At 35.2% G+C, this 57,671-nt stretch carries 55 protein-coding genes and 4 tRNA genes (2 of these 59 cut by a window edge); 46 read left to right on the top strand and 13 right to left on the bottom strand.

Annotated features, from left to right (window positions below; translation table 11 throughout):
* Positions 1 to 1,235, bottom strand: partial view of a chromosomal replication initiator protein DnaA gene (gene dnaA, locus JFU23_RS15560; RefSeq protein WP_002016481.1) — the 5' portion only. 106 nt of this gene lie to the left of the window's left edge; the window shows 1,235 of its 1,341 coding nt (coding positions 1–1,235); the start codon lies at positions 1,233 to 1,235; the stop codon falls past the left edge of the window.
* Between the two features lie 563 nt (positions 1,236 to 1,798).
* On the opposite strand from dnaA, the gene rpmH reads away from it, so the two are divergent.
* The 10 genes from rpmH (at position 1,799) to spo0J (ending at position 10,855) form a co-directional block, all read left to right on the top strand.
* Positions 1,799 to 1,933, top strand: a complete 135-nt coding sequence (gene rpmH / locus JFU23_RS15555) for a 50S ribosomal protein L34 (RefSeq protein ID WP_000831901.1) — start codon at positions 1,799 to 1,801, stop codon at positions 1,931 to 1,933.
* Positions 1,934 to 2,009: 76 nt separating this feature from the next.
* Positions 2,010 to 2,357, top strand: a complete 348-nt coding sequence (gene rnpA, locus JFU23_RS15550) for a ribonuclease P protein component (RefSeq protein WP_002089963.1) — start codon at positions 2,010 to 2,012, stop codon at positions 2,355 to 2,357.
* Between the two features lie 52 nt (positions 2,358 to 2,409).
* Entirely contained in the window at positions 2,410 to 3,177 is a 768-nt protein-coding gene (spoIIIJ, locus tag JFU23_RS15545; protein WP_002089960.1) for a YidC family membrane integrase SpoIIIJ, read from the top strand.
* A complete protein-coding gene (gene jag, locus JFU23_RS15540; RefSeq protein WP_002166368.1) occupies positions 3,174 to 3,791 on the top strand; it encodes an RNA-binding cell elongation regulator Jag/EloR in 618 nt (205 codons plus the stop codon). The genes spoIIIJ and jag overlap by 4 nt, the downstream gene beginning before the upstream one ends.
* Positions 3,792 to 4,018: 227 nt before the next feature.
* A complete protein-coding gene (gene mnmE / locus JFU23_RS15535; protein ID WP_002034990.1) occupies positions 4,019 to 5,395 on the top strand; it encodes a tRNA uridine-5-carboxymethylaminomethyl(34) synthesis GTPase MnmE in 1,377 nt (458 codons plus the stop codon).
* 58 nt (positions 5,396 to 5,453) lie between these two features.
* On the top strand, positions 5,454 to 7,343 hold the full coding sequence (gene mnmG, locus JFU23_RS15530) for a tRNA uridine-5-carboxymethylaminomethyl(34) synthesis enzyme MnmG (protein ID WP_002016474.1): 1,890 nt from the start codon (positions 5,454 to 5,456) through the stop codon (positions 7,341 to 7,343).
* Between the two features lie 22 nt (positions 7,344 to 7,365).
* On the top strand, positions 7,366 to 8,085 hold the full coding sequence (gene rsmG, locus JFU23_RS15525; protein WP_002016472.1) for a 16S rRNA (guanine(527)-N(7))-methyltransferase RsmG: 720 nt from the start codon (positions 7,366 to 7,368) through the stop codon (positions 8,083 to 8,085).
* A gap of 105 nt (positions 8,086 to 8,190) precedes the next feature.
* The gene (noc, locus tag JFU23_RS15520; protein WP_002016471.1) at positions 8,191 to 9,063 is read left to right on the top strand and encodes a nucleoid occlusion protein; all 873 of its coding nucleotides are present in this window, start codon (positions 8,191 to 8,193) and stop codon (positions 9,061 to 9,063) included.
* Between the two features lie 186 nt (positions 9,064 to 9,249).
* Entirely contained in the window at positions 9,250 to 10,011 is a 762-nt protein-coding gene (gene soj / locus JFU23_RS15515; protein ID WP_002016469.1) for a sporulation initiation inhibitor protein Soj, read from the top strand.
* Positions 10,004 to 10,855, top strand: coding sequence for a stage 0 sporulation protein Spo0J (gene spo0J, locus JFU23_RS15510; RefSeq protein WP_170972768.1), 852 nt, complete (start codon positions 10,004 to 10,006; stop codon positions 10,853 to 10,855). The genes soj and spo0J overlap by 8 nt, the downstream gene beginning before the upstream one ends.
* Positions 10,856 to 10,875: 20 nt before the next feature.
* Here the strand turns inward: spo0J and yyaC are convergent, their stop codons facing one another.
* Positions 10,876 to 11,472 (bottom strand): spore protease YyaC, encoded by a 597-nt coding sequence (gene yyaC / locus JFU23_RS15505; protein WP_002089953.1) that lies wholly within the window; start codon positions 11,470 to 11,472, stop codon positions 10,876 to 10,878.
* Positions 11,473 to 11,732: 260 nt separating this feature from the next.
* On the opposite strand from yyaC, the gene JFU23_RS15500 reads away from it, so the two are divergent.
* The 24 genes from JFU23_RS15500 to JFU23_RS15385 all read left to right on the top strand — a co-directional run bounded on the left by JFU23_RS15500 (position 11,733) and on the right by JFU23_RS15385 (position 31,154).
* Positions 11,733 to 12,590 carry a mechanosensitive ion channel family protein gene (locus tag JFU23_RS15500; protein WP_002016466.1) on the top strand — a complete coding sequence of 286 codons (858 nt, stop codon included), beginning with the start codon at positions 11,733 to 11,735 and terminating at the stop codon, positions 12,588 to 12,590.
* A gap of 20 nt (positions 12,591 to 12,610) precedes the next feature.
* Positions 12,611 to 12,808 (top strand): DUF951 domain-containing protein, encoded by a 198-nt coding sequence (locus tag JFU23_RS15495; RefSeq protein ID WP_000436054.1) that lies wholly within the window; start codon positions 12,611 to 12,613, stop codon positions 12,806 to 12,808.
* A 115-nt stretch (positions 12,809 to 12,923) separates the two neighbouring features.
* Positions 12,924 to 14,024: a redox-regulated ATPase YchF gene (ychF, locus tag JFU23_RS15490; protein WP_137059217.1), complete on the top strand. Its 1,101-nt coding sequence runs from the start codon at positions 12,924 to 12,926 to the stop codon at positions 14,022 to 14,024.
* A 191-nt stretch (positions 14,025 to 14,215) separates the two neighbouring features.
* A complete protein-coding gene (gene rpsF, locus JFU23_RS15485; RefSeq protein WP_001233782.1) occupies positions 14,216 to 14,506 on the top strand; it encodes a 30S ribosomal protein S6 in 291 nt (96 codons plus the stop codon).
* Positions 14,507 to 14,532: 26 nt separating this feature from the next.
* Positions 14,533 to 15,081 (top strand): single-stranded DNA-binding protein, encoded by a 549-nt coding sequence (ssb, locus tag JFU23_RS15480; RefSeq protein WP_000981962.1) that lies wholly within the window; start codon positions 14,533 to 14,535, stop codon positions 15,079 to 15,081.
* A gap of 44 nt (positions 15,082 to 15,125) precedes the next feature.
* Positions 15,126 to 15,359 carry a 30S ribosomal protein S18 gene (gene rpsR, locus JFU23_RS15475; protein ID WP_000918874.1) on the top strand — a complete coding sequence of 78 codons (234 nt, stop codon included), beginning with the start codon at positions 15,126 to 15,128 and terminating at the stop codon, positions 15,357 to 15,359.
* Between the two features lie 79 nt (positions 15,360 to 15,438).
* Entirely contained in the window at positions 15,439 to 16,371 is a 933-nt protein-coding gene (locus JFU23_RS15470; protein ID WP_085312921.1) for a YybS family protein, read from the top strand.
* 101 nt (positions 16,372 to 16,472) lie between these two features.
* Positions 16,473 to 18,446, top strand: coding sequence for a DHH family phosphoesterase (locus JFU23_RS15465; protein ID WP_085312920.1), 1,974 nt, complete (start codon positions 16,473 to 16,475; stop codon positions 18,444 to 18,446).
* A complete protein-coding gene (rplI, locus tag JFU23_RS15460) occupies positions 18,443 to 18,889 on the top strand; it encodes a 50S ribosomal protein L9 (RefSeq protein ID WP_016096416.1) in 447 nt (148 codons plus the stop codon). The genes JFU23_RS15465 and rplI overlap by 4 nt, the downstream gene beginning before the upstream one ends.
* Before the next feature lie 27 nt (positions 18,890 to 18,916).
* The gene (gene dnaB, locus JFU23_RS15455; RefSeq protein WP_002016457.1) at positions 18,917 to 20,278 is read left to right on the top strand and encodes a replicative DNA helicase; all 1,362 of its coding nucleotides are present in this window, start codon (positions 18,917 to 18,919) and stop codon (positions 20,276 to 20,278) included.
* Positions 20,279 to 20,493: 215 nt separating this feature from the next.
* Positions 20,494 to 21,783 carry an adenylosuccinate synthase gene (locus JFU23_RS15450; protein ID WP_002138921.1) on the top strand — a complete coding sequence of 430 codons (1,290 nt, stop codon included), beginning with the start codon at positions 20,494 to 20,496 and terminating at the stop codon, positions 21,781 to 21,783.
* Positions 21,784 to 21,937: 154 nt separating this feature from the next.
* Positions 21,938 to 22,013 (top strand) — tRNA-Lys (locus JFU23_RS15445).
* A gap of 13 nt (positions 22,014 to 22,026) precedes the next feature.
* Positions 22,027 to 22,098, top strand: a tRNA-Glu gene (locus tag JFU23_RS15440).
* A gap of 21 nt (positions 22,099 to 22,119) precedes the next feature.
* A tRNA-Asp gene (locus tag JFU23_RS15435) sits at positions 22,120 to 22,195 on the top strand.
* Between the two features lie 41 nt (positions 22,196 to 22,236).
* Positions 22,237 to 22,309, top strand: a tRNA-Phe gene (locus tag JFU23_RS15430).
* A 282-nt stretch (positions 22,310 to 22,591) separates the two neighbouring features.
* Positions 22,592 to 23,299 carry a cell wall metabolism DNA-binding response regulator WalR gene (walR, locus tag JFU23_RS15425; RefSeq protein WP_000971867.1) on the top strand — a complete coding sequence of 236 codons (708 nt, stop codon included), beginning with the start codon at positions 22,592 to 22,594 and terminating at the stop codon, positions 23,297 to 23,299.
* Positions 23,300 to 23,302: 3 nt separating this feature from the next.
* Complete coding sequence (gene walK / locus JFU23_RS15420; protein WP_002166370.1) at positions 23,303 to 25,138, top strand: cell wall metabolism sensor histidine kinase WalK; 1,836 nt, start codon at positions 23,303 to 23,305, stop codon at positions 25,136 to 25,138.
* On the top strand, positions 25,135 to 26,472 hold the full coding sequence (locus JFU23_RS15415) for a YycH family regulatory protein (protein ID WP_201032233.1): 1,338 nt from the start codon (positions 25,135 to 25,137) through the stop codon (positions 26,470 to 26,472). Before walK ends, JFU23_RS15415 begins: the two co-directional genes overlap by 4 nt.
* On the top strand, positions 26,453 to 27,289 hold the full coding sequence (locus tag JFU23_RS15410) for a two-component system regulatory protein YycI (RefSeq protein ID WP_078178409.1): 837 nt from the start codon (positions 26,453 to 26,455) through the stop codon (positions 27,287 to 27,289). The genes JFU23_RS15415 and JFU23_RS15410 overlap by 20 nt, the downstream gene beginning before the upstream one ends.
* Positions 27,273 to 28,067, top strand: a complete 795-nt coding sequence (locus JFU23_RS15405) for an MBL fold metallo-hydrolase (RefSeq protein WP_105589962.1) — start codon at positions 27,273 to 27,275, stop codon at positions 28,065 to 28,067. The genes JFU23_RS15410 and JFU23_RS15405 overlap by 17 nt, the downstream gene beginning before the upstream one ends.
* 63 nt (positions 28,068 to 28,130) lie before the next feature.
* Positions 28,131 to 29,318: a S1C family serine protease gene (locus JFU23_RS15400; RefSeq protein WP_201032232.1), complete on the top strand. Its 1,188-nt coding sequence runs from the start codon at positions 28,131 to 28,133 to the stop codon at positions 29,316 to 29,318.
* A gap of 53 nt (positions 29,319 to 29,371) precedes the next feature.
* Positions 29,372 to 29,557 carry a CxxH/CxxC protein gene (locus tag JFU23_RS15395; RefSeq protein ID WP_201032231.1) on the top strand — a complete coding sequence of 62 codons (186 nt, stop codon included), beginning with the start codon at positions 29,372 to 29,374 and terminating at the stop codon, positions 29,555 to 29,557.
* A gap of 59 nt (positions 29,558 to 29,616) precedes the next feature.
* Entirely contained in the window at positions 29,617 to 30,096 is a 480-nt protein-coding gene (gene rlmH / locus JFU23_RS15390; protein ID WP_002130178.1) for a 23S rRNA (pseudouridine(1915)-N(3))-methyltransferase RlmH, read from the top strand.
* A 179-nt stretch (positions 30,097 to 30,275) separates the two neighbouring features.
* Positions 30,276 to 31,154: a radical SAM/SPASM domain-containing protein gene (locus JFU23_RS15385; RefSeq protein WP_085312917.1), complete on the top strand. Its 879-nt coding sequence runs from the start codon at positions 30,276 to 30,278 to the stop codon at positions 31,152 to 31,154.
* 36 nt (positions 31,155 to 31,190) lie between these two features.
* Here the strand turns inward: JFU23_RS15385 and pepF are convergent, their stop codons facing one another.
* Both pepF and guaC read right to left on the bottom strand, forming a co-directional pair.
* A complete protein-coding gene (gene pepF / locus JFU23_RS15380; protein WP_002068770.1) occupies positions 31,191 to 33,008 on the bottom strand; it encodes an oligoendopeptidase F in 1,818 nt (605 codons plus the stop codon).
* A 138-nt stretch (positions 33,009 to 33,146) separates the two neighbouring features.
* Positions 33,147 to 34,130, bottom strand: a complete 984-nt coding sequence (gene guaC / locus JFU23_RS15375) for a GMP reductase (protein ID WP_002068771.1) — start codon at positions 34,128 to 34,130, stop codon at positions 33,147 to 33,149.
* 271 nt (positions 34,131 to 34,401) lie between these two features.
* On the opposite strand from guaC, the gene JFU23_RS15370 reads away from it, so the two are divergent.
* From JFU23_RS15370 to JFU23_RS15360, 3 genes are all read left to right on the top strand, one after another.
* Complete coding sequence (locus JFU23_RS15370; protein WP_201032230.1) at positions 34,402 to 34,728, top strand: hypothetical protein; 327 nt, start codon at positions 34,402 to 34,404, stop codon at positions 34,726 to 34,728.
* A 35-nt stretch (positions 34,729 to 34,763) separates the two neighbouring features.
* Positions 34,764 to 35,021 (top strand): hypothetical protein, encoded by a 258-nt coding sequence (locus JFU23_RS15365; protein ID WP_201032229.1) that lies wholly within the window; start codon positions 34,764 to 34,766, stop codon positions 35,019 to 35,021.
* Between the two features lie 179 nt (positions 35,022 to 35,200).
* The gene (locus JFU23_RS15360; protein ID WP_201032228.1) at positions 35,201 to 36,646 is read left to right on the top strand and encodes a DEAD/DEAH box helicase; all 1,446 of its coding nucleotides are present in this window, start codon (positions 35,201 to 35,203) and stop codon (positions 36,644 to 36,646) included.
* A gap of 42 nt (positions 36,647 to 36,688) precedes the next feature.
* On the opposite strand, the gene JFU23_RS15355 is transcribed toward JFU23_RS15360, so the two are convergent.
* Positions 36,689 to 37,249 carry a DUF1836 domain-containing protein gene (locus JFU23_RS15355; RefSeq protein ID WP_201032227.1) on the bottom strand — a complete coding sequence of 187 codons (561 nt, stop codon included), beginning with the start codon at positions 37,247 to 37,249 and terminating at the stop codon, positions 36,689 to 36,691.
* 164 nt (positions 37,250 to 37,413) lie between these two features.
* On the opposite strand from JFU23_RS15355, the gene trhA reads away from it, so the two are divergent.
* Entirely contained in the window at positions 37,414 to 38,061 is a 648-nt protein-coding gene (gene trhA, locus JFU23_RS15350; RefSeq protein WP_002016441.1) for a PAQR family membrane homeostasis protein TrhA, read from the top strand.
* A 183-nt stretch (positions 38,062 to 38,244) separates the two neighbouring features.
* Positions 38,245 to 39,261, top strand: a complete 1,017-nt coding sequence (gene galE, locus JFU23_RS15345) for a UDP-glucose 4-epimerase GalE (RefSeq protein ID WP_201032226.1) — start codon at positions 38,245 to 38,247, stop codon at positions 39,259 to 39,261.
* 49 nt (positions 39,262 to 39,310) lie between these two features.
* On the opposite strand, the gene pelG is transcribed toward galE, so the two are convergent.
* From pelG to JFU23_RS15320, 5 genes are read right to left on the bottom strand one after another with little or no spacing between them, the layout of a single operon-like run.
* Positions 39,311 to 40,768, bottom strand: coding sequence for an exopolysaccharide Pel transporter PelG (pelG, locus tag JFU23_RS15340; protein WP_201032225.1), 1,458 nt, complete (start codon positions 40,766 to 40,768; stop codon positions 39,311 to 39,313).
* The gene (gene pelF, locus JFU23_RS15335) at positions 40,756 to 42,177 is read right to left on the bottom strand and encodes a GT4 family glycosyltransferase PelF (RefSeq protein WP_201032224.1); all 1,422 of its coding nucleotides are present in this window, start codon (positions 42,175 to 42,177) and stop codon (positions 40,756 to 40,758) included. The genes pelG and pelF overlap by 13 nt, the downstream gene beginning before the upstream one ends.
* Positions 42,178 to 42,180: 3 nt before the next feature.
* Positions 42,181 to 44,013 carry a DUF2194 domain-containing protein gene (locus JFU23_RS15330; protein WP_201032223.1) on the bottom strand — a complete coding sequence of 611 codons (1,833 nt, stop codon included), beginning with the start codon at positions 44,011 to 44,013 and terminating at the stop codon, positions 42,181 to 42,183.
* Positions 43,997 to 44,917: a tetratricopeptide repeat protein gene (locus JFU23_RS15325; protein WP_201032222.1), complete on the bottom strand. Its 921-nt coding sequence runs from the start codon at positions 44,915 to 44,917 to the stop codon at positions 43,997 to 43,999. Before JFU23_RS15325 ends, JFU23_RS15330 begins: the two co-directional genes overlap by 17 nt.
* Complete coding sequence (locus tag JFU23_RS15320) at positions 44,917 to 46,140, bottom strand: GAF domain-containing protein (protein WP_201032221.1); 1,224 nt, start codon at positions 46,138 to 46,140, stop codon at positions 44,917 to 44,919. The genes JFU23_RS15325 and JFU23_RS15320 overlap by 1 nt, the downstream gene beginning before the upstream one ends.
* Before the next feature lie 297 nt (positions 46,141 to 46,437).
* Between JFU23_RS15320 and JFU23_RS15315 the strand changes: the two genes are divergently transcribed.
* A complete protein-coding gene (locus tag JFU23_RS15315) occupies positions 46,438 to 47,256 on the top strand; it encodes a glycoside hydrolase family 191 protein (RefSeq protein ID WP_085312908.1) in 819 nt (272 codons plus the stop codon).
* A gap of 117 nt (positions 47,257 to 47,373) precedes the next feature.
* On the opposite strand, the gene JFU23_RS15310 is transcribed toward JFU23_RS15315, so the two are convergent.
* Positions 47,374 to 47,775, bottom strand: coding sequence for a hypothetical protein (locus JFU23_RS15310; RefSeq protein WP_201032220.1), 402 nt, complete (start codon positions 47,773 to 47,775; stop codon positions 47,374 to 47,376).
* A 519-nt stretch (positions 47,776 to 48,294) separates the two neighbouring features.
* Between JFU23_RS15310 and JFU23_RS15305 the strand changes: the two genes are divergently transcribed.
* Together JFU23_RS15305 and JFU23_RS15300 are read left to right on the top strand one after the other, a co-directional pair.
* Positions 48,295 to 48,885, top strand: a complete 591-nt coding sequence (locus JFU23_RS15305) for an AmiS/UreI family transporter (RefSeq protein WP_002068662.1) — start codon at positions 48,295 to 48,297, stop codon at positions 48,883 to 48,885.
* A 43-nt stretch (positions 48,886 to 48,928) separates the two neighbouring features.
* Positions 48,929 to 49,873, top strand: a complete 945-nt coding sequence (locus JFU23_RS15300) for an NAD-dependent epimerase/dehydratase family protein (RefSeq protein WP_201032219.1) — start codon at positions 48,929 to 48,931, stop codon at positions 49,871 to 49,873.
* Between the two features lie 88 nt (positions 49,874 to 49,961).
* On the opposite strand, the gene sodA is transcribed toward JFU23_RS15300, so the two are convergent.
* On the bottom strand, positions 49,962 to 50,588 hold the full coding sequence (gene sodA, locus JFU23_RS15295) for a superoxide dismutase [Mn] (RefSeq protein ID WP_201032218.1): 627 nt from the start codon (positions 50,586 to 50,588) through the stop codon (positions 49,962 to 49,964).
* A 217-nt stretch (positions 50,589 to 50,805) separates the two neighbouring features.
* On the opposite strand from sodA, the gene JFU23_RS15290 reads away from it, so the two are divergent.
* Both JFU23_RS15290 and JFU23_RS15285 read left to right on the top strand, forming a co-directional pair.
* Entirely contained in the window at positions 50,806 to 51,876 is a 1,071-nt protein-coding gene (locus tag JFU23_RS15290; protein ID WP_201032217.1) for a nitric oxide synthase oxygenase, read from the top strand.
* Positions 51,877 to 52,239: 363 nt separating this feature from the next.
* A complete protein-coding gene (locus JFU23_RS15285) occupies positions 52,240 to 53,808 on the top strand; it encodes a BCCT family transporter (RefSeq protein WP_201032216.1) in 1,569 nt (522 codons plus the stop codon).
* A 119-nt stretch (positions 53,809 to 53,927) separates the two neighbouring features.
* Here JFU23_RS15285 and JFU23_RS15280 read toward each other — a convergent pair whose 3' ends face one another.
* The gene (locus JFU23_RS15280) at positions 53,928 to 55,226 is read right to left on the bottom strand and encodes an MFS transporter (RefSeq protein WP_201032215.1); all 1,299 of its coding nucleotides are present in this window, start codon (positions 55,224 to 55,226) and stop codon (positions 53,928 to 53,930) included.
* A gap of 328 nt (positions 55,227 to 55,554) precedes the next feature.
* On the opposite strand from JFU23_RS15280, the gene lytS reads away from it, so the two are divergent.
* On the top strand, positions 55,555 to 57,324 hold the full coding sequence (lytS, locus tag JFU23_RS15275; protein ID WP_201032214.1) for a two-component system sensor histidine kinase LytS: 1,770 nt from the start codon (positions 55,555 to 55,557) through the stop codon (positions 57,322 to 57,324).
* Positions 57,302 to 57,671, top strand: partial view of a LytR/AlgR family response regulator transcription factor gene (locus JFU23_RS15270; RefSeq protein ID WP_002130151.1) — the 5' portion only. It continues 371 nt past the right edge of the window; only the first 370 of its 741 coding nucleotides appear in the window; the start codon lies at positions 57,302 to 57,304; its stop codon lies off the right edge, out of view. The genes lytS and JFU23_RS15270 overlap by 23 nt, the downstream gene beginning before the upstream one ends.

Raw genomic sequence — 57,671 nt, 5'->3', positions numbered from 1 at the left:
CGGCCACCAAATTCTTCACCTATTTTTGGCAAAGATGAGTCCGTAAGTTCACGTGATAAATACATCGCAATTTGGCGAGGGAATGCAACGGATTTTGTCCGTTTTTTTGCTTTGAAATCTTCTAATTTTACTTGATAGACGCCCCCAACAGCCTTTTGAATATCAGAAATAGAAATAATTCTAGGTATAGAGTTTGGAATAATATTTTTAAGCGCTTCAGCCGCTAAATCAGCATTCATATCTTTATTAATTAAAGATGAATAAGCTACAACTCGAATAAGTGCACCCTCTAGTTCACGAATATTTGAATCGATTTGATTTGCGATATAAAGCATAACTTCATTTGGTATATCAAGACCTTCTGCTTTTGCTTTTTTACGTAAAATTGCGATTCTAGTTTCTAAATCTGGTGGCGTAATGTCCGTAATTAACCCCCATTCAAAGCGAGAACGAAGGCGATCTTCTAAAGTTGGGATTTCTTTTGGTGGTCTATCGCTTGAAATCACAATTTGTTTACTTTCTTCATGTAACGCATTAAATGTATGGAAGAACTCTTCCTGTGTTTGTTCTTTTCCAGCAAGAAATTGAATATCATCTATCAATAAGACATCTACATTACGATATTTATTGCGAAAATCGACAGCTTTATTATCACGAATTGAATTAATAAATTCATTTGTGAATTTTTCAGATGATAAATATACAACTTTTGCATTTGGGTTGTGTTCAATTACATAATGCCCAATTGCGTGCATTAAATGTGTTTTTCCAAGTCCAACGCCCCCGTAAATAAAGAGCGGATTATAGGCTTTAGCTGGTGCTTCAGCTACAGCTAAAGAAGCAGCATGTGCAAAACGATTACCAGAGCCAATAACAAATGTATCAAATGTATATTTTGGGTTTAACATACTCTGTGGTAAGTGATTAGACTCATCATGTGCGTGTTTTTGCTTAACAGAGGGGAGATCTATATCCTCTTCTGCCTGACTTTGGGGAATGATAAAACGAATAGCTAGTTTTGCCCCTGTTAAATCATAAAGTGTTTCGGAGATTAGTTCCGAATAATGAGATTCTAGCCAGTCACGAGCGAATTCATTTGGAGCTGTAATAGTTAATACATCTTTTTTTAAGTTATGAGCAGTTGTTGATTTTAACCATGTTTCATAACTTGGCTTGCTTACCTTTTTTTCTAATTCTTTTAAGGCACTATTCCATAAATCAGAGATATTTTCCAAAGGTGTCCCTCCTTTACAAAGATGGTAAAAGAATAAGGTTGCGCAACAATTGTACAACCTGTAAATATTTCTAATGCATATTTATACGGAACGTATTTTAAAATATAAAAACGTCGTTAGTATCCGAGATAGAGTTTTCGACAAAATAACACATGTGGACAACTATTTACTCACATGTGATTTAAACTATCCACATGTTATACACAAATTGTGGATAAAATAAAGGTGTGGAAAACTTATTCAAAGTGAAAACACAACTATAATATCAAAAAAAAGCAGCTATAGCAATGAATTTAAGAAAGTTATCCACAAAATCAATACCTTGTGGAATAAACTTGTCCACAACACGATATACTGTGTAAAAGTAAAAAAAGAGTTTGTGGATACAAAAAAGAGAAAATATATTTATCCACAAGGGAATATAGGGACTGTGAAAAAGTGTGTGAATAGGTTAAAAATGAATATTTGATGAAAATTTCGAGAACCATTGACATTTTCCTATTTGATTTACTATAATTTATTAGACTGTCTTTAACAGATATTCCTCAGGGAGGTGTCATATAATGAAAAGAACTTACCAACCAAATAAACGTAAGCGCAGCAAAGTACATGGTTTCCGCAGCCGTATGAGCACAGCAAACGGACGTAAAGTGCTAGCAGCTCGTCGTCGTAAAGGAAGAAAAGTATTATCTGCGTAGACCACTGATCGTTCAGTGGTCTTTTTTTCTAATAATAATGAGTTTCCGCTGATGAAATACAGGAGTGTCAAATGATATGAAGAAAAAAAATCGTATAAAAAAGAATGATGAATTCCAGGCTGTTTTCCAAAAAGGACAATCGAATGCCAATCGCCAGTTTGTTGTATACAAATTAGATAAAGAAAAACAGCCGCATTTTCGCATTGGTCTTTCTGTTAGTAAGAAAATAGGAAATGCAGTAGTGCGTAATCGAATTAAGCGTATGATTCGCCAATCGATTATAGAATTAAAAGATGAGATAGATTCTGGAAAAGATTTTGTTATAATAGCAAGGAAGCCTTGTGCAGAGATGACATATGAAGAGTTAAAGAAAAGCTTAATTCATGTCTTTAAACGCTCTGGTATGAAAAGAATAAAAAAGTAGCGTAAGGAAATGAATTACACTATATACATACCGAAACAAGGAGGAGCAGGCTTTGAAAAAGAAAATAGGTTTATTAGCCATGGTTATTATGCTAATGGCAATTGCTACCGGCTGTAGTGAAACAAATCAACCGATTACACCGAAAAGCACTGGGATTTGGAATGAATATTTCGTATACCCGCTTTCTCAGTTAATCACGTATTTTGCAGAATTATTTGGTAGTAATTACGGTTTAGCAATCGTTGTTACAACTCTTATCATTCGTTTTGCATTATTACCATTAATGATTAAACAAACGAAGAGTACGAAAGCAATGCAGGCGTTACAACCAGAAATGGTGAAATTAAAAGAGAAATATAGTTCTAAAGATCAAGCAACACAGCAAAAACTACAACAAGAAATGATGCAGTTATATCAAAAGAATGGTGTAAACCCATTAGCAGGATGTTTACCAATATTTGTTCAGATGCCTATTTTATTCGCGTTTTATCATGCGATTATGAGAACAACAGCAATTAGTGAACATACATTTTTATGGTTCGATTTAGGACAGGCGGATCCGTTCTATATCCTTCCAATTGTTGCAGCTATTACGACGTTTATTCAGCAAAAGCTTGCAATGGCAGGAACGGCTGGACAAAATCCACAAATGGCAATGATGATTTGGCTTATGCCAATTATGATTTTAGTCTTTGCAATTAACTTCCCAGCAGCACTATCATTGTACTGGGTAGTTGGTAATATCTTTGGTATCGCTCAAATGTATATGATCAAAGGGCCTGAAATTAAGGCTAGTAAGGCAGGAGGATCAAGCAAGTGAGTATGATTACTGCTAAAGGACAAACAGTCGAGCTGGCAGTACAAGATGCTTTAAGACAATTAAATGCTTCGAAAGATCGAGTAGATATAAATATTATCGATGAGGGTAAGAGGGGGTTCCTAGGTTTATTTGGGAATCGCCCCGCTGTTGTAGAAGTTGTATTGAAAAAAGATCCAATCCAAGAATGTGAAGAATATTTAAAAAATGTTATTCAAAATATGGGTGTGGAAGTTGAGATTAGAAAAATTGTAAAAGGACGCGAAGTTGAATTTACAATTTCTGGTGAAAATATTGGTGTTTTAATTGGTAAAAGAGGGAATACGTTGAATTCTTTACAGTATTTAACAAAACTTGTTGCGAACCGTAATACAAAGCAATATATTGGTATTACACTGGATGCTGAAAACTATCGTAGTAAAAGAAAAAATACGTTAGAATCTCTTTCCTATCGATTAGCAAAACAAGTAGTGAGTACGAAAAAAAGAGTTGTTCTAGAACCAATGCCTTCTTTTGAACGGAAAATTATTCACCAAGCATTATCTAATCATCAAAATATCATTACAACTTCTGAAGGGAAAGAACCACATCGGTATGTTGTAATATCTTCCAAGTGACCGGTTACTCAATTGAGTGCCGGTTTTTTTGAGGAGAAAATAAATGTGGATAACTAAAAAACACTAAACTTATCCACTGTGAATAAGTTTAGTGTTTTTTACATAAGGACATAATAAAATGAGTTATTATTCTTTTGTAGATAGGTTCGTTATGGTATCCTAATAATTTAGTGACGGAAAAAATTCATGTTGAAATAGAGATAAATAAGCAAGTGAGGTGAAAGGACATGGAATTTGATACAATTGCCGCAATTTCCACAGCACTTGGGGAAGGTGCAATTGCCATTGTTCGAGTAAGTGGGGATGATGCGATTGAGAAAGTCGATCGTATTTTTAAAGGGAAGGATTTAACACAGGTTTCTTCTCATACAATTCATTATGGTCATATTGTCGATTTAGATACAAATCAAGTTATTGAAGAAGTTATGGTGTCCATTATGCGTGCACCAAGGACTTTTACGCGTGAAAATATAGTAGAAATTAACTGTCATGGTGGACTTGTTTCGGTAAATAAAGTATTACAGCTTATTTTAGCGCAAGGAGTACGACTGGCAGAGCCTGGTGAATTTACAAAACGTGCTTTTTTAAATGGACGTATTGATTTGTCACAAGCAGAAGCTGTTATGGACTTAATCCGTGCGAAAACAGATCGTGCTATGAATGTAGCGATTAACCAAATGGAAGGACGATTATCTAAATTAATCGGCCATCTGCGTCAAGAAATATTAGAAACATTAGCTCATATTGAGGTGAATATAGATTACCCAGAATATGATGATGTAGAAGAGATGACGCATAATATTTTAATTGAGAAAGCTACACATGTCCGTGCTGAAATTGCAAAGATATTAGAAACATCGAAGCAAGGAAAGATTTTACGTGAAGGCATTTCTACCGCGATTATCGGTAGACCTAACGTTGGGAAATCATCGCTATTAAATAGTCTTGTTCAGGAGAAAAAGGCAATTGTAACTGATATTGCAGGAACAACTCGTGATGTTATTGAAGAGTACGTTAATGTGCGTGGTGTACCACTTAAACTTATAGATACAGCCGGAATTCGTGAAACGGAAGATATTGTTGAACGAATTGGTGTAGAGCGTTCGAAGGAAATGATGAGCCAAGCAGACTTAGTGTTAATTGTAGTGAACTATAGCGAGGCTTTAACAAATGAAGATGAGGATCTATTCCGTGCCGTACAAGGAAAAGATTTCATTGTCATTGTAAATAAGACAGATTTACCGCAAGAAATTGATATGGAACGTGTTACAGATTTAGCGGTAGGCAATCGTGTTATTACAACATCTTTAATTGAGGAGCAAGGAATAGATGAGCTTGAAAAGGCAATAGCTGATTTATTCTTTGAAGGAACAATTGATTCTGCGGATATGACATACGTGTCTAATGCGAGACATATCGGATTATTAACACAAGCAGGAAGAACAATTAACGATGCAATTGAAGCGATAGAAAATGGTGTTCCGATTGATATGGTTCAAATTGATTTAACAAGAGCGTGGGAAATACTTGGTGAAATTACTGGTGATACTGTCCATGAAAGTTTAATTGACCAATTGTTCTCTCAATTTTGTTTAGGAAAATAAAGTAAAACTTTAATCAGAGATGATTTAGTAAGATAGAGGTTATTAGGAGGAATAAACAATGGGATACAATGCCGGTTCATATGATGTCATAGTAATCGGTGCAGGTCATGCAGGATGTGAAGCTGGTCTTGCGGCAGCACGAATGGGCTCAAAAACATTAATGTTAACAATTAACTTAGATATGGTAGCGTTCATGCCATGTAACCCTTCTGTTGGTGGACCAGCAAAAGGGATTGTTGTTCGTGAAATTGATGCATTAGGCGGAGAAATGGGACGCAATATTGATAAAACACATATTCAAATGCGTATGTTAAATACGGGTAAAGGACCAGCTGTACGCGCGCTTCGTGCACAAGCTGATAAATTCTCTTACCAGCATGAATTAAAGAAAACAATTGAAGAAACACCAAACTTAACGTTGTTTCAAGGTCTGGTAGAGCGTTTAATTATTGAAGATGGTGTATGTAAAGGGGTAATTACGCAAGCTGGTGCTGAATACACAGCGAAAACAGTTGTAATTACAACGGGAACATTTTTACGTGGTGAGATTATTATGGGAGATTTAAAATATTCAAGTGGTCCAAATAATCAGCAACCATCTATTACATTATCTGAACACTTAGAGGAACTTGGTTTTGATCTTGTTAGATTTAAAACAGGTACACCTCCGCGTGTAAACAGTAATACGATTGATTATAGTAAAACAGAAATTCAACCAGGTGATGATAAGCCACGTGCTTTCTCTTTTGAAACGACAAAATTTATTATGGATCAAATTCCATGTTGGTTAACGTATACAAGTACAGAAACGCATCGTTTAATAGATGAAAACTTACATCGCTCAGCTATGTATTCTGGTATGATTAAAGGAACAGGGCCTAGATATTGCCCTTCAATTGAAGACAAGGTAGTAAGATTTAATGATAAACCACGTCATCAAATTTTCTTAGAGCCAGAAGGACGTAATACACAAGAAGTATATGTACAAGGCTTATCGACGAGCTTACCAGAAGATGTACAGCGTGCAATGCTTAGAACAATTCCTGGCCTGGAAAATGTTGAAATGATGCGTACGGGTTATGCAATTGAATATGATGCGATCGTACCAACTCAACTATGGCCAACACTTGAAACGAAAAAAATTAAAAATTTATATACAGCAGGACAAATTAACGGAACTTCTGGTTACGAAGAAGCAGCAGGACAAGGGCTTATGGCTGGGATTAATGCAGCGTGTCGTTCTTTAGGTAAAAAAGAAGTTATTTTAGGTCGTGCTGATGCTTATATTGGTGTCTTAATTGATGACCTTGTAACGAAAGGTACAAATGAACCATATCGTTTATTAACGTCTCGTGCAGAATATCGCCTATTATTACGCCATGATAATGCTGACCTTCGTTTAACTGAAGTTGGTCGTGAAATTGGCTTAATTAAAGAAGATCGCTATGAGCGATTTACAAATAAAAAGTTACAAATTGAACAGGAGAAGGAACGGTTAGAGAGTATTTTTATTAAACCGCGTCCTGAAGTTCAAGAATTAATTCGTAGTATTGGCGGAAGTGAATTGAAAGATGGAATACGTGCAAGTGACTTATTACGTCGTCCAGAGGTGACATATGAGCATATTCATCTTTTAGTACCAAGTGAAGTAGCATTAAGTGATGAAATTACGGAACAAGTTGAAATTCAGACCAAGTACGAAGGATATATCGAGAAATCTTTACAGCAAGTAGAACGTATGAAGAAAATGGAAAACAAAAAAATTCCTGTGGATATTGATTATGATGCAATTTCTAGCCTTGCCTCAGAAGCGAGACAGAAATTGAAAGATGTTCGTCCGCTTTCAATGGGGCAAGCTTCACGTATTTCTGGCGTAAATCCAGCTGATGTTTCCATTTTGCTTATTTACATTGAACAAGGAAAAATTGCACGAGTATCGAACCAATAACATAGTAAGGAGATATTGCTAGATGAACATAGAACAATTTCAATCTATGCTAGAAGAGAAGGGTATTTCCCTCTCTTCTAGACAGTTAGAGCAGTTCGGAATCTATTTTGAAACATTAGTAGAGTGGAATGAAAAAATGAACTTAACGGCTATTACGGAGAAAGAAGAAGTATACTTAAAACACTTTTTTGATTCTGTTACAGCGGCTTTTTATTATGATTTTTCGAAACCATTTTCTATTTGTGATGTTGGAGCAGGAGCTGGATTCCCAAGTATCCCTTTAAAAATCTGTTTCCCACACTTAAAAGTAACAATTGTAGATTCATTACAAAAACGTATTAATTTCTTAAATCACTTAGCGCAAAAGTTAGAATTAAGTGATGTTGCATTTTGTCATGATCGTGCTGAAACATTTGGAAAAAAAGAAGGTGTACGTGAAGCATACGATATTGTAATGGCACGTGCAGTTGCACGCCTTTCTGTATTAAGTGAGCTATGTTTACCACTTGTAAAAGTAGGGGGAACATTCATTGCAATGAAAGGTGCAGCGGCGAACGAAGAAATCGAAAATGGCAAATATGCTTTAGAGGTACTTGGTGGAGAATTGAAAGAAATGTCTACGTTCCAATTACCGTTTGAAGAAAGCGAGCGTAATATTTTATTAATCGAGAAAAAGCGCAAGACACCAAAGAAATATCCACGCAAACCGGGAACGCCCAATAAATTACCTATTGAAAAATAAATCTTATTAGACGTAAGATTAAATTATATAAATGAAAACGTAAATGTTTCATAGGAAACATTTTATGTAGAACAGTCAATAGGCCTAAAAGGTGGTGGAATATGTATGAAAAATACGTTTTCTCGTTTATTTGGCTTTGGAGATAAAGAGAGCGAATTCGAATTACAAGACGAAAGCCATGAAGAAATAGCTAAAAAGGTATATGAAGAAATACAGGAAATTCCGATAGTAAACATTACCCCTAACCGTTATCAACCACGAACAGTTTTTGACGATGCACGTATTGAGGAGCTAGCATTAACGATTCGTACACATGGGCTTATCCAGCCGATTGTTGTGAGACAGTATGAGGATGATAAGTACGAGATTATTGCCGGGGAAAGGCGTTTCCGCGCAGCAACAAAGTTAGGGTGGGAAAAAGTTCCTGCAATAATAAAGAATTTAAATGATACTGAGACAGCTTCTGTAGCGTTAATTGAAAATTTGCAACGTGAGGAATTAACAGCAATTGAGGAAGCTGTGGCATATCAAAAGCTGATTGAGTTACATAATTTAACACAAGAAGCATTGGCACAACGACTTGGAAAAGGACAATCGACAGTCGCAAATAAATTGCGATTATTAAAATTGCCTGAAGAAATCAAAAGTGCATTATTAGAAAAAAGTATTACAGAACGGCATGCTCGCGCCCTTATTCCTTTGAAGAATGAGGAATTACAACTGAAGGTTTTACAAGAGATTGTGGAGAAGCAATTGAATGTAAAGCAAACAGAAGAACGAATTGCAAAGTTACTAGAAGAAGTAAAACCAAAGCGCAAAGCGAAGCAAAAAGCAGTAAGTCGAGATGCGAGAATTGCTATGAACACGATTAGACAATCATTACAAATGGTTGCTAATAGTGGTTTGAATGTTAATTCTGCGGAAGAAGAGTTTGATGAATACTATCAAATTACGATTAAAATTCCGAAGAAAAAATAATTACGTGCTAGAGACCTTATCCCATTGGAGAGGTCTCTTTTACTATATTTTCTTGTTAAAGCAAGAAGGAGTTTAGAAATAAATTTTGAAGTTTAATAAGGACGTAAAAGAAAAACTTTTATTTCATGTTACAATAAACGTAATTGTTTCTAGAATAAGAAAGAAAGGTTGAAAGTAGGTGACATCATGGGAAAAATCATTGCTATTGCTAATCAAAAAGGCGGTGTTGGAAAAACAACAACATCCGTTAATTTAGGGGCTGGATTGGCACAAGTAGGAAAAAAAGTCCTTCTCGTAGATATTGATGCTCAAGGAAATGCAACGACTGGTGTAGGGATTGAAAAGTCTGAATTAGATCAATGTATTTATAATGTTCTTGTAGAAGATGCAGATGTTCAAGGTGCCATACGGAAAACCGCAACTGAAAACTTAGATGTTCTACCCGCTACAATTCAATTGGCTGGTGCTGAAATTGAATTGGTACCAACCATTTCCCGGGAAGTACGCTTGCAAAGAGCGTTACAGCCAATTCGTGATGAATATGAGTATATTATTATTGACTGTCCCCCATCCTTAGGGTTATTAACGATTAATGCATTAACAGCAGCAGATTCTGTTATTATTCCTGTACAGTGTGAATATTACGCGCTGGAAGGGTTAAGTCAGCTATTAAATACAGTTCGACTTGTGCAAAAGCATTTAAATAAAAATTTAGCAATTCAAGGTGTATTGTTAACGATGTTGGATGCTCGTACAAATTTAGGAATTCAAGTTATAGATGAAGTGAAAAAATACTTTAGGGATAAAGTATATCGTTCGATTATTCCTCGTAATGTTCGCTTAAGTGAGGCACCAAGTCATGGAAAACCAATTATGCAGTATGACGCTAAATCAAGAGGAGCAGAAGTATATTTAGATTTAGCAGAGGAAGTGATTGCAGGTGGCTAAAGGATTAGGAAGAGGAATCAACGTGTTTTTTCCAGATTTAGATGTGAAAGAAGAAGAAACGATTCAGGAGATTATAGTAACTGAATTAAGGCCGAATCCATATCAACCACGTAAACATTTCAATAAAGAAGCGATTCAGGAATTAGCGGCTTCTATTAAAGAGCACGGTATATTGCAACCTTTAATTGCTCGAAAGAGTATTAAAGGATATGAAATAGTTGCAGGTGAAAGAAGATATCGTGCTGCTAAAGAGGCCGGACTTGAGAAAGTGCCTGCTGTCGTAAGACAATTAAATGAGCAGCAAATGATGGAATTTGCTTTGCTTGAAAACTTACAACGAGAAGATTTAAATCCTATGGAAGAGGCAATGGCATATCAGATGTTAATGAACGAGCTAAATGTAACACAAGAACAATTAGCAAAACGTCTTGGTAAAAGCAGGCCTTATATCGCAAATTATACTCGTTTGTTAAGCCTCCCTTCATTCGTTCAAGATATGATTGCAAACGGTCAACTTTCAATGGCTCATGGAAGAACTTTACTTACAATAAAAGATGAAGAACAGTTGAAATCTTTATTGAAGCGAATTGAAAAAGAAGGACTGAATGTTCGCCAATTGGAACAAATTGTCCAGGAAATTAATCAACGTGTTTCACGTGAAACACAACAAGTGAAAAAAGAAAGAAATATATTTTTTATAGAGCGTGAAACGTTTTTAAGAGAAAAGTTTGGTACGGATGTAAAAATTAAAGAAACGAAAAAAGAAAAAGGTAAAATCGAAATCGAATTTTTTAATAAAGAAGATTTAAATCGAATTTTAGAATTATTATCAAAGGGAAATTAAAAAGCAAACCATCTTATTGTTTATAGATGGTTTGCTTTTTTTAATGCAGATAATTTTTGATCGGTTTCTTTTATACTTTGTGCAATTACATCGGCCATCTTCATGACTAAACTTAGTCTTGTATTTTGAAGTACGAAAAACTCCATGAAACCATTTAAATTTACGATGCCATGAATATGCAAATCACCAATTTCAGGTAATTTCTTATTCATCGCAGCTCCAGGTTTACTGGGGCCCTTTCCGGTAGTTATAGAACCGATACTTTGAGATTTTCCTAAACATGCATCAACAGCAATAATAAATGAAGTAGGGTTTTCTTTCTGTATATTCTGAATTTTTTCCTCTAGATTTAGTGCATGTATTGGTTCGTCTAGTGTGCCGAATACTTGAAGGTTTTTGATTTCAATTTGTTCTAGTTTAGTACCAACTAATGGACCAAGTGCATCACCGGTGGAACGGTCTGTTCCGATACAAACGAGAATGAGTGGCATATTAGTCTTAATGGGAATATGGGAAAGTAAGAAATTACTGATTGTCTCAGAGGCTTCTAAGTCATGATGCATAACATTTTGAGTTTCTTTTTCAAAAAAAGGTAAGCGAAAACTTCTAATATTCATGAAGCACCCATCCTTTTAATAAATTTTCACAATATGTTATATGGTGTGTGAAATGGAAAATTATAAGTGCATACTTTCTACAAACTGTGAATGAAAATGGAAATAATAGTACTAGTATATATATATTCGTTTCATTTTATACCTGAATGGAAGTTAACAAATGGAATTAAAGTCATAAATTTTTTTCAGAAATCAGAGAGAGTTCTGATACAATAATAAGGATAACTAAAAAGAAATTTTAGCTAGAGAGGTAGAGGGACATGGATTTAGCGTTGAAATGGTTTGAGTCCATTGATTGGACGAATATAGGTGTGAAGTCACTAAAAATAATCGTTATTTTAATACTTGGTGCAATCGTTGTGCGAGTTGCAAGGGCAATTGTACGAAATGCGTTTCGTATGGGAAGCCGTTCGCCGATTCAAATTTCAGAACGTCGTACAGTTACGGTAGCGAAGTTGCTTGAAAATATTGTGGCATACGTTGTTATGTTCATTATGTTAATTGCGATTTTAGGTGTGTTTGATATTAATGCATCAGGTCTATTAGCCGGTGCTGGGGTAATTGGTTTAGCAGTCGGTTTTGGTGCACAAAGTTTAGTTAAAGATGTTATTACAGGATTATTTATTTTGTTAGAGGATCAATTTTCAGTAGGTGATTATGTAAGAATAGGTCAATTTGAAGGAACTGTTTTGGAAATTGGACTACGTACAACGAAGATGAAAAGCTGGACAGGTGAAATTCATATAATACCAAATGGTAGTATTGTACAAGTAACGAACTTTTCCGTTAGTAATAGTGTAGCATTTGTTGATGTATCTATTTCTTATGAAAGTGATATAGTACGAGCGGAGCAAGTTATTGAAGATTTATTAGTAGAATTACCAGGAAAATATGAGAAAATGGTAACAACACCTCAATTGCTAGGTGTTCAAACATTGGCAGCGTCTGAAGTTGTATTACGTGTTATTGCTGAAGTTGAGCCGATGCAGCATGCAGTTATTGCGAGGGCTCTTCGCAAAGAGATTAAAAATCGTCTTGATTTACATGGGATTGAAATTCCATACCCACGTATGGTTTTATATAGTCGCGAAGAATTAGTTAGTGAAAAAGCAATTTAATAGTGGGAGGGATTTAGAGAATGGAGCAAAAGCAATATAACTTGTACGATGTTGTGGAAATGAAGAAAGCCCATCCATGTGGTGAAAATCGCTGGAAGATTATTCGTATGGGAATGGATATCCGCGTTAAGTGCGAGGGGTGTGACCATTCGGTAATGATTCCTCGAAGAGAGTTTGATCGCAAGGTGAAAAAAATACTTGTGAAGCACGAAGAATAGTGAAAAAGCAACAGCTGCAGTAGACAGCCGTTGCTTTTTTTCATTTGGTGGAAACTTGTCATTTTTTTCGTTACTATCTATAATGATGAAAGATTGAGACATAGGAGTGAAAAATATGGGATTAACGGCTGGGATTGTTGGATTACCTAACGTAGGTAAGTCCACTTTATTTAATGCAATTACACAAGCAGGAGCAGAATCTGCGAACTATCCATTCTGTACAATCGATCCAAACGTAGGGATTGTAGAAGTACCAGATGAGCGTTTAAATAAATTAACGGAATTAGTAGAACCGAAAAAAACTGTTCCGACTGTATTTGAATTTACTGATATTGCAGGTATCGTAAAAGGTGCGAGTAAAGGTGAAGGGTTAGGAAATAAATTCTTATCTCACATTCGTCAAGTAGATGCAATTTGCCAAGTTGTTCGTTGTTTTGAAGATGAAAATATTACGCACGTTTCAGGAAAAGTAGATCCAATTGATGACATTGAAGTAATTAACTTAGAACTAATCTTAGCGGATTTAGAATCTGTTGATAAACGTATCGAACGAGTTGCGAAGTTAGCAAGACAAAAAGATAAAGAAGCAGTATATGAGCATGAAATTTTAGTTCGTTTAAAAGAAGCTTTTGAAGAGGGAAAACCAGCTCGTACTGTTGAATTTACAGAAGAGCAAATGAAGATTGTTAAAGGCCTTCATTTACTTACAACGAAAGAAATGCTATACGTAGCAAACGTAAGTGAAGATGATATTATGGATCCTTCTGACAATAAATATGTACAAATGGTAAAAGAATTTGCTGCAAATGAAAATTCTCAAGTAATCGTTGTATGTGCAAAAATCGAAGAAGAAATCGCTGAGCTAGACGAGGAAGAGAAAAAAGTATTTCTTGAAGAACTAGGTATTGAAGAATCTGGTTTAGATCAATTAATTCGTGCTGCATATGACTTATTAGGACTTGCTACTTACTTCACAGCTGGTGTGCAAGAAGTACGTGCATGGACGTTTAAACAAGGTATGAAAGCACCACAATGTGCTGGTGTAATTCATACAGACTTTGAGCGTGGATTTATTCGCGCAGAAACAGTTTCTTATGATGATTTAATGACAAACGGTTCTATGACAGCTGCAAAAGAAGCTGGAAAAGTACGTTTAGAAGGAAAAGAGTATATCGTAAAAGACGGAGATGTTATGCACTTCCGCTTTAACGTTTAATTTAATATTTCCTAGGAAAAATAAAGATATGAACTTGGCAAATATATTATGTGTTTGCCAAGTTTTTTACGTATTGGTGAGTTGATTCATATAACTTACTATGATATAATCTAAACTCGTGAGTAATTACTATAAATTAATTGCTCCTTGCCCATTATGGGCCGTTTAGACCAAAAGGAGGTGAAAGTGTAATGAGAAAGTACGAAATTATGTACATCATTCGTCCTGGCGTTGAAGAAGAAGCTCAAAAAGCTTTAGTTGAACGTTTCGCAGGTGTTTTAACAAACAATGGTGCAGAAATCATTAACACAAAAGAGTGGGGTAAGCGTCGTTTAGCTTACGAAATCAACGACTTACGTGAAGGTTTCTACATGATCTTAAACGTGAACTCTAACTCAGAGGCGATTAACGAATTCGACCGTTTAGCTAAGATCAACGAAGATATCCTTCGTCATATCGTTGTTAAAGAAGAAGAAAAATAATTGATATATAAGGGAGAGTGGTTCGATTGATGAATCGTGTTATCCTCGTTGGTCGTTTAACTAAGGACCCTGACTTACGTTACACGCCCAATGGTGTTGCAGTAGCTACTTTTACGTTAGCTGTGAATCGCGCATTTGCGAATCAACAAGGTGAGCGTGAAGCTGACTTTATTAATTGTGTAATATGGCGTAAACAAGCAGAAAACGTGGCAAATTATTTGAAAAAAGGTAGCTTAGCAGGCGTAGACGGACGTCTTCAAACTCGTAATTACGATGGACAAGATGGTAAACGTGTATATGTAACAGAAGTTCTTGCGGAGAGCGTACAATTTTTAGAGCCGCGTAATGGCGGTGGGGAGCAACGTGGTTCATTCAATCAGCAACCATCAGGAGCTGGTTTCGGTAACCAAAGCTCTAACCCATTTGGTCAATCTAGTAATTCAGGTAACCAAGGTAACCAAGGTAACCAAGGTAACCAAGGTAACCAAGGTAACTCTGGATTTACGAAGAATGACGATCCATTTTCGAATGTTGGTCAACCGATTGACATTTCGGACGACGATTTACCATTTTAATGGTGTGAATCGGCTATTTTTAACAAAGAATGGAGGGAATAGACATGGCAGGACGCAAAGGTGGACGTGCGAAGCGTCGTAAGGTGTGTTTCTTCACATCTAACGGCATCACTCGCATTGACTATAAAGATGTTGATTTATTAAAACGTTTCGTTTCTGAGCGCGGTAAAATTTTACCTCGTCGTGTAACAGGAACAAGCGCGAAATACCAACGCAAACTTACAGTTGCAATTAAACGTGCTCGTCAAATGGCACTTTTACCATATGTTGGTGAATAATAGCGTATGAAATGCACAGTAGAGTCGGACTCTACTGTGCATTTTGCTATGCTTTTCTTTTTGAAAGAGAGGTTAGATGATGAAAAGTACGAAATTTATTACTGAGGGTGCAGCGTTATTGGCGATATATGCAATTTTATTGCTGATATCTATGTATGTTCCGATTTTAGGTACAGTTGCAACATTTGCGTTGCCATTACCATTTATATTATTAACAGTAAGACATAAACTATCTAATGTATTCATGATTTTTGTAGCGGCGCTTTTTGTTACAGTTATCGTGAGTCAACCAATTAGTCTCATAAAGACAGTGATGTTTGGATTAATAGGTGTTGTATTAGGATATATGTATAAAAAAGGGAAAAAACCAGTGGAGATATTAATAGCTGGAACACTTGCATATTTAATTGGTATGATGCTCATTTATGTGGGGAGTATAAAGTTTTTTAACATAGATTTAATGAAGCAAATGCAAAATATGTTTAATGAAAGTATGGTGCAAAGTGAAAAGATAGCAAATGCTGCTGGTATGCCAGTTAGTAAGGAACAAAAAGAGTTGTTTGCACAAATGAATGATATACTACAAACGTTATTTCCAAGTATACTTGTGCTAGTTTCTGTATGTTTTTCTTGGATCACAGTGCTAATATCAGGTAGTGTTTTGAGAAAATTAAAGTACGGCGTGACACCTTGGCCTAAATTTAAAGATATACAATTGCCAAAGAGTATTGTCTGGTATTACGTCATATTTATTTTGCTATCAACTTTCATAAAAGTTGAACCAACATCATATTTACATATGGTATTTTCTAATCTATATGTAATCTTTGCGTTGCTGCTTGTATTGCAAGGATTAACGTTTATCACCTTTTTAGCACACAAAAAAGGTTTTACGAAAGGTGTTCCGATTATTAGTTTTATCGTATGTATGTTTATTCCAATGCTGTTTCCTCTTGTGACAATCTTAGGTATAATTGATTTAGGGATTTCATTGCGTTCTAAAATGCAATGAAAAACAAAGGGATAAAACAGCATTTTTATGCTGTTTTAAGGTGTTTAATCTGTTTAACTAACTAGAAATTGAGTTGGTTTTACGTTATAGGAGTTGTATACATGCCTGAATTTTATAAGAAACAGTGGTTTTTATATCCTGTTTACGTATTGGCATTTTTTGTGTTGGTGCTAATCTCGATTCTTTGTTATTTTCACTTAATTATGGGGATAGCCGCCTTTTTTATTTTTAGCATCGTTTTCTTTTTAGTTATACGATTTGAACTTAACTTTCAAAGGAATTTTGAAAAGTATACGACAGATATGATTACTAGGGTAAAAAAAGTGAGTAACGAAGCATTCAACCAGATGCCAATCGGTATATTGTTATACAATAAGGAGTATGGGATTGATTGGGCAAATCCTTACTTATCTTCATGTTTGGGGCAACACGCATTAGCTGGGTGGCATCTGTACGATGTATCAGAAACATTACTCCTTTTTATTAAAGGAGAGACTTCTGACGATATAGTATCTTTAAATAGTCGAAAGTTCCGTGTGTTTGTAAGGAAAGAAGAAAAACTAATTTATTTTTTTGATGTAACTGAGCAAACAGAGATTGAAAAAATGTATGAGGATCAGCGCACCGTTTTAGCTGTTATTTATTTAGATAATTATGATGAAGTTACACAAGGGTTAGATGATCAATTACGCACGAATATAACAAGTCTTGTGACGTCACGTCTAAATGAATGGGCCGTTAAGTATGGTGCATATTTGAAACGTGCATCTTCAGAAAGATTCTTCGTTGTACTAAATGAAAGTATTTTAGCGCAAATGGAGAAAGGGAAATTTAGTATTTTGGATCAAGTGCGTGAAGAAACATCAAAAAGGAATATACCACTTACGCTAAGTGTTGGTGTTGGCTCGGGTGATTTACCTTTATCGGAGCTTGGAGCGATGGCTCAATCTGGTTTAGACCTTGCATTAGGACGAGGAGGAGACCAAGTAGCTATAAAACAAGCGACGGGTAAAGTTAAGTTTTACGGTGGCAAGACGAATCCGGTCGAAAAGCGTACTCGTGTACGTGCTAGAGTTATTTCACATGCATTAAAGGATTTAGTATTAGAAAGCAGTAATGTCATTATAATGGGGCATAGAGCCCCTGATATGGATGCGATTGGTGCAGCGATTGGTATTTTAAAGGTAGCTCAATTAAATGAGCGCAAAGGATATATTGTATTAGATGAAAATGATTCTGATAAAGGAATCAAACGTTTGATGGATAAAGTGAAACAAAATGAAGAGTTATGGTCACATTTTATTACACCAGGGCAAGCGATGGAATTTGCAAACGAGGATTCATTACTTGTTGTTGTTGACACGCATAAACCTTCAATGGTGATGGAGGAAAAACTGTTACACAAGATTGAAAATGTAGTAGTTATTGACCATCATCGCCGCGGGGAAGATTTCATTGAAGATCCATTACTTGTTTATATGGAGCCATACGCTTCTTCAACGGCAGAGCTTGTTACAGAATTACTTGAGTATCAACCGAAAAATTTAAAGATGACAATGTTAGAAGCAACGGCATTGTTAGCTGGTATTATTGTTGATACGAAAAGTTTTACATTCCGTACAGGCGCTCGTACATTTGATGCCGCTTCTTATTTACGCTCGCATGGCGCAGACACTGTACTTGTACAAGAACTTTTAAAAGAAGATATGGGTCAGTATTTACGAGTTGCAAAAGCCATTAAAAATGCGTACATTTATAAAAATGGAATTGCGATTGCTAAAGTTGATGGTGATGAATATTATGACCAAGTACTTATTGCACAATCAGCAGACACATTATTGACAATGACAGGTATCATTGCATCGTTTGTTATTGCAAAACGTGGAGAAAATTTCATTGGAATTAGTGGTAGATCTTTAGGTGAATTGAATGTACAGCTAATTATGGAGAATTTAGGAGGTGGCGGGCATTTAACAAATGCAGCCACACAAATGAAAAATGTTACAGTAGATGAAGCGGAGGAGAAGCTTCGATTTGTTATTGATGACTATTTACAGGGAGGCACACAATCATGAAAGTAATTTTTCTAAAAGACGTAAAAGGTAAAGGTAAAAAAGGAGAAATAAAAAACGTACCAGACGGTTATGCAAATAATTTCTTACTAAAACAGGGGTTAGCTGCCGAAGCGACAAACAGCAGTATGAAAACTTTAGATGCTCAAAAGCGCAAAGAGGAAAAAGATGCAGCAGCAGAAGTTGAGAATGCAAAAGAGCTGAAAGAAACATTAGAGAAATTAACTGTAGAAGTAAAGGCGAAATCTGGAGAAGGTGGCCGCTTATTTGGTTCTATCACGAGTAAACAAATTGTAGATGTAATGCAAAAGTCACACAAGATTAAACTTGATAAACGTAAATTTGAAATGGATGATGCAATCCGTGCATTAGGTTATACAAACGTCACTGTGAAATTGCATCCGCAAGTAACAGCAACAGTAAAAGTTCATGTTAGTGAACAATAAAAATAAATTAAGCAAGGAGGATTGCGCATGAGTGATGTAATGGCTGATCGTACCCCTCCGCATAATATAGAAGCTGAGCAGGCAGTCTTAGGTGCCATATTAATTGATCAGGATGCGTTAACGTCAGCATCGGAACTATTGGTACCTGACTCATTTTATCGAACGAAACATCAAAAGATTTTTGAAGTCATGCTTGGGTTGTCTGATAAGGGAGAACCAATCGACTTAGTAATAATGACATCAGCGATGGCTGATCAAGGATTACTAGAAGAAGTTGGTGGGGTTTCTTATCTAGCAGAGTTAGCAGAAGTTGTTCCAACAGCCGCTAACGTAGAATATTATGCACGCATCATCGCTGAAAAGGCACTTTTACGTCGTTTAATTCGAACGGCGACTCATATTGTATCGGATGGATACGAGCGAGAAGATGATGTGGATGGCCTTTTAAATGAGGCTGAGAAAAAAATATTAGAAGTATCTCACCAAACAAATGCAAAAGCATTCCAAAATATTAAAGATGTTCTTGTAGATGCTTATGATAAAATTGAACTTTTGCATAATCAAAAGGGTGAAGTTACCGGGATACCAACTGGATTTACTGAATTAGATAAGATGACCGCAGGTTTTCAGCGAAATGATTTAATCATCGTGGCGGCGCGTCCATCGGTAGGAAAAACTGCATTTTCACTAAATATCGCACAAAACGTAGCGACGAAAACTGATGAAAATGTAGCGATTTTTAGTTTAGAGATGGGCTCTGATCAGCTTGTTATGCGTATGCTTTGTGCAGAAGGAAATATTGATGCACAAAGACTTCGTACCGGTTCATTAACTTCTGATGATTGGGCGAAATTAACAATGGCGATGGGTAGCCTTTCTAATGCTGGTATATATATTGATGATACACCAGGGATTAAAGTAAACGAGATTCGAGCAAAATGTCGTAGATTAAAGCAAGAGCAAGGTCTTGGGATGGTTTTGATTGACTATTTACAGCTTATTCAAGGAAGTGGGAAATCAGGAGAAAACCGTCAGCAGGAAGTATCTGAGATTTCTCGTACATTAAAAGGGATTGCACGTGAATTGCAAGTACCTGTTATTGCCTTGTCGCAGTTATCTCGTGGTGTAGAATCCCGTCAAGATAAACGTCCGATGATGTCTGACATTCGTGAATCAGGAAGTATCGAGCAGGATGCTGATATTGTAGCCTTCCTATATCGTGAAGATTACTATGATCGTGAAACAGAAAATAAAAATACAATTGAAATTATCATTGCAAAACAACGTAATGGTCCGGTAGGTTCAGTAGAGCTTGCGTTTGTTAAGGAATTTAATAAATTCGTCAACTTAGAACGCCGCTTTGAGGATGGACATGCACCGCACGCATAAAGGCAGTATAAAAAAGAAACGCATTTCTTATAATAAGATGTGTTTCTTTTTTTTTATATGAAAGATAGGGCTTTCATAAGGTGAATATGTAATTCTTACGAACGAAAACGTTTTTCTGTAAAAAAATGTTCGCTTTTTGGTTGACTTCTCTTTCTGTTTTGGTACAATTATATTGTTTGAATAGATCGTTTGAAAATTGCGGAGGTGCTTTAATAATGTCTTCAGTAGTAGTTGTAGGAACACAATGGGGCGACGAAGGAAAAGGTAAAATCACTGATTTTCTTTCTGAGCATGCGGAAGTAGTTGCAAGATATCAAGGTGGAAATAACGCGGGACATACAATTGTTTTCGGCGGAGTTAAATATAAATTACACTTAATTCCATCTGGTATTTTCTATAAAGAGAAAATTTGTGTAATCGGAAATGGCTTAGTAGTAGATCCGAAAGCATTACTTGAAGAGTTAAAATACTTACACGATCGTGGTGTAAGTACTGATAATTTACGTGTAAGTAACCGTGCGCACGTTATTTTACCTTATCACTTAAAACAAGATGAGTTAGAAGAAGCGAGTAAAGGTGATAACAAGATCGGTACAACGAAAAAAGGTATCGGTCCTGCATATATGGATAAAGCTGCTCGTATTGGTATCCGTATGGCTGATCTTTTAGACCGTGAAGCATTTAAAGAGAAGCTTGAGCGCAATTTAGTGGAAAAAAATCGTTTATTTGAAAAAATGTACGATACAGAAGGTTTCAGCGTAGAAGAAATCTTTGAAGAGTACTTCGAATACGGACAACAAATCGCACAGTATGTATGCGATACATCTGTCGTATTAAATGATGCACTAGATAACAATCATCGTGTATTATTTGAAGGTGCACAAGGTGTTATGCTTGATATCGACCACGGTACGTATCCATTCGTTACATCTTCTAACCCAATTGCTGGTGGTGTAACAGTTGGAACTGGAGTTGGTCCTGCGAAAGTTACTCGCGTTGTAGGTGTATGTAAAGCATATACAAGCCGTGTAGGTGATGGTCCATTCCCTACGGAACTTAATGATGAAATCGGTCATCAAATTCGTGAAGTTGGTCGTGAATACGGAACAACAACTGGTCGTCCACGCCGTGTAGGTTGGTTCGATAGCGTTGTTGTAAGACATGCACGTCGTGTTAGTGGTTTAACAGACTTATCATTAAACTCTATCGATGTATTAACAGGTATCCCAACTCTTAAAATTTGTGTTGCTTACAAATACAATGGCGAAGTTATCGATGAAGTTCCAGCTAACTTAAACATTTTAGCGAAATGTGAGCCTGTATATGAAGAGCTTCCAGGTTGGACAGAAGATGTTACTGCTATGAAATCATTGGATGAACTTCCTGAAAATGCAAGAAAATACGTAGAGCGTGTTTCTGAATTAACAGGAATCCAATTATCTATGTTCTCGGTTGGACCAGATCGTAATCAAACAAATATCGTTCGTAATGTATACGAAGCTTAATTGATATAAAAAATTGATTTTTTTAAGAAAAAACTCATATTTTTATGAGTTTTTTCTTATTTTTTATAAAAAAATAAATAAAGGTATTGCAAAAATGAAAGATATCATGTTATGATATGTCTTGTCGTCACGAAAATATGACGTTGGTGAGTATGAGCCATTAGCTCAGTTGGTAGAGCATCTGACTTTTAATCAGAGGGTCGAAGGTTCGAATCCTTCATGGCTCACCATTTTATTTTTCGTGGCCCGTTGGTCAAGTGGTTAAGACACCGCCCTTTCACGGCGGTAACACGGGTTCGAATCCCGTACGGGTCATGTTTTTTTATGTTCATTTTTGGTCCCGTGGTGTAGTGGTTAACATGCCTGCCTGTCACGCAGGAGATCGCCGGTTCGACCCCGGTCGGGACCGCCACTTTTGTTTATACCACCATTAGTGGTTTTATATATAGTTTTGGCTCGGTAGCTCAGTCGGTAGAGCAGAGGACTGAAAATCCTCGTGTCGGCGGTTCGATTCCGTCCCGAGCCACTCTCAGGATATTAAGTGGGCCCACTTAATATCCTTTTTATTTTGTCCAGTTTTACAAATGTGGGTAGTTATTTTACAATAGAATGAGGAGCCTCTAGCAGTTGAAGCTAGAGGTTTTTCTATAGATCGTATAGGATTCCGTGTAAAAGTGGATGATACATGAGTCTATGAGAATAGAGGAGAAATACTTAGACTAAGATTGTTGTCATATAGGAACATACTATAGAAACACCAATATGTTTGAGGATTATTGATCATATTTTTATAAGGAGGAAATAGACGATGATGGGAAAGAAAATTTTAGTAGTTGATGATGAAAAGCCAATTGCGGATATTTTGAAGTTCAACCTAGAAAAAGAAGGTTTTGAAATTGTAATGGCGCATGATGGTGATGAGGCGATTGAAAAAGCAAATGAAGAACAGCCAGATATGGTTTTATTAGATATTATGTTACCGGGAAAAGACGGTTTAGAGGTATGTCGTGAAATACGTAAAAGCTCAGAAATGCCAATTATTATGCTTACAGCAAAAGACTCTGAAATTGATAAAGTATTAGGGCTTGAGCTTGGGGCAGATGATTATGTAACGAAGCCATTTAGTACGAGGGAGTTACTTGCTCGTGTGAAAGCGAATTTACGTCGCCATCAGCAGGGTGGTGCTGCAGAGAAAGAAGAAAATACCGAAATGGTTATTGGACCAATCGTTATCAATTCGAACGCTTATAGTGTAACAAAGCGTGAAGAAAGCATTGAGCTTACACATCGTGAATTTGAATTACTACATTATTTAGCGAAGCATTTAGGACAAGTTATGACTCGTGAACATTTATTACAAACAGTTTGGGGTTATGATTATTTTGGAGATGTACGTACAGTAGACGTAACAGTACGTCGTTTACGCGAAAAAATTGAAGATAATCCAAGTCATCCTACTTTAATTGTAACTAGACGTGGGGTGGGGTATTACTTGCGTGACCCAGAACAGGAATAGTATATGAAGAAAGTTGGTTTTTTTCAATCTATTCATTTAAAATTTGTGCTCATATATATGCTGTTAATATTAATAGCAATGCAAGTAATTGGTGTATATTTCGTCAGGGAATTAGAAAAAAGCCTTGTAAAAGGCTTTCAAGATTCCTTAACGCAGCAAACAAATCTACTTTCTTATAACCTGAAGCAAGAGTTTGTAAAAGAACGTCCTAAAACAGAATCAGTAGATAAAGCTATTAATGATTCGATTCAAAAATTCGCATCAGATCGTAAGAAAGATATTCAAGAAGTAAGTGTAATTGATTCTACTAAAAAATTAATGGCAATTTCAGACGGGTCTAAGCAAAATAAGGTAGGAAGAACGTCAGCAGATACAGCTGTACAACGGGTAATGGTACAAAAGAAACCAGAGTCAAAGATTGAGAAAGATGGAAATACAGGTCATCGAGTTCAAGTTATGATTACCCCTATTCTAAAAGAGCCAGGCGGAGAGGTACTTGGTGTCATTCATATCGTTGCATCTATGGAAGATGTGTATAAACAAATGAAGGACATCAACCAAATTTTCGCAACGGGGACAGTGATTGCTTTATTAGTAACAGCTGTACTTGGAATTTTATTGGCTCAAACAATTACGAGACCGATTTCAGATATGCGTAGACAAGCAATTGAAATGGCGAAAGGAAATTATTCGCGAAAAGTAAAGGTGCATAGTCACGATGAGATTGGACAATTAGCATTATCTTTTAACAATTTATCTAAAAAATTACAACAAGCTCGTTCCTCCACAGAAAGTGAAAGACGAAAATTATCATCCGTTTTATCACATATGACAGATGGAGTAATTGCTACTGATCGAAAAGGGGATATCATTTTATTAAATGATCCTGCGGAAAAGATGTTAAATGTTTCGCGTGAAACGGCGTTAGATCAATCAGTGTTAGAAGTGCTAGGAATACAAGAAGAATTTACACTGGATCATTTATATGAAGAGCCGGATTCTGTTTTATTAGATTTTAGTACGAGAAATGAACCATATATTTTACGTGCTAGTTTCTCTGTTATTCAAAAAGAAACAGGGAAGGCAAATGGTTTAATTGCTGTATTATATGATGTAACAGAGCAGGAGCGGATAGAACAAGAGCGCCGTGAGTTTGTTGCGAACGTATCTCATGAGTTAAGAACGCCGTTAACAACGATGCGCAGTTACTTAGAAGCACTTACTGATGGAGCATGGCAAGATCCCAATATTGCACCGCAATTTTTAACAGTTACACAAGAAGAAACGGAAAGAATGATCAGGCTTGTAAATGCATTGTTACAACTATCTAAACTAGATAGTACAGAACATCGCTTAATGAAGGAATGGGTTGACTTTACTGATTTCTTTAATAACGTTATCGATCGTTTTGAAATGTCTAAAGAGCAAAATGTAAGCTTCAAACGATCTTTCTCTAAAAAATCTCGATTTATTGATATGGATACAGACAAAATTACACAAGTTTTATATAACATTATTTCCAATGCACTAAAATATTCGCCAGAAGGTGGTACAGTAACATATCGCCTACGTGACCGCGGGGAGTTATTAGAGATTAGTGTGAGTGATCAAGGAATGGGAATTCCGAAAGAGAATGTAGATAAAATATTTGAACGTTTTTATCGTGTAGATAAAGCGCGTTCGAGACAAATGGGTGGTACAGGTCTTGGGTTAGCCATTGCGAAAGAAATGATTGAGGCACATGGCGGCTCGGTTTGGGCGAAAAGTGAGGAAGGAAAAGGGACAACTATTTATTTCACATTGCCAATGGCGACAGATGAAGAGGACGATTGGGAATGAGTATGGAAAACTTTAAAACGATAGTTCTAATTAATTTGGTTGTCATTAGTCTATTTCTTACTTTTAACTTGTGGACATATGTTCCTGATTCTACTTCTATGCAAAATACAAAGTTCGTTCAAGGTAACGAAGAGATAAATACGATAAAGATTTCGGAGGTTGTTCGCCCATCCTCTGTCGTTATTCATAAAGAGAAAAATCATTATGTAAGCGAAAAAAAGGAAAATGTGGATTCGATCTATAAAATTCTTGAAAACGGAGAATTACATAATTTCGAGGAAATAACGGGGACAGTCCCTAAAGGTGATTTTCTGTCTTATGTACACGGAGAAGAAAAAATTGAATTTGTTTTTCCTACAAATATCCCGTTAGATACGATTAAAAATATGTTTAATATTAAAGATAAAAACATAGAAAGTAACAGAAGTTTTAATCGTATTATAATTGATCCTTCTAGAAGTAAGGACCAAGAAATTAAAGTTAGCTTTGTTTCCTATGATACTCCTCATAAAATATATCAAGCAACATTGAGTGGTGCTTATATAAAGGATATTATAAATGCTCAAAATCAACTTATAACAGTAGCAAGACCATATTTTGAGTATCAAATAAATGATACAAAAAAACTTTTTTTACCAGAGGGAATTACGGAATTAAGTAAGGCAGAGTATATTACAGTTAAACTAGAAGTGGATCCATTTAAAAATGCTTTATTTAGTGATCCACGTTATTTAAGTCCTATTTCTGAGAAAACAAAGGAAACATTTACAGATGGCATCCGTTCTATGGAAATTGATAAGTCGGATGCAATGTTGAAATATAAAAATTCCGCTGTACATGGTGATAAATCTACGGATAATGCGGTAATTTTACAAAAAAGTTTTGACTTTGTAAGTGGGCATAGTGGATCCTTGAAGTCCTATCGTTTTGATTATATTAATGGGAGGAAAACTTCATTCCGTTTATATGAGGATGGTTTGCCTGTATTTAATGCAAATGGAATAGCGGAATTAAAACAAGTATGGGGTTCAGGTGAAATTATGCAGTATGAAAGACCCTTTTTTGAGTTCAGTATTACTTTGCCTAGTAAACAACAAACAACTTCTCTCGCATCAGGTCGTACAGTGATGACATCACTAGAGAATAATCCAGAAATTGATAAAAAATCAATTCAGGATGTTGGTATTGGTTATAAAATGTCATTGGAACCGTCCATCAGTGATGTGAGAATCGCTGTCTTACAGCCGATATGGTATGTAAAATGTGAAGAAGATGGTAAGCAACAAATATATGAGTGGAGTGAGGGGGGACTAAATGGATTGGGATCGAATTAAGACCATATTTATTGTGACCTTTTTTGTTTTAGACCTCTTTCTTATCTTTCAGTTCATTCAAAAGCAAGATAGTAATCAATTAGAACTTGTGACGGAAACGAAAATCGATCAACAATTAAAAGCTGAAAAAATTACTATGGGGAATTTTCCTAAAGAACCGAAAAAAGAGTCATTTATAATGGCGAAAAATAAGGGTTTTAAAGAAGAAGATGTGGAATCTTTAAAAAATCAGACAGCGCATGTGCAAGACGAATATCAAATAGAGGGTAAATTAAAAGAGCCTTTTTTAAATACAAAATTATTGTCAAAAGATAAGTATAATGAGTTTTTGAAAAATTATGTGCTGGATGGACAAAAATATGAGTTTGGAGCAATAAAGGACTCAAAAATTTACTTCTTTCAAAAGTATAAAGATAAACCAATCTTCTACAATAATCGTGCGATGATTGTTGTAGATTTAAATGAAAAAAATGAGCTTATTTCGTATACACAAACAATGTTAACGGATTTGAAGGAAATGGGCGAAAGCGAAAAGACGAAAGAACAAGAAATTATTACTGCTCAAACAGCTTTAGAAAATATATATTTGAAAAATAAAATTGCAGAAAATACGCATGTGAAAGAGGCGCAGATTGGATATGCGACTCTTGCGGAGTCTTCTTCTAATATACAAGTGCTTGCTCCAACATGGAACTTAAAGACAGAACAAAAAAAGGATTTTTTTGTGAATGCAATTGAAGGACAAGTTATGGAATTAGGGGAAACTCAAGTGCCGGAAGAACATAATGGAGTGAGAAAGAATGAGCATGCATTTTAGTGTACTTGCAAGTGGAAGTACAGGGAATATGCTATATGTAGGAACAGATGAAAAAAAACTGCTTGTCGATGCAGGTTTAAGTGGTAAAGCGACAGAGGCTTTATTTAAACAAGCTGAACTGAATATAAATGACATATCAGGTATTCTTGTAACACATGAGCATAGTGATCACATTAAAGGATTAGGTGTATTGGCGCGTAAATATGATTTACCTGTTTATGCGAACGAGAAAACATGGAATGCAATGGAACATTTAATAGGTAATATCCCAACTGATCAAAAATTCATTTTCTCAATAGGAGACGTGAAAACATTTGGGGATATTGAAGTTGAATCATTTGGTGTTTCTCATGATGCGGCGGAACCGATGTTTTACGCTTTTCATAACAATAATAGAAAGTTAGCTCTTATTACAGATACGGGCTACGTAAGTGACCGTATGAAAGGTGTTATTAAGGGAGCAAATGCTTTCGTGTTTGAAAGCAATCATGATGTGGAAATGCTTCGTATGGGACGCTATCCATGGAGCATTAAGCGACGTATTTTAAGCGACGTTGGCCACGTTTGTAATGAGGACGCTGCATTAGCGATGGCTGATGTTATTACAGATGAGACAAAACACATTTATTTAGCACATTTAAGCTTAGATAATAACATGAAAGAATTAGCACGTATGTCTGTATCACAAGTATTAGAAGAAAAAGGTTTTGGGGTTGGAGAATCCTTTGAAATACATGATACAGATCAAAAAGTGCCTACGAAAATTCAATACGTATAATTCTTCATTTTAGTAAACAATAAAGGTGAATATAGTTGTTTTCAGGAAGATAGGTGAACAAATATGTCCTTTATTGATGAAGAAAAATATCGTATTAAACGTGCAGGCAAAAAGAAACATAAAGGTATTGTCATTTCTAGCATAGCGGGGACGATTGTAGGGGCTTCATTATTTGCATTTGGAGCTCCTTTATTTTCAAATCATGCGGGTAAGCTTCCGCAAGCTGAAGCAAGTGAAAAAAATATGGCTGAAGCTCAAAGTGGAAATGTTCCTGTTAAACAGATTAGCTTTGTAGACGCTGTTGATCGTGCTTCAGAGGCTGTTGTTGGTGTTATTAATATTCAACGAGACAATTTTTCGGAGGCTGATTCGGAAGCTGGTACAGGCTCTGGTGTGATTTATAAGAGAACAGATGGACATGCGTATATTGTAACGAATAACCACGTTGTTGCTGGGGCGAATCGTATTGAAGTGAGCTTAAGTGACGGTAAGAAAATTCCAGGTAAAGTATTAGGAACCGATGTAGTCACGGACTTAGCTGTACTAGAAATAGATGTGAAGCATGTGAAGAAAGTGATTGAAATTGGCGACTCTAATACCGTTCGTAGAGGAGAACCAGTTATTGCGATTGGAAATCCACTGGGGTTACAATTTTCCGGAACTGTCACACAAGGTATTATTTCGGCTAATGAGCGTATTGTTCCTGTAGATTTAGATCAAGATGGACATTACGATTGGCAAGTAGAAGTATTGCAAACAGATGCGGCAATTAATCCAGGTAATAGTGGTGGAGCGCTTGTAAATGTAGCGGGACAATTAATAGGTATTAACTCAATGAAAATTGCAGCAAAAGAAGTAGAAGGAATTGGATTAGCTATTCCAGTTACGAGAGCTGTTCCTATTATGAATGAACTAGAAAAGTACGGTAAAGTAAGAAGACCTTACGTTGGGATTGAACTAAGATCATTAAATGAGATTCCGAGTTACTATTGGTCAAAAACATTACACTTACCAGGTAACGTAACAGAAGGAGTCTGCATTTTAGATGTGAAAAGTCCTTCGCCAGGTACGGATGCGGGTCTTAGAGAACATGATGTTATTGTGGCGGTAGATGGAAAAGCGGTGCACGATATTATTGGGTTCCGCACGGCCTTATATAATAAAAAAATTAATGATAAAATGACTCTTACGTTTTATCGTGGTACAAAACGAGCGACAACAACGGTGAAATTAGGCATTCAAAAGTATTAAAAACAGGAGGGCCTACCTCCTGTTTTCTATTGTAGAAAAGTGAGGTGAGGAATATGAATTTACCTTGTTGTTTAGAACATGTTGAATTAGCATTAGATATCATTGTGGATGAGTGTGAAGTCGCACCGGTTATTAACAATGTGGATAACTCTGAAGAAGAGAGAAAAACATGTGAATTTTGTCAAAATGAGGCGACATATGTTGTATCGAACACAGATTCTCACACAATATGTGGGTAACATTTGTGGATATGTGGATAAGTCCTGTGGATAACGTGTTTGTAAGGTGGGGAATAAATGTGAATATCTCGATTATTTCAATCGGAAAATTAAAAGAAAAATACTTAAAACAAGGTATAGCAGAATACTTAAAACGATTATCTTCTTACGCAAAAGTAGAAGTAATTGAATTGCCAGATGAAAAGGCACCAGAAAATTTAAGTGCAGCAGAAATGTTAATTGTAAAAGAAAAAGAAGGTATTCGTATACTGGATAAAATTTCTGATGATACGCATGTCATTGCGTTAGCTATAGAAGGAAAACAAAAATCATCAGAAGAATTTGCGGTAAGTATAGATCGCCTTGCTACATATGGAAAGAGCAAGATCACATTTGTAATTGGTGGATCACTGGGGCTTAGTTCTGAAGTAATGAAGCGTTCAAACGAATCTCTTTCTTTTTCGAAGATGACATTACCACATCAATTAATGCGATTAGTATTGCTTGAGCAGGTGTATAGAGCGTTTCGGATTAATCGTGGTGAACCGTATCATAAATAAATTTTTCATTTGTATATAAAGAGTAAAAAAGACCATTGGACAAAAATCACCGATGGTCTTTTAAACATTAATAGATGGTATGTAGATTTCCTAAAATAAGTATGTTTCTATTTCTAAAAAAATATGCTGTAATATGAAGAGGAAAAAGTATAAGTAGTCAGAGAAGTGAGGAATTAAAGGTGAAGAAGTTTAAGAAGTTTTACTTGGAGATTACGAGTGTATGTAATCTTGCGTGCAGCTTTTGTCCGCCGACGGAAAGGCAGAAGCAATTCATTTCTGTAGAGGATTTTGCTAAAAGATTAGACCAAATTAAACCTCACACAGACTACATCTATTTGCACGTGAAGGGTGAGCCGTTGCTCCATCCGAAAATAGATCAACTATTAGATTTAAGCCATGAAAAAGGGTTTAAAGTTAATATTACAACGAACGGAACGTTAATTAATAAGAGAAGGCATAGACTGTTAAATAAGCCTGCGTTAAGACAAATGAATTTTTCACTGCACAGTTTTGATGGACACCCAGGTTCGCAAGATAAAGAGGGCTATGTAAGGAGTATACTTTCTTTCATTAGAGAGGCAACAATTCAATCGGACTTAATCGTTTCACTAAGATTATGGAATTTAACTCAGGATAATAAAACAAATGCTGAAATCCAAAAAAATAGGGATTTATTATCTATAATTGAAAATGAGTTTGATCTATCTTATCAAATTGAAGAGAAGCTTACACCGGGAAAAGGTATAAAAATTGCGGAACGTGTCTTTATTAATCAAGACTATGAATTCCAGTGGCCGGCATTGCATGAAGAAGAGGATGATGGAAAAGGATTCTGTCATGGTCTTCGAAATCAGGCTGGAATCTTAGCGAACGGAACCGTTATTCCTTGTTGTCTAGATGGTGAGGGAATTATTAATCTTGGAAATATTAATAATGATTCATTCTCTAATATTATTGAAGGCGAAAGAGCGAACAATATTGTAGATGGATTTTCAAAAAGGGTTGCAGTAGAAGAACTGTGCAGGAAATGTGGATACCGCAAAAGATTTGGAAAGTAAATATAGAATAAGCCCTCATAAAGCGAGGGCTTATTTTTATTCTTGATAAGAACGTTCTAATTCATCAATTAAGGAACCTACGTAAGAAACAGCTTTACGGATTGCATCTGGTTTTGACATGTCTACTCCAGCGTGTTTCATTAATTCAAGTGGTTTCATTGTACCGCCTGCACGGAGTACATCAAGCCAGCGATCAACAGCAGGTTGTCCCTCTTCTTTAATCATTTGAGCTACAGCGGTAGAAGCAGTTAGTCCTGCAGAATATGTGTAAGAATATAAGCCCATATAATAGTGAGGTTGACGCATCCATGTTAAACCGGCGCCTTCATCAATTTCTACGGAATCTCCCCAGAATGTCGAAAGGACCTTCGTTTTTATTTCAGTTAAAGTTGTAGCTGTGAGTGCTTGCCCTTCTTCTGCTAGAGCGTATACTCTTCTTTGATATTCTCCCTCAAGTAGATGGGTAACGAAGTTGTGGTAATATGTGCCGAGTAGTTGCAGAATAACCCATCTGCGCATTCTCTTATCTTCAGTAGTCGCAAGTAAATGTTGGGCTAATAGTAATTCATTCATCGTTGATGGAGCTTCAACGAAGTACATAGATGGACGCACATTCATAATACGCTGATTTTTATTAGCTAAATAAAAATGACCAGCATGTCCAAATTCATGAGCTAATGTGAAACATCCGCGCATCGTACCCTGCCATGTAATTAAAATATAAGGGTGAGAACCGTATGGGCTAGAGCAGAAGGCACCTGTTGATTTTCCTACGTTATCTGCAAGGTCTACCCATCTTTCTTTGAAGCCCTTTTCGATAATGGAACTATATTCATTTCCTAATACTTTTAAAGAATCTTGAATGAGTTTGCCAGCTTCTTCGTAAGTGATTGTTGGATTAAATTCAGGATCTAACGGTGCATGTAAGTCACAGAAAAGCATTTGATCAAGCCCTAATACATTCTTTTTTAAATCTGCAAAACGGCGCATATGAGGCGCTAATTCGTTATAAATAATATCTAGTTGGTTGTTATACATTTCAAGTGGAACTTTTTGAGGTTCTAAAAGCATATGGGTAACGGACTCGTACTTGCGCAAACGAGAAAGCGCCACTTGTTTTTTTACTTCAGTAGCATATGTTGTTGCAACTGTATTTTTATATCGTTTCAATGTGGAAACAAATGATGAATATGCTTTTTTACGTATATATGCGCTTGGAGAAAATTCATATTTGCTTTCGAATAATGCAAACGATACAGGCAAATCATTTCCCTGTTCGTCTTGTATAGAAGGGAAATCCATATCGGCTAATTTAGTCATGCCGTAAATTTTGTAGGGTGAACTATGAACTTCGCCGAGTGCAGCAAGAGCTTCTTCTGTTTCAGGAGAGAGAGTGTGCTGCCTCTTTTTGAGTATCTCTAGTAATGATTTACGGAAAGGTTCAAGTTTTATTTCCTCAGTTAAATATTTTTCAATTGTTCCCTCCTCAAATGAGAGAATTTCGTTATGAATAAAGGATAGTGCGGTATGTACATTCGTTCCTAGAGCGGAAATTTTGGAAGAGTTCGCTTGAATAACTGAATCTGTACGATCAACGGATTCTTTTAAGTTTGCATATGCGCCGAGTTTTGTTAACTTCATTAAAAGCTCTTCTTCTAAAAGTAGGCAATTTAATAAGGTAGCGGGGCTAGTGTGTAATTGTCCTTTAAATGCATCAAGTTTTTTTATATCGTCTGTTAATACACGTAATGCAGTTTCCCACTCTTTGTCAGATTCGTATAAATCAGAAAGGTCCCATGTCAATTCAGTAGAGACTTCCGCGCGAATAAGGCGTTTCTCAATTACATTTTTCATTTGTTATATCCCCCTTATTATAAGTATCTAAAAACATAATACTAGAAAATTCAGTTAAATGAAAATATTTTATATTTTTATACATGAAAAAGAAGGACAAGCATTTTTTATGCTTGTCCTTCTAGTTAAATTTATAAATTAATATACTTTGTCACCGTTGAAAATAGAGTTTTTCACGACTACATAATCTACAGTACGAATTGCGTCTAATTTTGTTCCACCAGCGTAAGAGATAGAAGATTGAAGATCTTGTTCCATTTCGATTAAAGTGTCTTCTAAAGAACCTTTATGCTCAACGAACATTTTCTTACCTTCAACGTTTTTCTTCTCACCTTTTTGGAATTCAGAAGCTGAACCGAAGTACTCTTTATAAAGTTTGCCATCTTTTTCGATTGTTTCCCCTGGAGACTCTTCATGACCTGCGAATAGAGAACCGACCATAACCATAGTTGCTCCAAATCGAATTGATTTAGCTACGTCGCCATGTGTACGAATACCACCGTCAGCGATAATTGGCTTACTTGCAGCTTTTGCACACCAGCGAAGTGCAGCTAGCTGCCAACCGCCAGTTCCAAAGCCTGTTTTAATTTTAGTAATACAAACTTTACCAGGTCCAATGCCAACTTTTGTTGCATCAGCACCAGCGTTTTCTAATTCTCTTACCGCTTCTGGAGTTCCAACGTTTCCAGCGATAACGAAGCTTTCTGGTAAATGTTTTTTAATATGTTGAATCATGTTGATCACAGCGTTAGAGTGACCATGTGCGATATCGATTGTAATGTATTCAGGTGAAAGTTGCTCAGCAGCTAATTGTTGTACGAATTCGTACTCGTCTTCTTTAACACCAACGCTGATTGAAGCAATTAATCCACGTGATTGCATATCTCTAATGAATGAAATTCGTTTCTCTGGTTGGAAACGATGCATGATATAGAAGTAATTATTTTCAGCTAAATAAGTTGCGATTCTTTCATCAATAATCGTTTGCATATTTGCAGGTACGACAGGTAATTTAAATTTATGTTTTCCTAAAGTGACAGTTGTATCACATTCAGATCGGCTATTTACAATGCATTTTGCAGGAATTAATTGAATATCTTCATAGTCAAATACGTTTTCCATCATTTACACCCCTAAAATACGAATATTTTATTTTTATTGATTGAAAATGTTCGTCCATAGGATAATTTACATCATTTTCAGTAAGAAGTCAAAGATTTTCTTAACGTTTTTTTGAAAAGAAGCCGATATATTTTAAAAATAACGTTAAAAACGAATTTAAATAGGTTTCTTATGAATAATGTTCGTTTATAAAAAAGTAAGGGAAGTTGTGATAATTGCATAAGATTGTATGTATGCCTCTTATTTTGAGCGAGGGGGCTGAGGAAATACTATGAAAAAGTTAATACTAATAATAGGAATAACTTTGTTGGTTACTGCCGGATGTAGCAATAATGATGCATTTGATAAGGCAGAGAAACAAGGAGATTTAGCATTGGAAAATAAAGAATACGATAGAGCAGTCGCATCTTTTGAATTAGCATTAAAAGAAAAGAAGGATGATCGGGAAATAAGGCTGAAGGTGAATCAAACAAATAAAATGATTGAAGCATTACAGGAAAGTAATATAGACCGAGCAATTTCGTTATTGAGGGAAATTGAAAATGATTCTGCTAGTTCAGTTATATTAGCCAAACAAAAGAAAAACGAGAAGTTTTAGCTAATCAAAAAGATGAGGAAGAAAAATATAAGCAAATGCTAGTTAAAGTAGAGGATTTGAAAAACGAGCAGAAGTTTACGGATGTAAAAGAGCAACTTAACGTAATTATTAGGGAAACGAAAGGGAAAGAACAGTTTAAAATATATTATCAAAATGCGAATGAACAAATTATACAGAGTGTGCCGAGGGCAGTAGATGTAGATAAAACAAAAGATGAGAACCGTAAGGAAGAAAAAGTAATAGAAGAGAAGCCGAAGAAAGAAAGTGTTATTACCGGTCAGAAGGCAGAATAATATTTTTAAAAAGTTTTTAAAATAGAAGATCCTTTTGTTTAGTCAGGCGAATCACGAATGATTCGCCTTTTTATGTGAGCTTTCAAGTATAATGAATAAGGTGATAATAAGGTATATGATGATTCATTGATAGAAAAAGCGAAAAAAGAAAATAATACAGAATAAAAAGAGGTTAATATATGAGTAAAAAAAGTTTTGCTGATTATGCATTAAGTAAAGAAATTGTAAGAGCACTTACTGGTTTAGGATATGAACATCCAACGGAAGTGCAAGGAGAGGTTATTCCAGTTGCCTTGCAAAAGAAAGACCTTGTCGTGAAATCACAGACTGGAAGTGGAAAAACCGCTTCATTTGGCATACCACTTTGTGAAATGGTGGAATGGGAAGAGAATAAGCCACAAGCTTTAGTTTTAACACCGACGAGAGAGCTTGCGGTGCAAGTAAAAGAAGACATTACGAATATAGGTCGTTTCAAAAGAATTAAGGCCGCTGCAGTTTATGGTAAATCTCCATTTGCACGTCAAAAATTAGAGTTAAAGCAAAAAACACATATTGTAGTTGGGACTCCTGGCCGTGTGTTAGATCATATTGAAAAAGGTACCCTTTCTTTAGAGTGTTTGAAGTATTTAGTTATTGATGAAGCGGATGAAATGCTGAATATGGGTTTTATCGATCAAGTAGAGGCAATTATTGACGAATTACCTAAAAAACGAATGACAATGCTATTTTCAGCAACACTTCCAAAAGATGTTGAAAAGTTATCTCGTACGTATATGGATTCGCCAACGCATATTGAAATTAAGGCTACCGGGATTACAACAGATAAAATTGAACATACACTTTTTGAGATGAGAGAAGAGGAGAAGCTTTCACTTCTTAAAGATGTAACAACGATTGAGAATCCAGATAGTTGTATTATTTTTTGCCGTACGCAAGAAAATGTAGATCACGTATTTCAGCAGTTAAAGCGGGTTAACTATCCTTGTGACAAAATACATGGTGGTATGGTACAAGAAGATCGTTTTGAAGTTATGGACGATTTTAGAAAAGGAAAGTTCCGTTATTTAGTAGCGACAGACGTAGCTGCTAGAGGAATTGATATTGATAATATTACACATGTTATTAACTATGATATTCCATTAGAAAAAGAAAGTTATGTACATCGTACGGGAAGAACGGGACGAGCTGGTAATAAAGGGAAAGCTATTACATTCATGACGCCGTATGAAAATAGATTTTTAGAAGAGATTGAGGAGTACATTGGCTTTGAAATTCCAAAGGCACTTGCACCTTCAAAAGAAGAAGTTATGAAAGGGAAAGCAGTATTTGAGGAAAAGATACATGCTAAACCAATTATAAAGAAAGATAAAAATGCAGACCTAAACAAAGGAATTATGAAATTGTACTTTAATGGCGGGAAGAAAAAGAAAATTAGGGCGGTAGATTTCGTCGGTACAATTGCTAAAATTAAAGGTGTTACAGCAGAAGATATAGGAATTATTACAATACAAGACAATGTTTCTTACGTTGAAATATTAAATGGAAAAGGACCACTTGTTTTAAAAATTATGAAAAACACAACGATTAAAGGGAAACAATTAAAGGTTCATGAAGCAATTAAATAAACAAAAAAACTATCCACTTCAAACAGGTGGATAGTTTTTTGTTTAAGATTCTTTGAGATCATCAACTAATTTTTCTGCTAAACGTCTATACATATTACTCATAGTCACGAAGGATGTTAGTAATAAAAACCTTTCTAGTGTTGGATCTTCTAAGGAAGAAACCTCATTCACTTCCGTAACACGCTTATTTACGTCTTGCTTAAAGCTTTCCACATTGGTTTCAGTAAGAGAAAGATAATCTTTATATAGAGTATTTAATTCGAATGTATCATCGTTTATTAACGGTGCATTTATATTTTCTAAGGAGCTTTTTATATCATTAATGGAAAGAGCTCCTTTTAATTGATAAATTAAGCTGATTAAAATCATATGTTCTTTGGAATACTTTTTATTTTTGATAGGGATGAATAATTTCCCTTTTGCGTAATTGTTAATCATTGTTTTTGTTAATACTTTTTCATCATCAGTTCTCGTTGTATCCGCATAAGTATTCTCAAATAGTTGGACAACTTGGTCTACATATAAGTCGACATTTGGGATATCCTCAAGTTTAATACTTTTTTCTAAATGTAATGATTCAAGTAATTTATTTATATTTTCCACGTAGAACCCCTCACTTTTATAACTTAGTGGAACTTAATGTTTAGTATATCTTTAAATATGGTATTACGAAACAAATGAATTGTAAATGTTGACCCGCACGGATAATGTGTATATAATTACATGTAGTTATGAAAACTACATGTAATTATATGAGGGGTGTTTATATGAATGTTTATGTAAGAGAACCGGTTAATGCATTTACTCACTTAGGAGGAGCTGTATTATCATTTATTGCATTATTAGCTATGCTTGTGAAAGTTTCTGTTAAGATGCCATCTGTTGCTGCAATTACAGCTGTTATTTTATTCGGTATCGGGATGATGGTCCTTTATATGGCATCAGCTGTGTATCATAGTGTCGTAGCCAGTGAACGTGTTATTTATTTCTTTAGGAAGCTAGATCATTCTATGATTTTCATATTAATTGCAGGTACATATGCACCCTTTTGCTTAATTACATTAAATTCGGCAAATGGTTTACTATTATTTTGTTTAGTTTATGCAACGGCAATTTGTGGTATTGCTTTTAAAATGTTTTGGTTTAATTGTCCAAGATGGTTATCGACAGCAATTTATCTTCTGATGGGTTGGTTAATTGTTCTATTCTTTGCACCGCTAGCTGAGAATCTAAGTACAGGAGGTATTATTTTCTTAGTACTTGGAGGCATTTTTTATACAATTGGTGGGTTTATTTACGGTGCGAAGCCAAAATGGTTGGAGTTTAAATATATGGGACACCATGAAATTTTTCATGTTTTTGTATTGTTAGGTAGTCTTGCGCATTTTCTAAGTGTATATTGTTACGTAATTTGATCAAAAAACGCCACGCGATGTCTGTTATGTGGCTTTTTTTTATTACCAGATTTGAATCGTGTATTGTACAAAAAATCATGGGATAAAATGTAAGTTTCTGTGTTCGCATAATAAACATATGATAAGAAATATGTGATATACTTTGAGAAGTTTATAATGAATGAAATATGGAGGACTATAATTATGGCAATACTTGTAACAGGTGGAGCAGGATATATTGGTAGTCATACATGCGTAGAATTACTAAAAAACGGTTACGAAATTATAGTAGTAGATAATCTTTCGAATAGTTCAGTAGAGTCTATAAATCGAGTGACAGAGATAACAGGAAAACAGTTTAAATTTTATAAAGAAGATATTTTAAATCGAGAAGCACTTGATACGATTTTTGAAGAAAATACAATTGAAGCTGTTATTCACTTTGCAGGCTTTAAGGCTGTAGGGGAATCAGTAGAAATTCCGTTAACGTATTATCATAACAACATTACAAGCACACTAGTGCTATGTGAAGTGATGCAGAAGCATGATGTGAAGAAGATGATCTTCAGTTCGTCTGCAACAGTGTATGGTATTCCAGAAACATCACCAATTACGGAGGAGTTTCCATTAAGTGCAACGAATCCATATGGTCAAACGAAATTAATGATTGAACAAATTATGCGTGACGTAGCATTTGCGGATGCAGGATGGAGTATTGCATTACTTCGTTACTTCAACCCATTTGGTGCACATGAAAGTGGACGTATTGGAGAAGATCCAAACGGAATTCCAAATAACTTAATGCCATATGTAACACAAGTAGCAGTAGGGAAGTTAAAGGAATTAAGTGTATTTGGAAATGACTATCCAACAAAAGATGGCACGGGTGTCCGTGATTATATTCATGTTGTAGATTTAGCAAATGGCCATGTAAAGGCGCTTGAAAAGGTACTTGGCACTACTGGGATAGATGCATACAATCTCGGTACAGGTACTGGTTATAGTGTGTTGGAAATGGTTGAAGCATTTGAAAAGGTTTCGGGCAAAGAAGTTCCTTATAAAATTACGGAGCGTCGACCTGGTGATGTGGCAGTATGTTTTGCAGATGCATCGAAAGCGAAGCGTGAATTAGGATGGGAAGCAAAACGCGGGTTAGAAGAGATGTGTGCAGACTCTTGGAGATGGCAATCGAATAACAAAAATGGCTATCTAGAAGTTTAATAAACAGATAAAAAAATGACCTTTTGCGGGAGCAAAGGGTCATTTTTATTTATTTATTTCCATTAAGTTTATTAGCAAATTTAGTAAAGAAAGTTCGCCGTTTTATAGGAGTATTTGACTGACAAAACGTATAGTAATCAATATCTTTAATGTAAGTAAAGAGTCTCGAAATAGCATATAAGAATGTAATAGAAGATCCGAGTGCAAAACTAATACCGTAACCATTGAACCCAAATGGAAGTAGAAGAAGACTTAATAACAAATTTGCAGAAAAGAACAGGGCTGATGTTCGAAATGCCCCTTTACGATCTTCAAAATATAAGAGTAGTAACGTGGTAACAAGGACCATCCCGTTTGCATAAGTACCAATTATAGTCAGCTGCAAAATAGAGTATTCAAGTGTTACGTTCCCAGATTGTGAACTAAACATCCATATTATAAAAATAATAAGTAAAGAAAAAATACCTTGATTACGAAGTATTCGTTCCATTTCTTGCTTTAGGACAAAGTTCATTGATTCTTTTAATTGTAAAATTGTATTTAATGTCGCCCCATTGTTAACTGAACCGAAGAACTTCTTATACCGTTCATAAAACCTTGTTTCAATGGATACTACGAAGAAAATATAGGTCGGGATAATGCTTAAATAAGCCCAGAAAACAGATGTATCATAAATTTGATGATAAATAAACGTGTTTTCAATATTTCCTCGCCCTTCTCCGAACCAAATAACAAAGTTACATACCCAAATGCCAATATTGTAAAGTAAGCTTGACCAAAATAGTTCTGGATATTTATCTAAATAAGAAAGAAAGGTAAATTGTTCAGTAGCATCACTATTTGGAAACATTCGTACAATAACTATACTTAACCACACTAATGTAATGAAAGTCCCGATTGTAAAAGAAATTAAAAGTAATAGGGCCAATCCGTGTTCTATTCCAAGTGTTGGATGCCAGTAAGCGATAAGTGCAATTCCAGATAAGGAGAAAATGGAACCAATTAAAAATGCAAGAGCGATGGACTGATAATCTTTAGCTGCTGTTAAATAAATGGATTGAATCCAAATGATGTTTAAAGCTAAAAATAAAAATAGCATCACAATTTTATAATACAAGGCTAATGGTGTAAAAATTGCAAACAAAATCCATAAGATAATAGCTAAAAAAAGTGTGATTTTCGTCATTCCTAAAAAGGAAGAAAATACTTTATCAGCTTTTTGCTCGTATAAAAGGTCGGCCACATATCTAGTTACGATGAGCTGCAAGGCACCATATATGATTTGAGAAAAAATGAAGCAGTATGAAATTGAAATTGTGAAAAGGCGCTGTTCCTCAATTGAAATAGAATGGAACAAACTTAAAATATATCGAATAGCTGTTACTGCTAAAATAACGACTAACCAAGGACCAGCTGTAACAAATAATGAAAATCCGTACGCTTTTATTCTGGAAGAATAGTAGTCTTCTTGGAATAATTTTTGTAAACGAAATCCTATCCCTGCCATGTTTTTTTACCTCTTTCTAAGTAAAGCTTACGATAACTATCAACGACACCTGATAATTGATAGTGCGTTTCAATACGATTGCGCCCGTTATCCCCAAATTGTTGAATGGATTCAGGGTGACGATAATACCACTCTAAATGAATGGCAACTTGTTCAGGAGATACAGGTGGTACAACAAATCCACATTGTCCGTAAGGATCTTCATCTTGTCCGTAAATTAATTCCTTACAAGAGCCGACATCTGTAACAACCCATGGTAATCCTGCTGCCATTCCTTCTAACATAGCTAATGGTTGTCCTTCAGATATACTTGTTAATACGAGAATATCTGTTTGTTTTAAGTAATCTTTAATATTTACTTTGCCGGTCATTATTACATGCTCTTCTAATCCTAATTGTTGAATTAAATCACGACATTCCTGAGCATATTCTGCTTCTTCCGTATCAGGACCTAGTAAGTAAAATGTAAATGGAATATCTTTTTCTAATAATAATTTAGCTGCATAAATCATTGTTTTTACATCTTTAATTGGCACAACTCGTATAATAGCGGAAATGATGAGTTTATCCGAATTGTATTTTGCTTTACGTAACCCTTTATAGTCAGATAAAGTAACGCCATTTGGAACGATTTTTAGTTTATGGGCCGGAGCACCTAATTCTTTTTGATATGCACTATTTCGGCCGAACAACGTAATTACATCAGCGGCTTGTTCATATGCTTGATGAGACAAGTGATGAAAGAAAGAAACCCATCTTTTTTTATATTCAATTGGTATCCAAGTAGATTGTAGTATTTCTTCTTCACGCTCCCGAGAATAAATACCGTGTTCAGTTAGAATAAATGGTATATTGGACTTGGCACTAATTGCAGCACCAAGCAATCCACCATACCCTGTCGATACAGAATGAATAAGATCTAATTCAGGAAAATCAATTTGTAAAATTTGAATGATCGGTGTGAACATAGATCTCCACATCCAAAAGTAATTTAAGAAGGATCCACTACTTTCTTCATATAAATAGCTTTCTTTAACAATTGCATAAAACTCACGGCTTTCGAAGAAGGAATGGAGTGTTCCTAGCTTTTGTTTATTTCCTAATATTTGTAATGCTGTTGTATCGTTAGCTTGAAATGTAAACCATTTTTGAAGTGTCTGTACTTCTTGTTTAGTTAAATTAGTTTTTATATGTTTTGCTTCATTTTCTGATTGCAAAGGAATCAGAATGATGTCTTTTACATTGCTTGGAATTTCATATTGATATTCATCTTCTGTTTTTACTTGAGGGACTATCGCGAAAATCGTAAATTCATGTTCTTTAAACTGCTGGATAATCATTTGAACCCAGCTTGCTACCCCTCCACTTACAAAGGGATAGCTGCCTTCAACAACCAAACCTATTCTCATCTGTTATGCTCCTTTAATTGAAATTGTAGCGCTGGCTTTCGTTAACGTAACGCTATAAATTTGGGAATCAAGCTTTTTAACTGTACCGTAAGAGAATGAGCCAGGTTGTATTTTCTTACCTTCTTCTACACGTATAATTGTTGAAGTATGGTTTGGTAAACCTTTATATGCAATGTGAACAGCATCATCTTCATAAGAAACATCTAGGTCACCAGTTTGATAAATTTTCATAGAAGCAGTTGCTTCACTTTGGGTCATACTTTTTATATAAGGATATCTTTCTCGTATTTCTTTAATTGTCTTTTTATAAGCTTTAAATAATTCTTCCCATGTTAAATTACCTGAGCGTTTTTCATCAAGGATATCATCTGGATGGACGAAATGTGAGATAACCCCTAAATTTGCGGTAACATCAGTTAAGATAAATTGCTCTTCATCTGTGATAGCATAGCCGCTCGTAATGCGCGGGAAGTGATAAATGTTTTTATTATGTTCATCTGGTCCAAATTCTTGAATTAAACTACCGTTACTTTTACTTCCCACATATAGAGAAGCAACTGTTTCCATAGTTGGAACCGCGTCGTTTAATGCACTTAATCCAGCTGTATTTATAATATTGGATGGTGGTACATAGGTTTTTAATTTTTCGTTTGGAAAGAAGTTATACACGAGTTTTTGCAGAGCATCTAAGGAGCTCTCCATATCCTCTTTTGAATTCCAGGGAACATATTCAAGTGCTTTATCTACTGGATCTGGTGGTAATAATAAAGGTTGATGGTTATAGCCATGAATGCCTATTTCCCCGCCGTGACTTAGTAATTCTCTCCCAAATAATAAATAGGTATTTCTATTTTTACCTGTGAAATCTTCAAAGGGTGGCGTTACTTTATTTTGGTACGTCCCAATGGCAACACCCGTATATTTAATATCAAGATCTTCAGAGATATCCTTCATATTTTTCCACCAATGTTTTTTATAAAATTCTTCAACAGAAATTTTTTCTTTCGTTAAGTTTTTTAGTTCTCCACTTGGAATCGGAGATGGGAAGTCATCGATATACAAAATCTCCGCTCCAAGTTGTGCTGAAGCGAAAGTCGGGAAAATAGTACCCAGGGATTGAACGAACATACCTCTACCTAATTTATCGTTCAATGCTGTTGTATTCCAATATAAGACTTTTCCTTCACCGTAGTCATTGGTCCAAAGGATGGGAGTATCTTCCGCTGTAATCCAAGTATTAGTTGTATTCTCATCTAGCGTAATATTCATTGAGCTATGAGTAAACAATGGAGAAGAACTTGAGAGATCTGGATAACCAGGGAATAAAACTTCTTCAAAGGTTAATCCTTTCGCATCTTTGAAACCTTCTTTTTGGGTAATACCAAATAATGTGTTCCAGGAAGGATCTGAATCAAGTCGGTTTGCGATAATAATTCTTCCGCCCATTTGTACAAAATTTTGAATATCAGCTTGTGGAAGTTGCTCCATTATTTCACCTGTAATAATAATCCCTGTATAGGGAGAGGGAGTAAGTCCCTTAATTTCATTAGCTGTAATATCTTTATAGTGTAGGTGTGCGTAATCCATTGCCTTCTTCGTATTAAATTCGACTTGTTGCCCTAATGTATTATCCGTTTTTAAAACGTATAATTGCATTTTTTGTCCATTTTGAGCTACATCTTTTGCTTTGAGTGTTTTAACAGTATCTGTTTCTTTAGTTTTAGGAACAGAAAACTTTTGATAAAAATTTTCTGTTCGATATATAAGGATGGATAAAATTAAGAGAAATAAAATGATACTAATAATCCCGATATATATATTAATCCCCTTTTTCAATGTGTGCGCCTCCAAACTGCCTTACAAATAATTGATATTTACGCGGTAGTATATGAACTCTTTTTGCATCTGTTAGATTATTGATTAAGTTATAGAGCTCGTCCCATAACTGTTGTTCATAATATATTTCAAGTAAACCAACGTAACCGTAATATGATTCAGGATAGAAATGAATAAGATTTAAAAATTGTTCTTCAGACTTTGCATATTGTTTTGTGTGTAGAAACAGATTTCCAAGATGGAAAGGGTAAAGAGGTTCGTTAGGGAATAGTTCTACACCTTGTGTAATAAAATTCATAAATTCAGCGATTATTTTTTCTTTTTGCTGATTAGAAAGAAGACCACTGTTTATATATCTTAAATAGTTAGAAACCAATTCTTTTGCAATTTCATTTTGTGGATTTTGTAGAAATTGCTTATTTAAGTATTCGATTTGTTTTTCGTACCGTTCATTTATTAAATTAATAGTAGTTGCTGCGTAATGCACAGTTTCAGGATCTTTATGGTGAATGGCTTCTTTCAATAAGCCTCCTTCATTAGCAATAGAGGAGGAGCTTAACTGTACAATGAGTTGTTTATGTAATTCAGGCTTATCTAGTTCTAATCCAGAAGAAAATGAAATTAAGTCCATATCTTGTTTTGCTGATTCCAAAATATCTTCGTAATTATCAACATGAAAGGCAACATAATCAGAGTATTGCTGTAACCACTCGGTTTTGGAACGTCTTATATTAAGTAATAACATGATTGCTGATACAATAAGTCCGATAAGCGGGAAAAGAAGAGATAGAATCAAGCAAAATTCAATAATTCCTTTTTTATCTTTAGTAATCAAACTTTTCGTAAATCGAAATAAAAGAAAAACCAAAATAACATAAATAAAATAAAGAAGGAGTAAAATCATTAGACTATCACTCCTTTAGAAGAAAGAGCGTTTTGTATACGAGTTTGAACTTGTATACAAAACTGTTCTTCAGTGCCAGGTAATAAAATCATGATTTTCCGCTCGGTTGTACTATAACCGAATAGATCGATATCTCGCAAATAGTCTTTTAAAATAGAATTTATCATTCCTAAATAATCTTGTGGAGCATTGAACTCAAAATAGGAATATGGATAAGATAATGTTTCGTAACGTTTCTTTTCTATTTTTAGTAAATGTTCAAATTCATCTTCATAATAAATGCTTGTTTTAGGGAATGTGCGATCCTCTTGACTGGATAGCCAAAGATTAGAAGCATTTTGTAAACGATCACCCATCCAGCGTAAATACCATGTGAAAAGTTCGAATTGCTCAGAAGTTACTTTTGAAAATTCGATTTCGTCTAATATAATGACGTATTGTACATCATCTTGGAATAGGACGGGACCAACTAAAAGTGGAGCGTCTTGAAAATCCTCATCTGTACGGAAAAAAGGTCGATTATGCGCTAGCGCATTTTTGATGACTAAGGAAGCGTTTTTAACGAAAATAGATTGAGATAATGTATTTTTACCAGTTTCAGCTCTTAATTTAATACGAAGCGATTGTTTATTGTTATCAACGTGATAGATACCAATTTTTTTTGCTCCAAAATACATTTTTAATACATTCATTCCTTCATCGAGTACAATTTCAGGATGTGTATGATTTAAAGCTTTAAACATATGATACATTTTAGATAAGTGGTTATTTGATTCAAGTACACGAGAACGTAGTGTAATACGTGTTTCATCCAATTGTTTCACGACATATTTTAATTCTTTATTTTCAGCTTTCAACTCATTATTTATCATATGTACATCTTCATAACGTTCTTTTTGTGCAGTGCTCATCAGTCCACAGCATAAACTAATAACAAGTAAGAAAATCCAACTTATCCAGTAATCTAATGAATAAAAGTACAGTAATACATCATTTTCTTTATATATACCGCTTACAAAAATATAAATCATTGCTTCCAGAAAGGCGAAAAGGGCAATAGATATGCCATACCGGCTAGAAATAATTAATGTAATAAATAAGAGTAGGAAGTATTCATACGTTGGTGTAAGAAAATCAGTTAGTATTGATAGAAAAAATAGTGCAATAAAGAGAATCGTAGGTTCAATCATCTTTTGGAATATATTAGATTGTCTATAGTGCATAAAAAAAAACCTTCTTTCGTTTGCAAATTTAATTTTGAGGAATAGTACACTGAAATAAAATACATAATTTAAAAGAATTATTTTAAGATATATAATATATAAAGCCCAAATCATTTTATCAACAGAGATGTAGTAAATTCAAGTGAAATAAATTCTAATTTCTGTTAATGTATTGAATTTATTGGGATTTTTATAAAAAATCGAGTTTGAAAAAATGTAGAATGTTATGGTATTACTATATTTGTATTAATATTTAAAACAATAGAAAATTACAGTTGTATAGGGGGTAATATTATTATGGAGTGGAAACGTTCCATATGCTTTTTAGCTATATTTTCTTTTATTTTTTCCTCAAGTACATCCGCACAAGCAAATGTTGTGGAACCAGTTTTAAAAAATGTACGAAGTTATAAAATTTATTATGGTGAAGCAAATGAGCAAGTAATTGAGAGACTTTCAAAGTATGACATGGTTATTATAGAGCCATATGCATTTACGAAAGAACAGGTTCAGCAATTAAAAAAATCAGGAACGGTAGTTCTTGGCTATGTTAGTGTTTTAGAATTAGAATCGTGGCATAAATCGCAAGTAGTTGAATCAGACTATTATTATAGAGATGGTAAGAAAATGAAGATTGAGCAGTGGGATACATATATTATGAATTTAGCTGATGAACACTACCGTGGGATTGTTGTGAATAAGGTGAAACAGCAAGTTATTGGAAAAGGAATAGATGGGGTGTTTTTAGATACAGCTGGTGATATTGATGACTATTTTTATGATCAGCCGTCTACACAAGGGAAATTTCGAGAAGCATATGTAAATTTATTAAAAGAAATTAAAAGTGTTGATTCCAACCTGCTTCTTATACAGAATTGGGGATTTGACACAATCAAAAATACATCCTTGAATTTTATACATGGTGTATTGTGGGAAGACTTCAATAAACAAGTTATTGCGAAAGATGAATGGAGTCAAAATTGGATGCGCTATTTTAAACAGCAAAGCAATAAAATTGTAACGTTTACCGTGACCCCAGATAATGTATCTAAAAAATATAGTTCTACAAATGGATTTGTTCCTACAATAAATCCGAATGATATTTATGATAAATAGCAAGTGTTCAAAATGAGAAACTATCAAGATTGACTATCACGCTTTAGGTCAGTAATACGATTATCTTATAAAGATAAATGTATTACTGACCAGCCCCTTTCACATAATAGGGGAGATTTAATGAATTAGAACGAGTTGTTTATGGTATACTGTATTACCTTCTTGGCTTGTATATGGCTGGATACTTCGCCCAAAACAATTTGCAACAATATTGGAGTGGCCAGGATAAGAAATACGAATTTCATACAAATCAATAGAGTCATCTAAATCAGCATAAAAAACTGCTAAGTGGTTACCTTGTAAAATATATGGGAATGCTACTTCCGTATTTTCACCAATTAGTACAGGTAATTTTACAGGATTAGAATAGTTAGACCAATCCCAAACCTCTATAGTTACATGGTGTGTGTAATATGCATCTAAATTTACAATGTTTACTACTGCTGAAACGGTTACAGGCTCTCTTGTTAATACACCTGTGGAGTGAAAAACAAAATGATTTGGATAATGAAGAGGCATAAATATCAAACCTTTCTAAATTAATATGAGTGTACGATATTCTATGCAAATAATTAATAGAATGAGATAGGAAGAATGTATCATTCTACTAATTTTTTATAGAAATTCAAAACATAGTATTGAAAAGTATTCCAACACTTGTATCATTGTTAGAGTACGTTTATAATCAAGGAATCCTATTTCATGTTTTGATAGGGTTATTTATTATTGAAAGCGTTTTAAATTTGTTGTTTTTTAAGGTAGGAAGTCTGACTTATTCAGATTAAAAATTATGTATGTAGTTTTAAATAGGAAGAAAAATAATAAAGTGAAACTTTAATCAGTGGGGGGTGTTCATCCCCACTGATTATTAGCCTTCACCAATCGGGCTTTACGGGCAGTTGATCTCCCACTTAACTTCTTTGCTCTAGCTGAATTTTGAGGTGGGAGTTTTACTGATCGTTAATGCGGGATAAAGTATCACTTTATATTGTGGGGAGGTTAAAAGTGTGAAGGGGAAAGATTTTCACACGAATATATATGGGTTACGTAGGATTATTACTTTCAGGTGCAGCTTTATTTTTAAATAGTCTTGTCATATTAGGCAAAGTAGAGATGAAAAGTGCAGGTGTCTTTAATTTATTTGTGGGGGCATTACAAATTATCATTCCGTTCTATTTGATTATGATTTCTGATCAAAGTAATTGGACGGTATATTCATATGCAGCTACTTTTTTATTTGGTTTAACTTATTTATATGTAGGTGTTACTTTTATTAAAGGAATGGATAGTAGTGGACTAGGCTGGTTCTGTATTTGGGTAGCAATTATTGCTTTATTCTATATGATTGTTTCATTTGTTCAATTCCACGATGTTGTTAATGCGTTAACATGGTTTATGTGGGCATTACTTTGGTATTTATTCTTTGTATTAAATGCACAAAAAAAGAATATCAATCAATATCTTGGCAGAATTGCCTTTGTACAATCATGGGTAACATTGACGTTGCCTTCACTCTTTTATTTTATGGGAGTATGGGGCGAGGGATTCATATATGAACTATGGGTTTATGTATCAGTAATTTCTATTTTATATTGCTGCTATTGTATTTTTAAATATCGAGTACGTTAATGTATCGTGTGTAGAAAAAACATGGAATCGTTAAACTGATTCCATGTTTTTTTATTTTAGCGTTTATAATAATAGAGGTAGTATTTTACAATTTGTGAAAACGGGGATGATGAAGGTGAAAAAAGTATTGGTGCTAGGGGGAACAAGATTTTTTGGTAAACATTTAGTAGAAGTACTGTTGCAAGCTGGACATGATGTAACGATTGCGACGAGGGGAGTTACTGAAGATTCCTTTGGAAGTGCAGTAAAAAGACTGATTGTAGATAGAGAAGATGAGAGGCCACTAGAAGAGCGTTTTGAAGGTGAAAGTTATGATATCGTATACGATAATTTATGCTATAGCTCGAATGCGGCGAAGATAATATGTGAAGTGCTAAAAGGAAAAACGAAGAAATACATTATGACATCTTCAATGGCTGTCTATGAGCCTGCGCTAGGCCTGTTAGAAGAAAATTTCAATCCGTACGAGTATACAATTACGTATGGAGGTAGGAATGATTTCAATTATAGTGAAGGTAAGCGATTAGCTGAAGCAGTTTTATTTCAACATGCAACATTTCCAGTTGTCGCAGTGCGTTTTCCAGTTGTTATTGGAGAAAACGATTATACGAAAAGATTACAATTTTACGTTGAACATGTTGTGAAACAAGAGTCTATCGTTGTGGATCATGTAGATGGAGAGTTGTCATTTATACATGAAAAGGAAGCAGGACAGTTTTTAGCTTGGTGCGGGATGGAAAACATAGAAGGGCCAATTAATGCTTGTAGTAACGGGGTGGTTTCTACCAGAGAAGTTATTCGTTTCATAGAAGAGAATACCGGGATAAAAGCGCTCATTCAAGAAGTAGGAGATAATATAGCTCCTTATAATGGAGTGATTAATTGTACGTTACATAATGGAAAGGCTCGTGAATTAGGATTCCCGTTCCGAGAGTTGAAATTAGAGACGGAAAAAGTTTTACGTTATTACATAAATACAATGAAATAATCATAAATCCCCCGGTGGCAATCCGGGGGATTCTGGAGGATTTCGACAATACTAATTTTACATTACCAAATTTACCTTATACGCACGACTAATGTATTTGTGATTGAATTGCTTGTAAATACTTTTCATTTACCCGGTCCCAGTTCACCGTATGCCACCAGTTGGTAACAAATTCTGGACGCCGATTTTGATACTTTAAATAATAGGCGTGTTCCCATACATCGATGACGAGTAATGGAATTTTACCTTCTTGCAAAGGTGTATCTTGATTGGGTGTACTCATAACGGAAAGTTCCTCACCGTCCAGAACAAGCCATCCATAGCCACTTCCAAAACGACTAATAGCTGCTTTGGAAAGTTGATCTTTTAAGTTGTCAAAGGTATTGAAATAATAATCAATTACTTTTGCAACGTCTCCATTAGGCTCACCGCCACCTCGCGGGCTCATTAATTCCCAAAAAAGACTATGACAATAATGTCCACCACCGTTATTTCGGACAGCTGTAACAATTTCTTTTGGTAAAGTTTCTAAATTACATAGTAACTCTTCTAAAGATTTATTATGTAATTCCGTATAGTTTTCTAAAGCAGCATTCAAGTTATTTACGTATGTCGCATGGTGCTTTCCATGATGAATAGAAAGCGTGTTGCTATCGATATATGGCTCTAGTTCATCATAGTCATATGAAAGCTTTGGCAATTGAAATGAAGACATAACATTCCCTCCTTTCTTATTAAAAAGTTGGTCTAGGTAAAAATAATTTACCTGAGTCAAAAATACACCTATTTTTTATACAAGTCAATAGTAATCTCTTTAATTTTCTGAAAAATATTACAATAAAAGTAACACTTCGACTTTCATTTGTGACTCTTATTCTTTTTGCTTATACTGTAAAGTAGTAACGTTTTGTTGAAATAGAAGGAGATCGTTTATGAGTAAAACGAAACAATTAATAGAGGAAGCTAGTCATTTTATTACGGTTTGCTATAAAGAGCTTAATAAAGAACAATTCATAGAAGAGAGAATAAAAGAAATTCAAGTTGAGATAGAGAAGACGGGGACGTATGAGCATACATTTGAAGAACTTGTTCATGGATCACGAATGGCATGGCGCAATAGTAATCGATGCATCGGAAGACTATTTTGGAGTAAGATGCACATATTAGATGCACGTGAAGTAAATGATGAGGAAGGTGTATACAATGCATTAATTCATCATATTAAATATGCAACGAACGATGGGAAAGTTAAACCGACAATTACAATTTTTAAGCAATATCAAGGTGAAGAAAATAATATACGAATTTATAATCACCAATTGATTCGGTATGCAGGATATAAAACAGAAATGGGAGTGATTGGTGACTCTCATTCCACTGCGTTTACAGATTTTTGTCAGGAACTTGGCTGGCAAGGAGAAGGTACGAATTTCGATGTATTGCCACTTGTGTTTTCTATAAACGGGAAGGCACCTATATATATAGAAATTCCGAGAGAAGAAGTAAAAGAAGTGCCAATTGAACACCCAGAATACCCGATTTCGTCACTTGGAGCAAAATGGTATGGGGTTCCAATGATTTCAGATATGTGCTTAGAAATTGGCGGTATTTCTTATACGGCAGCCCCGTTCAATGGATGGTATATGGGAACGGAGATTGGGGCTCGTAACTTAGCGGATCATGATCGCTATAATTTACTTCCGGCTGTTGCGGAGATGATGAAGCTCGATACATCGAGAAACGGTACGTTATGGAAAGACAAGGCGCTAATTGAATTAAACGTGGCTGTTTTACATTCTTTTAAAAAACAAGGAGTTAGTATTGTGGATCACCATACAGCTGCACAACAATTTCAACAATTTGAGAAGCAGGAAGCGGCATGTGGACGGGTTGTAACTGGTAATTGGGTGTGGCTCATACCACCGTTGTCGCCAGCTACCACTCATATTTATCATAAACCGTATCCAAATGAAATTTTGAAGCCGAATTTCTTTCATAAATAATAGCTAGTATAGTTTTTTTTTCTGCAAAATATAATTTTTTTTAATTACTGTTACGTAGCAAATGGAAGCCTTTACTATCGGTTATTTTTGGAAAGGACTTTTTGAACCAAGGAGTTCCTTATGTTATAATCAAATTTCTGTTTCGAAGACCTTATAGAAATATAAGGTCTTTTGTTTTGCTTTTTTATGTAATAGGAATAGAAATTTTCTTTTAAATAAGGGATTTAGCATATTTTTAGGGACAACATAAGTGTGTAGGAAATTGATGAATTATTATGCTTATATAATCATTGTGTTTTGGGTGTAAACAAGAAAACATAATAAAGTTGTTTTTTTAGATTGCTGAGGAAGGAGGAAGTGTAAATGAGGATGAAGAGTCGAAAAACGGATTGGCCTGTATTTCTTATTAGTGGTGGCTCACTTTTATTATTTGTAATTGCAGTTATTTTAAATAAAAGTTACGTAGAGGGAGCCATTAATAGCAGTTTTACAGCTTCAATTAAATATTTTGGTGCCTTTTGGCAGGTTTTATTAATTGGTACATTTGTTGTTGCAATGTGTATGGCGTTTTCAAAATATGGGAGAGTTAAACTTGGGGGGCTAGAAAAACCTGAGATTAGTACGACAAAATGGCTCGCTATTATTATGTCTACATTACTTGCTGGAGGTGGCGTTTTTTGGGCAGCCGCAGAGCCGATGTACCATTTGATGACGGTGCCACCAATACATGAAGGTATAACTGCTGGAACGAAAGAAGCGGTAATGCCTGCTTTAGCACAAAGTTATATGCACTGGGGTTTCCTGGCTTGGACGATTTTAGGTACAATTAGTGCGGTAGTTATGATGTACGGGCATTATCATAAAGATATGCCTTTAAAACCTCGAACGCTTTTATATCCTATTTTTGGAGAGAAATTGCGAAAGAGTTGGCTTGGAACAATGATCGATGTATTTGCCATTATTGCGGTAGCTGCAGGGACGATTGGTCCAATCGGATTTTTAGGACTACAAGCAAGTTATGGGTTACAAGCATTGTTTAACATTCCTGATGTGTTTACTACTCAATTAGCCATTATTGTTTGTGTAGTAGCTGTTTCTACTATATCTGCGGTAACAGGAATTGATAAAGGGATTCAAATTATAAGTAATTTAAATGTTAGATTAGCAGTTCTATTAATGGTATTTGTATTAATATTTGGACCAGGTGGATTTATTATCGATTCATTTGTTTCTTCGTTTGGATTTTATATAAATGAATTTATTCCAATGAGCACATATCGTGGTGATACAGCTTGGTTAGGATCGTGGACAATCTTTTTCTGGGGATGGTTTATTGGATATGGACCGATGATGGCAATTTTAGTGAGCCGAATTTCAAGAGGAAGAACAATCCGAGAAATCATCGTTGCAATTGGAATTATTGCACCTATTATTACAACGTTTTGGTTTACTATACTAGGGGGATCAGGTGTGTTTTATGAGTTAATGAATCCTGGTTCTATCTCGACCGCATTAAGTGAATCTGGTATGCCAGCGGCTATGATTGCAATTACAGAGCAACTGCCACTATCTAATATTATTGGACCTGCATTTCTTTTATTAACAATTTTATTTGTAGTGACAACAGGAGATTCAATGGCTTATTCGATTTCAATGGCAGTGACTGGAGATGGAGATCCTAGAATTAGTTTGCGAGTTTTTTGGTCGCTTATTATGGGCGCAGTTGCGGCGATTCTTTTATATATGGGTGAGGGAAGTATTAACGCCTTACAATCCTTCATTGTAGTGACGGCTGTTCCGGTATCTATTCTGTTATTCCCAATGCTATGGCTAGCGCCTAAAGTCGCAGGGGAATTAGCGTTAAAACAAGGTATTGTAAAAGAAGAAGATAAAACTAGCTTCTTGTTCCAAAAAGCTAGTAAATCAAAATAAATAATTGTATTTATATAAGAAGAGGAAGCATTTCATTTGAGATGCTTCCTCTTTGCTATTTATCCAAATACTTTTCCTGAGGGGACAGTATTTGGATAAACATTTCGTACAGTTTCAATCTATTCTAATACTTTATCTTTCGTCTCTGGGACACATAATAGCATTGTAACTAAACCGATTGGATAGATAATGAAGATGAGAGATAATGCTCCCATTAAATTACCACCTGCAGCAAGTAAGCCGATAATAACAGGTCCAAATCCAGCTAATCCACGTCCTGTACCGAAAATAAAGTTCTCTGCTGTCGAGCGAGCTTCAGCAGGATAGTTTTCAGCTAAAACTGCTCCGAATCCCCCCATCATGCCATTGGCAAAGAATCCAAGCAGTGCACTTCCCCATAACAATGATGTTGAGTCTGTGAATAAGAAGAAGTAAATGAGACAGTATATAGTACCACCGACATAATAGATTGTAAAAGTTTTACGGCGGCCAATTTTATCGGCTAGAATACCAAAAGTTGCAATTCCAATTAGCATGCCGATTGTAGAGATGAACATCCAACCGCTCGCTTTTGCTAATGTGTAGTTATATTTATTCGCTAAAATAGTTGGCATCCATGTGAAAACTCCATAATATCCGAAGTTCTGGATGAATGACATAATAATAAGACCAATTGTTGTTATCGTTACTTTTTTATTGGCAAATAACTTTCGAAGTGGGAACTTTTTCATTTGCTTTAGTTGTTCTGCCTCAGTAGTTGTTAAATTACCTTTAGCTTCTTTTTGTAACAATTCTTTTTTGTATCGTTGTTTTTGTTCCCATATTTTCGGTTCACTTAAACTTTTGCGGACGTAAACAGCTAGTAGAGCGGGAATGAGTCCAAATAAGAAAACAGCTCTCCATCCAAAATGCGGGACGATAAATGCCGGAAGGAGTGAAGCGACTAGTACGCCAAATTGCCATCCAAGTGCAACAACGGATGTCGCCTTAGCGCGCATTTCTTTAGACCATGTTTCAGTTACGATGGCCATCCCAATCCCGAATTCACCACCAACTCCCATTCCAACTAAAAAGCGAAGAATTAATAATTGCCAATAATCTGTTGCGAAATAAATAAGTGCTGTTGCTAGTGAGAATAGTAAGATTGTGAAGGCCATCGTACGGATACGCCCAAATAAATCAGCAATAAATCCAAATAAATAAGACCCGATTAGCATTCCTATTGTGGTAGCTAATGTTAAGTTTCCACCTTCAACAGGGCTTAAATGAAATTCTTTTAAAATGTAGACGAGTACGAAAGATAAGAGCAACATGTCTAAACCTTCTGCTGCATATCCTAGCGCAGAACCAAACAATGTTTTATATCTTTTCTCTTTCGTCTCCTCTGTTGTTGATTGTACATCAGTAGTGACGTTCATCATTAATCCTCCTTATTTTCTTCTACAGTCGCTATGGAAGAATAACAAAAGGCCTTCTCACCTGATATGATGAGAAGGCCAAAAAAGCATACGTATCCCTAAAAAAGACCATACGTATAGTATATTCCGACTTCCTTCTCAACCTCACGGGGTTGGGTTAAAGGACTGTATTATATTACTTTATTTTTAGCACTCTTCTGTTAGATTGTCAAATAAAGAGGGGATAGTTATGTGTAAAATATTTCAAAAAACATTTCATTCTCCTCGACGCACGCTTCATTATTTTCCCATAATAAAACTAACTCATATAAAAAGGAATGAATCACAGATGCTAAATTTAGTACTTATGATGATTGAACGCGTCGGGCTTATTGTTATTTTAGGATTTTTACTCTCTCATATTAAAACGTTCCGGCGTCTTCTTCATAAGCAAGACGGATATGTAGATAAGTTTAAGCTTATTTGTATTTTTTCAGTGTTTACAATTGTAAGCAATTACACAGGGATTGAAATAGCAGGAAATACTATTATGAATGAAAATTGGTTACAAGGTGTTTCATCATCCAGCACAATTGCGAATACACGAATCATGGGTGTTGGAATTAGTGGATTGCTTGGCGGTCCTATCGTCGGAATTGGAGTAGGTTCTATTGCGGGTATTCATCGTTATATGCTTGGTGGGACGACGGCAGTAAGTTGTGCAATTTCATCAATTTTGGCTGGGATTATAACAGGTTATATTGGATACATTTTCAAAAAATATAACCGTACTATTACTCCTAAATTTTCTGCGATTTTAAGTGTTTTTATCGTTACTTTAGAAATGCTTATGATTCTATTAATTATAGAAGATGGACTTAGTGTTGTGAAAACAATTGCGCTACCGATGATTCTTGTAAATAGTTTTGGCAGTTTCATTTTACTTTCGATGATACTAGCTATTTTACGACAAGAAGAAAACGCAAAAGCTTTGCAAACGCATAAAGTATTACGAATTGCTGATAAGACGTTACCATATTTCCGCCAAGGGCTAACAGAAGAGTCTTGTAAACATGTGGCACAAATTATTCACCGCTTTACGGGAACAGATGCGGTATCCTTAACAGATACAGAGGAAATCTTAGCTCACGTTGGATTAGCATCAGATCATCATATTCCTTCACACAGTTTAATAACAGGTTTATCAAAAGAAGTATTAAAAACAGGGAAAATAATGAAGGCAAAATCACGTGAGAATATTAATTGTCAACATGAAGGGTGTCCATTACAAGCGGCAGTTGTTATTCCATTAACTTCACATGGAAATACGATAGGAACATTAAAACTTTATTTTAAAAACCCTAATCAATTAAGTCGTGTTGAAGAAGAGTTAGCGGAAGGGCTAGCGAAAATATTCTCCACACAGCTTGAGTTAGGTGAAGCTGAGTTACAAAGTAAGTTATTGCAAGATGCCGAAATAAAAGCGTTGCAAGCACAAATCAATCCGCATTTTTTATTTAATGCAATTAATACAGTATCAGCTTTATGCCGAACAGATGTAGAGAAAGCGAGAAAATTATTATTGCAGCTTAGCGTTTATTTTCGTTGTAATTTGCAAGGGGCACGACAATTACTTATTCCATTAGAACAAGAGTTGAATCATGTACATGCATATTTATCGTTAGAGCAAGCGAGGTTTCCGAATAAGTATGAAGTGAAGATGTACATTGAAGAGGCACTAAAGGTGACTTTAGTTCCACCATTTGTGCTTCAGCTATTAGTTGAAAATGCATTGCGCCATGCTTTTCCGAAAAAGCAGCCAGTGTGCCAAGTCGAGGTACATGTGTTTGAAAAAGAAGGGATGGTTCACTTTGAAGTAAAGGATAATGGACAAGGGATTGAGAGTGAACGTCTAGAGCAATTAGGAAAAATGGTAGTTCCATCAAAGAAAGGGACGGGAACAGCCTTATATAATATTAATGAACGACTTATCGGGTTATTTGGGAAAGAGACAATGCTTCAAATTGAAAGTGAATTAGAGCAAGGGACAAAGATCCTCTTTGTGATTCCGAAAAAAGTAGAGGAGGAAAAACGGAGTGTTAAAAGTATTAGTAGTTGATGATGAAATGTTAGCACGGGATGAATTGAAATATTTATTAGAGAAAACAAAAGAAGTAGAGATAATTGGTGAGGCGGATTGTGTAGAGGATGCATTAGAAGAATTAATGAAAAACAAACCAGATATTGTTTTTCTAGATATTCAGTTATCTGATGATAATGGATTTGAAATCGCAAATATATTAAAGAAAATGAAAAATCCACCTTCAATTGTGTTTGCTACTGCCTATGATCAATATGCATTGCAAGCATTTGAAGTAGATGCGTTAGACTACATTTTAAAGCCATTTGATGAAGAACGTATCGTACAGACATTAAAGAAATATAAAAAACAAAAGCAAATAAAGT

It is taken from the genome of Bacillus sp. TH50 (assembly GCF_016650565.1).
Lineage (GTDB): Bacteria > Bacillota > Bacilli > Bacillales > Bacillaceae_G > Bacillus_A > Bacillus_A mycoides.
Note: the sequence above shows the minus strand (reverse complement) of the source record. Positions and strands in the feature narration are given on the sequence as shown.

Coding starts and splice junctions, on each gene's coding strand:
- walK (WP_002166370.1), top strand. CDS start 23,303: ATGAAGAAAGTTGGTTTTTTTCAATCTATTCATTTAAAATTTGTGCTC.
- rpmH (WP_000831901.1), top strand. CDS start 1,799: ATGAAAAGAACTTACCAACCAAATAAACGTAAGCGCAGCAAAGTACAT.
- JFU23_RS15415 (WP_201032233.1), top strand. CDS start 25,135: ATGAGTATGGAAAACTTTAAAACGATAGTTCTAATTAATTTGGTTGTC.
- JFU23_RS15500 (WP_002016466.1), top strand. CDS start 11,733: ATGGATTTAGCGTTGAAATGGTTTGAGTCCATTGATTGGACGAATATA.
- rpsR (WP_000918874.1), top strand. CDS start 15,126: ATGGCAGGACGCAAAGGTGGACGTGCGAAGCGTCGTAAGGTGTGTTTC.
- yyaC (WP_002089953.1), bottom strand. CDS start 11,472: ATGAATATTAGAAGTTTTCGCTTACCTTTTTTTGAAAAAGAAACTCAA.
- mnmE (WP_002034990.1), top strand. CDS start 4,019: ATGGAATTTGATACAATTGCCGCAATTTCCACAGCACTTGGGGAAGGT.
- galE (WP_201032226.1), top strand. CDS start 38,245: ATGGCAATACTTGTAACAGGTGGAGCAGGATATATTGGTAGTCATACA.
- JFU23_RS15360 (WP_201032228.1), top strand. CDS start 35,201: ATGAGTAAAAAAAGTTTTGCTGATTATGCATTAAGTAAAGAAATTGTA.
- JFU23_RS15320 (WP_201032221.1), bottom strand. CDS start 46,140: ATGCACTATAGACAATCTAATATATTCCAAAAGATGATTGAACCTACG.
- lytS (WP_201032214.1), top strand. CDS start 55,555: ATGCTAAATTTAGTACTTATGATGATTGAACGCGTCGGGCTTATTGTT.
- dnaB (WP_002016457.1), top strand. CDS start 18,917: ATGAGTGATGTAATGGCTGATCGTACCCCTCCGCATAATATAGAAGCT.
- walR (WP_000971867.1), top strand. CDS start 22,592: ATGATGGGAAAGAAAATTTTAGTAGTTGATGATGAAAAGCCAATTGCG.
- JFU23_RS15400 (WP_201032232.1), top strand. CDS start 28,131: ATGTCCTTTATTGATGAAGAAAAATATCGTATTAAACGTGCAGGCAAA.
- JFU23_RS15470 (WP_085312921.1), top strand. CDS start 15,439: ATGAAAAGTACGAAATTTATTACTGAGGGTGCAGCGTTATTGGCGATA.
- JFU23_RS15410 (WP_078178409.1), top strand. CDS start 26,453: ATGGATTGGGATCGAATTAAGACCATATTTATTGTGACCTTTTTTGTT.
- JFU23_RS15405 (WP_105589962.1), top strand. CDS start 27,273: ATGAGCATGCATTTTAGTGTACTTGCAAGTGGAAGTACAGGGAATATG.
- noc (WP_002016471.1), top strand. CDS start 8,191: ATGAAAAATACGTTTTCTCGTTTATTTGGCTTTGGAGATAAAGAGAGC.
- JFU23_RS15305 (WP_002068662.1), top strand. CDS start 48,295: ATGGGTTACGTAGGATTATTACTTTCAGGTGCAGCTTTATTTTTAAAT.
- JFU23_RS15465 (WP_085312920.1), top strand. CDS start 16,473: ATGCCTGAATTTTATAAGAAACAGTGGTTTTTATATCCTGTTTACGTA.
- JFU23_RS15395 (WP_201032231.1), top strand. CDS start 29,372: ATGAATTTACCTTGTTGTTTAGAACATGTTGAATTAGCATTAGATATC.
- rnpA (WP_002089963.1), top strand. CDS start 2,010: ATGAAGAAAAAAAATCGTATAAAAAAGAATGATGAATTCCAGGCTGTT.
- JFU23_RS15315 (WP_085312908.1), top strand. CDS start 46,438: ATGGAGTGGAAACGTTCCATATGCTTTTTAGCTATATTTTCTTTTATT.
- rsmG (WP_002016472.1), top strand. CDS start 7,366: ATGAACATAGAACAATTTCAATCTATGCTAGAAGAGAAGGGTATTTCC.
- guaC (WP_002068771.1), bottom strand. CDS start 34,130: ATGGAAAACGTATTTGACTATGAAGATATTCAATTAATTCCTGCAAAA.
- soj (WP_002016469.1), top strand. CDS start 9,250: ATGGGAAAAATCATTGCTATTGCTAATCAAAAAGGCGGTGTTGGAAAA.
- ychF (WP_137059217.1), top strand. CDS start 12,924: ATGGGATTAACGGCTGGGATTGTTGGATTACCTAACGTAGGTAAGTCC.
- pelF (WP_201032224.1), bottom strand. CDS start 42,177: ATGAGAATAGGTTTGGTTGTTGAAGGCAGCTATCCCTTTGTAAGTGGA.
- JFU23_RS15285 (WP_201032216.1), top strand. CDS start 52,240: ATGAGGATGAAGAGTCGAAAAACGGATTGGCCTGTATTTCTTATTAGT.
- JFU23_RS15300 (WP_201032219.1), top strand. CDS start 48,929: ATGTTTTTTTATTTTAGCGTTTATAATAATAGAGGTAGTATTTTACAA.
- JFU23_RS15450 (WP_002138921.1), top strand. CDS start 20,494: ATGTCTTCAGTAGTAGTTGTAGGAACACAATGGGGCGACGAAGGAAAA.
- JFU23_RS15290 (WP_201032217.1), top strand. CDS start 50,806: ATGAGTAAAACGAAACAATTAATAGAGGAAGCTAGTCATTTTATTACG.
- trhA (WP_002016441.1), top strand. CDS start 37,414: ATGAATGTTTATGTAAGAGAACCGGTTAATGCATTTACTCACTTAGGA.
- mnmG (WP_002016474.1), top strand. CDS start 5,454: ATGGGATACAATGCCGGTTCATATGATGTCATAGTAATCGGTGCAGGT.
- rpsF (WP_001233782.1), top strand. CDS start 14,216: ATGAGAAAGTACGAAATTATGTACATCATTCGTCCTGGCGTTGAAGAA.
- pelG (WP_201032225.1), bottom strand. CDS start 40,768: ATGGCAGGGATAGGATTTCGTTTACAAAAATTATTCCAAGAAGACTAC.
- pepF (WP_002068770.1), bottom strand. CDS start 33,008: ATGAAAAATGTAATTGAGAAACGCCTTATTCGCGCGGAAGTCTCTACT.
- JFU23_RS15370 (WP_201032230.1), top strand. CDS start 34,402: ATGAAAAAGTTAATACTAATAATAGGAATAACTTTGTTGGTTACTGCC.
- sodA (WP_201032218.1), bottom strand. CDS start 50,588: ATGTCTTCATTTCAATTGCCAAAGCTTTCATATGACTATGATGAACTA.
- JFU23_RS15280 (WP_201032215.1), bottom strand. CDS start 55,226: ATGAACGTCACTACTGATGTACAATCAACAACAGAGGAGACGAAAGAG.
- rplI (WP_016096416.1), top strand. CDS start 18,443: ATGAAAGTAATTTTTCTAAAAGACGTAAAAGGTAAAGGTAAAAAAGGA.
- JFU23_RS15325 (WP_201032222.1), bottom strand. CDS start 44,917: ATGATTTTACTCCTTCTTTATTTTATTTATGTTATTTTGGTTTTTCTT.
- JFU23_RS15310 (WP_201032220.1), bottom strand. CDS start 47,775: ATGCCTCTTCATTATCCAAATCATTTTGTTTTTCACTCCACAGGTGTA.
- JFU23_RS15365 (WP_201032229.1), top strand. CDS start 34,764: ATGCTAGTTAAAGTAGAGGATTTGAAAAACGAGCAGAAGTTTACGGAT.
- JFU23_RS15495 (WP_000436054.1), top strand. CDS start 12,611: ATGGAGCAAAAGCAATATAACTTGTACGATGTTGTGGAAATGAAGAAA.